Consider the following 57671-nt stretch of genomic DNA (forward strand, 5'->3'; position numbering starts at 1 on the left):
AGGCCGACATCCGCGCGTGGGGCAAGGACTGGAACGAGGACCCCAAGCCGTTCATCTGGACCAAAACAGCCGAGGAGATCCTCGACTCCCTCGCCCGTTTCTGCCGACGGATCTCTGGCGCAGGACACTAGCTAGGGGGACCGCGGGTCGGTGGCCTGTGTCCCACCCGCATCGCGCCGGCTGACGACTGACTCTGCGGCGGCGAGGGCGAGGTGCCACGGGTACGCGCCTGGGAGTCGCCCCCACGGCCGCCTACGCCGGGCAGGCGCGCCCAGCGGCGGCCGCGTACCGCGCTTGGGGGTCGCCCCCACGGGCCCGTGCCCGCGCCTGGAAGCGCCCCGCCTCGGCGCCCCGCAGCCGACCGCGCCCCGCCCCCACCTCACTCCCGCGGCGGCGTCTCCGGTGCGCGGATCGTGACTTTGCCCGACGCGAGGTCTATCGGGCCGTGGCCCGGGTCGTTGTCGCCGACGTCGGCCCTCGTCAGGGCCAGGCGGTTGCGTTCCTCGTCGGTGTGTTTGCGGCCCGGCGCGAAGAACTCCTCGAAGACGTTGAACACAAGCCGTACACCCCTCCTTGAGGCGCTCCTTCAGGCCTTACTTCACCTCCAGCTGGAGGATCTTGTCGTCCCCCGGCTGGGGTGATCCCCGCCTGTCCGTCTCGCTCGTGACGAGCCAGACCTTGGCTCCGCCCACCGACAGGACCGTGCGCAGGCGGCCGTGCTTCCCCTTCAGGAACGACTGTGGCTCCGCCGAGGGTTCCGCCCCCGCCAGTGGGATTCGCCAGAGCCGCTCGCCCTTCAGCGACGCCATCCAGATCGAGCCCGACGCGTACGCGATGCCACTGGGCGAGGCATCGTCCGTCCGCCACTGGGCCACCGGGTCGACGAAGCCGGACCCGCCGCCCTTGCCCTCCACATCCGGCCAGCCGTAGTTCTTCCCCGGCTCGATCAGATTGAGCTCGTCCCAGGTCGTCTGGCCGAACTCGGCCGCCCACAGGCGCTTGTCGGAGTCCCAGGCGAGCCCCTGCACATTGCGGTGGCCCCATGAGTAGACGACGGAGTCGGCGTCCGGATTGCCGTGCACCGGCTGCCCGTCCGGGGTCATCCGCAGGATCTTGCCGCCCAGCGACTTCCTGTCCTGCGCGAGTCCCGTCTCACCCGTCTCGCCCGTGCCTGCGTAGAGCATCTTGTCCGGACCGAACGCGATCCGCCCGCCGTTGTGGACGATGCCCTTGGGGATGCCCCTCAACACCGTGTCCGGCGCCCCCAGTTGCTGGGCCGCCGGCTTCCGCTCGTCGTACAGCATGCGGGCGATGCGGTTGTCCGACTCGGTGGTGAAGTACGCGTACACCTGATGGTCCGAGGCGAACGAGGGGGAGACCGCCAGGCCCAGCAGACCGCCCTCGCCGCCCGGGGAGACCCCCGGCACCGAGCCGATCACGGTCTGCTTGCCGCTCTCCCCGTCGACCCGGCTGACAGTCCCCTCGTCGCGCGAGGCGATCAGCAGATCGCCGTCGGGCAGCGCGGCGACGCCCCACGGCGACTTCAGGTCCTGTGTCAGCGTGGACACCACCTTCACCGAGCCCTTGGCGGGCGGGCCCGTCGGACTCGGCGACCCTCCCGACGCATCGGAGGGGGCCGATGTGGCCGACGTCGGCCCCTTCGGGCCGCCCCGTCCTTTGTCGTCACCGGATGAGCACCCGGCCGCGAGCAGAAGCACGGCAGCGGCCAACACGGCCGTCACAGCAGGACGTTGCACAGTTTTGATCCCTTCGACGGCTGCTAGAACTGCCTGACTACTGTTCTTACACCGCAGCCGCCCGCCAGGTTCCCGATCTTCCGGCATGAGCCGAAAGAACCGGCGACAGCTCACTCAGTCCCAGGATCCCCGCGCCGGCGGGAGTCCTGCCACTTCCACCAGATCCCGCCCCGTCAGCTCAAGGTCCGCCGCCTCCGCGTTCTGCACTGCCCACTCCTGCCGCTTCGCCCCCGGTACGGCCACCACATTCCGCCCCCGCCCGAGCACCCACGCCAGCGCGACCTGGGCCGCAGACGCGCCATGCCGTTCCGCGATCCGCCGCAGCCCCGCCACCACCGGCTGGTTCGCCGCCATCATCTCGGCCGTGAACCGCGGATGGCGTGCCCGCACGTCGTCAGGCTCGAAGCCCTGCCCCGGCGTGAGCGTCCCCGCCAGAAAACCGTTCCCCAGCGGCATCGCCGCCAGGAACCCCACACCCCGCGCCTCGCACCACGGAAGCAGCCGCTCCAGCGCGTCCGGCGACCACACCGAAAGCTCCGCCTGCACCGCGCTCACCGGGAACACCTGCTGCACCCGCGCCAGCTGCCGGATCGTTCCGTCGTGCAGATGCGCCCCGGAGCGCCGGGACGCGCGCGCCCCCACCGCGCACATGCCGAGCGCCCGTACCTTCCCCGCGCTCACCAGCTCCGCCATCGCGCCCCAGGTCTCCTCGACCGGAACCTCCGGATCCGCCCGGTGCAACTGATAGAGATCGATCACGTCGGTCTGCAGCCGACGCAGCGAGGCGTCGCAGGCCCGCTTCACGTATCCCGGCCGCCCATTCGCGACCACATGCTGATCGCCGACGAGCAGCCCGACCTTCGTCGATACGAACGCGTCGCCGCGCCGCTCCTTCAGCACCCGCCCGATCAGCAGCTCATTGGTGAAGGGCCCGTACATGTCGGCCGTGTCCAGCAGACTGCAGCCTGCGTCCAGGGCGGCGTGCACCGTGCGCAGTGATCGCTCACCGCGCTGCTGGGAGCTGCTGTACGCCCAGCTCATGGGCATACAGCCGAGCCCGATCGCGCCCACTTCGAGGGCCGCCGCACCGATTGTCCTGCGCTCCAACTGCCCGTACCCCTCCCTTGGCCGCTCACCAAACTAGCCAATGCGGAGCGCGGCCCTTCGCATAGCCTCCTGACCATGACTGCAGATGTGTGGCTCCCGATTCCGGCCGACGAGATCGAAGGGCTTCCCGACCCCTCGGACTCGGGCCTCAACTACCTTCTGTGGGACGGCGGTCCCGACTTTCCCGCCGACCCGGCCGACTGTGTCTTCTATGCCGTCCCTTACATGAAGGGCATGGAGGTCGCGGTCCGCCCGCTGGCCGCGATGACGTCCGTACGCGTCGTCCAGACCCTCTCCGCGGGGATCGACCATGTGGAGCCGGGGCTCGACTCGCTGCCCGCCGGCGTGCGCCTGTGCAATGCCAGGGGAGTGCACGAAGCCTCCACCGCAGAGCTCGCCCTGGCTTTGATCCTCGCCTCCCTGCGGGGTGTCCCCGGCTTCGTGCACGGCCAGGACAAGGAGGAATGGCGGAGCGGCTTCTACCCGGCGCTCGCCGACAAATCGGTGCTCATCGTGGGATACGGATCGATCGGCGCCGCAATCGAGGACCGGCTCGCGCCGTTTGAATGTGCGCGGGTGGCGCGCGTCGCGCGCTCCGCCCGTGCTGCGGAGCGCGGTGAAGTGCGCGCACTCACCGATCTGCCCTCGCTGCTCCCGGACGCGGACGTCGTGATCTTGTCAGCCCCGCTCACCGAGCAGACGAAAGGCCTGGTCAACGCCAATTTCCTGGCCCGGATGAAGGACGGCGCGCTGCTGGTGAACGTTGCCCGCGGTCAGGTCGTCGACACCGAAGCCCTGCTCGCAGAGGTGGAGAGCGGACGCATCACCGCCGCCCTCGATGTCACCGACCCGGAACCGCTGCCCCCGGGGCACCCTCTCTGGCACGCCCCCGGTGTCCTCATCAGCCCCCATGTGGGTGGCTCCACCTCGGCTTTCATGCCGCGCGCCAAGCGGCTGCTGGCCGAACAGCTCACGCGTTTCGCGGCGGGCGAGCCGGTACACAACGTGGTGCTCACGACCGGGAAGTGAACCCTTCGCGCCCGCGCTTCGTGCACTCTATGAAGTCATTCGGTTGCGTCAAGTGCCGACAACGCTGCTGGTAGTCACGGAGCGTAGAGGTGCTATGTCCCTGAGTGACGAGACTGGTGTATCGTCCCGACCGGGGGGCTGCATCAGGCAAGGGGCGGTGCAGCAGCACGACCTGACTGCCGATCAGACTTCGAGGGGGGCGACGGGCGATGCACGGCCAATGCTCGAACCATCCGACGCGGCGGGGCTGCCGACGACGACCCTCGCACGCCGCGAAGCAAAGACCCGTTCCGGCGGCTGTCAAACCGACAGCTGCGCTCCCAGGGGCTGCCCCGTGAGCGCCCCCGGAGTGCTCCTGGCCCGGCAGGCGTTCTCCGGCGGTGCACCAGGGCTGCGTTCCCAGATCATCCTCGCCGCCATCTGCTCCGGTTACGGCGTGGGCGCCGCCGTCGGCTGGGGTTCGCCCGAAGTCGCTCTGGTCATGGGCGACTTCGGGCTGAGCGCCGCCGCCCTGGTCGCGGCGATCTCCTGCTTCATCTACGCCCGCTCCAGGCACAGCCGCTTTCGGCCCGCCTGGATGCTGTTCGCGGTCTCCTCCGCGATGGCGTCGTGCGGCAACGCCATCTGGGGGTGGTACGAGGTCGTGCTGGACCGCGAGGTGCCGAGCCCCTCGGTCGCGGACCTGTTCTTCCTCTGCTTCGCGCCGCCCGCCATCGTGGGCCTCCTCGTCCTCGCCAAGCGCCCGGTTACCAGAGCGGGCTGGGTCTGCCTCGCGCTGGACGCCTGGCTGATCGGCGGCTCGCTCCTCACCCTCTCCTGGAGCATCGCGCTCGCCCACACCGCGCGTGTCCAGGGTGAGAGCGTGGCTCCCGCCGCCCTCGCCCTCGCGTATCCGCTGCTGGACATCGTGCTGGTCAGTCTGGTGCTCGCGCTGCACTTCCGGCGCTCGGCCACCAACCGCTCAGCCGTCAACACCGCCATCGCGGCCCTCGCCCTGACCGTCCTGTGCGACGCCCTGTTCACCTCGCCGCTGCTGCGCGAGAGCTACCGCTCGGGTCAGCTGCTGGACGCGGGCTGGTTCGCCGGTTCGCTGCTGCTCGCCTACGCCCCCTGGGGCGCACGCCGCACACCCGAGGCGGCCAGACTCCCGCGTGGCTCCCGCCACCCCAGCCGCCCCGTCGCCGGCTCGCTGGCCGCCCTCACCCCGTATCTCGCTGCCGCCGTCTGCACGCTCGGCATCCTCTACAACGTCATCGAGGGCCGCCGAGTGGACCGGGTAGTGGTCCTCACCGGCTGCACCGTCGTGCTCGCCCTGGTCGTCCGGCAGGGCATCATGCTCCTCGACAACATCGCCCTCACCCATGAGCTGGCGCAGAAGGAGAACCACTTCCGCTCGCTGGTGCAGGGGTCGAGCGACGTCATCATGATCGCCGCCCCCAGCGGGGTGCTGCGCTATGTCAGCCCCGCGGCCGCCGGTGTCTATGGACGCGACGCCGAGGAGCTCGTCGGCTCCGAGCTGGCCTGTCTGATCCACCCCGAGGACCTGCGCCGGGTGGTCCATGAGGTGCGACGGTTTCTGGCCGCTTCGCCGGCCGACGAGCCCACCACGCGGATCGACTGCCGCTTCAGATCGGGCAGTGGCGACTGGCTCAATGTGGAGTCCACGGTCAACCGCCACCAGGGCGGTCTGCTGTTCAACAGCCGAGATATCACCGAACGGGTCCGGCTGCAGGCGCAGTTGCAGCACAACGCCGAGCACGATCCGCTCACCGACCTGCCCAACCGCGCCCTGTTCACCGAACGCGTCCGCCAGGCCCTCACCGGCCGTCGAGCGGGCGACTCCGGCACCGCCGTGCTCTTCATCGACCTCGACGGCTTCAAGGGCGTCAACGACCGCCTCGGCCACCTGGCCGGCGACGAGCTGCTGATCCAGGCGGCCCGCCGCCTGCAGGAGTCGGTACGGTCCGGGGACACCGCGGCCCGCCTCGGCGGCGACGAGTTCGCGGCCCTCGTCGTCGGCGACGGCTCCCGCGACCAGTCCGCCCGCGAGTACCAGGTGCACGAGATCGCCGACCGGCTTCGCCTGACCCTCTCCCAGCCGTACCGCGTGGACGGCCGTGAAGTGCGGGTGGCCGCCTCCATCGGGGTGGCCTTCGCCGAGCCCGCGATCACCCCCACCGACCTGATGCGCAATGCCGACCTCGCCATGTACCGCGCCAAGGCCGCGGGCAAGGACCGCGTCGAGCTGTACGCCCCGCAGATGCAGGCCGATGTGGTACGCCGCACCGAGCTGGCCGCCCGGCTCCGCAGCGCCCTGCGTGAGGGCGAGTTCGCGCTGCTCCACCAACCCGTGGTGAGCCTCGCCACGGGCCGTATTGCCGCCGTCGCCGCACAAGCGCGCTGGCGCTCCTCGCAGGGCATCATGTTCACCCCGGCCGAATTCCTGCGGGTCGCCGACACCGCGGAAACTCCGGAGGCCGCCCGCACCGCCGAGCTCGGTCGCTGGCTGCTCGAAGAGGCCGTGAAGCAGGCCGCCGAGCGCAGCAGGGTGGGCCACCGCGTGCCCGTATCGGTCCGGCTCTCGGCGGGCCGGCTGCTGGACAAGTCCCTGCCGCTCGGCTCCATCGAAGCCCTCCTCACCCGGCATGGACTGCCGTCGGGCGCGCTGGTCATCGAGCTCGCCGACAGCGATCCGCGGATCTCCTTCGACGATCTGGAGCAGCGTCTCGTCGCGCTGCGCAGACTCGGCGTACGGATCGCCCTGGACGGCTTCGGCAGCGGATACGCCGCGATCAACGCACTGCGCAGGCTCCCCGTGGACGTACTGAAACTGGACAGGGGTCTGGTCGAGGGCGTCGTCGAGTCCGCCCGGCTGCACAAGATCACCGCGGGGCTGCTGCGGATCGCCTGCGACCTCGGCATGCAGTCCGTGGCGGACGGCGTGGACGTGCCCGAGCAGGTGCTCGCGCTGCGCGCCATGGGGTGTACGCACGGCCAGGGCATGGCCTTCTCGGGGCCGCTCGACGAGTACCGGCTGCGCCGCGCCCTGGTCCGAGAGGAGTTCCCGGTGCCCGGCGGAATCGCCCTGCCCGTCCTGACGGGCGGCGTCCTACCTGCCCGCAATGGCTCAAATAATGAGACGCGCGTCCCACCCACTTGACAGTCATAGCGCGCCGGGGGGAGGGTCAATGCCATGCGCACCCGAATTCTCGTACTTGGAAAGCGCGTCGGCTGAGCAGGGCCGTCAAAGCCCCGCAGACCCTCCCGACGCGCTCCCCTCGCCTGCCTCACGGCACGAGGGGTTTTTTGTTGCACCGGAACACCCCAAACCCTCGCAAAAACCCTTCAGCCTCGAGAAGAGAATGCCGATGACCGACCAGGCCACCGGGGCCCACCATCCGCAGCCGCGGGCCCGTACCGGCGGACAGTCCACTGCAGTTGAGCACGTCACGGGTGCGCAGTCCCTCATCCGCTCTCTCGAGGAAGTGGGGGCCGACACGGTGTTCGGCATCCCCGGCGGCGCCATCCTCCCCGCGTACGACCCGATGATGGACTCCACCAAGGTCCGCCACGTCCTGGTCCGCCACGAGCAGGGTGCCGGCCACGCGGCGACCGGCTATGCCCAGGCCACCGGCAAGGTCGGCGTCTGCATGGCGACCTCCGGCCCCGGCGCCACCAACCTGGTCACCCCGATCGCCGACGCGCACATGGACTCCGTGCCGCTGGTCGCGATCACCGGCCAGGTCTCCTCCAAGGCCATCGGCACGGACGCCTTCCAGGAGGCGGACATCGTCGGCATCACGATGCCGATCACCAAGCACAACTTCCTGGTCACCAAGGCCGCCGACATCCCGCGCACCATCGCCGAGGCCTTCCACATCGCCTCCACGGGACGCCCGGGCCCGGTCCTCGTCGACATCGCCAAGGACGCCCTCCAGGCGCAGACCACTTTCAGCTGGCCGCCGCAGCAGGAGCTCCCCGGCTACCGCCCGGTGACCAAGCCGCACGCCAAGCAGATCCGCGAGGCCGCCAAGCTGATCGTCCAGGCCCGGCGACCCGTCCTGTACGTCGGCGGCGGCGTCCTCAAGGCCGGCGCCACCGCCGAGCTGAAGATCCTCGCCGAACTCACCGGCGCCCCCGTCACCACCACTCTGATGGCGCTGGGCGCGTTCCCCGACAGCCACCCGCTGCACGTGGGAATGCCGGGCATGCACGGTGCGGTCACCGCCGTCACCGCGCTGCAGAAGGCCGACCTGATCGTCGCCCTCGGAGCCCGCTTCGACGACCGAGTCACCGGCAAGCTGGACAGCTTCGCCCCGTACGCCAAGATCGTCCACGCCGACATCGACCCGGCGGAGATCGGCAAGAACCGCGCCGCGGACGTGCCGATCGTCGGTGACGCCCGCGAGGTCATCGCCGACCTGATCCAGGCCGTCCAGGCCGAGCACAGCGAAGGCCACATCAGCGACTACAGCGCCTGGTGGAAGGATCTCAGCCGCTGGCGCGAGACCTACCCGCTCGGTTACGACCAGCCGGACGACGGCAGCCTCTCGCCGCAGCAGGTCATCCAGCGCATCGGACAGCTCGCCCCCAAGGACACCATCTACACCGCGGGCGTCGGCCAGCACCAGATGTGGGCCGCCCACTTCATCGACTACGAGAAGCCCGCCACCTGGCTGAACTCCGGCGGCGCCGGAACGATGGGTTACGCGGTCCCGGCCGCAATGGGCGCCAAAGCCGGCATGCCGGACCGCACGGTCTGGGCCATCGACGGCGACGGCTGCTTCCAGATGACCAACCAGGAGCTCACCACCTGCGCGCTGAACAACATCCCGATCAAGGTCGCGATCATCAACAACGGCGCGCTCGGGATGGTCCGTCAGTGGCAGACCCTCTTCTACAACCAGCGCTACTCCAGCACCGTCCTGCACGCCGACGACACGGGTCACCACGTGGCCGGCTCCCAGGTCGGCGCGAGCACCACGGCGCGCCAGGGCACCCGCGTCCCCGACTTCGTCAAGCTGTCGGAGGCCATGGGCTGCTATGCGCTGCGCTGTGAATCCCCGGACGACCTGGACAAGGTCATCGCCGAGGCCAACGCCGTCAACGACCGCCCCGTCGTCGTCGACTTCATCGTCCACGAGGACGCCCAGGTGTGGCCGATGGTCGCGGCCGGCACCTCCAACGACGAGGTCATGGCAGCGCTCGGCGTCCGCCCCGACTTCGGCGACAACGAAGACGACTGAGAGCCGTAGGAAGAGGAACGACGCACATGTCCAAGCACACGCTCTCCGTCCTGGTGGAGAACACGCCCGGCATCCTCGCCCGGATCGCCGCCCTGTTCTCCCGCCGCGGCTTCAACATCGACTCGCTCGCCGTCGGTGTCACCGAGCACCCCGACATCTCCCGCATCACCATCGTGGTCAATGTCGAGGACCTGCCGCTGGAGCAGGTGACCAAGCAGCTCAACAAGCTGGTCAACGTTCTGAAGATCGTCGAACTCGAGCCCGCCGGTGCCATCCAGCGTGAACTCGTTCTGGTGAAAGTCCGCGCCGACAACGAGACCCGCTCGCAGATCGTCGAGATCGTCCAGCTGTTCCGCGCCAAGACCGTGGACGTCTCGCCCGAGGCGGTCACCATCGAGGCCACCGGCGGTGCCGACAAGCTGGACGCCATGCTCAAGATGCTGGAGCAGTTCGGCATCAAGGAACTCGTCCAGTCGGGCACGATCGCCATAGGGCGGGGCGCCCGGTCCATCACGGACCGGTCCCTGCGGGCCCTCGACCGTTCCGCCTAGCGAGGACCCGCCGGCGAGGACCGTTCCGCCTGGCGAGACCCCACGACTTCCTCACCCCATCCCGCCGTACGGTGGGACGTAAACAGCGTCATTCCAAAGACGTGCACACCAAGGAGATATTCCAGTGGCCGAGCTGTTCTACGACGACGACGCCGACCTGTCCATCATCCAGAACCGCAAGGTCGCGGTCATCGGCTACGGCAGCCAGGGCCACGCCCACGCGCTGTCGCTCCGTGACTCGGGTGTCGACGTCCGGGTCGGTCTGCACGAGGGCTCCAAGTCCAAGACCAAGGCCGAGGAGCAGGGCCTGCGCGTGGTGACTCCCGCCGAGGCCGCCGCCGAGGCCGACGTCATCATGATCCTCATCCCGGACCCTATCCAGGCCCGGGTCTACGAGGAGTCCATCAAGGACAACCTCAAGGACGGCGACGCGCTGTTCTTCGCCCACGGTTTCAACATCCGCTTCGGCTTCATCAAGGTCCCGGCCGGTGTGGACGTCGCCCTCGTCGCTCCCAAGGGTCCGGGCCACCTGGTCCGCCGCCAGTACGAAGAGGGCCGTGGCGTCCCGGCTATCGCCGCCGTCGAGCAGGACGCCTCCGGCAGCGCGTTCGACCTGGCGCTCTCGTACGCCAAGGCCATCGGCGGCACCCGCGCCGGCGTCATCAGGACGACCTTCACCGAGGAGACCGAGACCGACCTGTTCGGTGAGCAGGCCGTCCTCTGCGGTGGCGCCTCCGCGCTGGTCAAGGCGGGCTTCGAGACCCTGACCGAGGCCGGCTACCAGCCGGAGATCGCGTACTTCGAGTGCCTCCACGAGCTGAAGCTGATCGTGGACCTGATGTACGAGGGCGGCCTGGAGAAGATGCGCTGGTCGGTCTCCGAGACCGCCGAGTGGGGCGACTACATCACCGGCCCCCGCATCATCACCGACCAGACCAAGGTCGAGATGAAGAAGGTCCTCGCGGAGATCCAGGACGGCACCTTCGCCAAGAACTGGATGGACGAGTACCACGGCGGTCTGAAGAAGTACAACGAGTACAAGAAGCAGGACGAGAACCATCTGCTGGAGACCACCGGCAAGGAGCTGCGTAAGCTCATGAGCTGGGTCGACAACGACGAGGCGTAAGCCCGCCGGCGGGGGCCCGGACCAGCCGGTCCCGGCCCCCGCCGCCGCGGCCCGCCGCGCTCCAGCGCTTCCCCACTCTGTCCAGCCACGGACGAGTGATCCTGCCTTGGAGGCGTCAAGGCGCACGCGCAAGCACCACTACACTGCTCAACAAATACGCGTCAGGCCCACAGTGTCGTGCGTCTTCCACGCGGCTAGCCCCCTCCACCGCATGCGGCCGTCGGGACGGCCGTCCGCACTGGACTTGTGAGGACTCACGTGAGCTCGAAACCTGTCGTACTCATCGCTGAAGAGCTGTCGCCCGCCACCGTGGACGCGCTGGGCTCGGACTTCGAGATCCGGCACTGCAACGGCGCCGACCGCGCGGAGCTGCTCCCCGCCATCATCGATGTCGAGGCGATCCTCGTCCGCAGCGCCACCAAGGTCGACGCCGAGGCCATCGCCCTGGCGAAGAAGCTGCGTGTCGTCGCCCGCGCGGGCGTCGGTCTGGACAATGTCGACGTCTCCGCCGCCACCAAGGCCGGCGTGATGGTCGTCAACGCCCCCACCTCGAACATCGTGACCGCCGCCGAGCTGGCCTGCGGTCTGCTGGTCGCCACCGCGCGTAATATCCCGCAGGCCAACACCGCCCTGAAGAACGGCGAGTGGAAGCGCTCCAAGTACACCGGCGTCGAGCTGAGCGAGAAGACCCTCGGTGTCGTCGGCCTCGGCCGCATCGGCATCCTGGTCGCGCAGCGGATGTCGGCCTTCGGTATGAAGATCGTCGCGTACGACCCGTATGTGCAGCCCGCGCGGGCCGCGCAGATGGGCGTCAAGCTGCTCTCGCTCGACGAGCTGCTCGAGGTCTCCGACTTCATCACCGTCCACCTGCCGAAGACCCCCGAGACGCTCGGCCTGATCGGCAACGAGGCGCTGCACAAGGTCAAGCCGACGGTCCGGATCGTCAACGCCGCGCGCGGCGGGATCGTCGACGAGGAGGCGCTGTTCTCGGCGCTCAAGGAGGGACGGGTCGCCGGCGCGGGCCTGGACGTGTACTCGAAGGAGCCGTGCACCGACTCCCCGCTGTTCGAGCTCGACCAGGTCGTGTGCACCCCGCACCTCGGTGCGTCCACCGACGAGGCCCAGGAGAAGGCGGGCATCTCGGTCGCCCGCTCGGTCCGTCTCGCGCTCGCCGGTGAGCTCGTACCGGACGCGGTCAACGTCCAGGGCGGCGTCATCGCCGAGGACGTGCGCCCGGGTCTGCCGCTCGCCGAGAAGCTCGGCCGGATCTTCACCGCACTGGCGGGCGAGGTCGCGGTCCGGCTCGACGTCGAGGTGTACGGCGAGATCACCCAGCACGACGTCAAGGTGCTCGAACTGTCCGCGCTCAAGGGCGTCTTCGAGGACGTGGTCGACGAGACCGTGAGCTACGTCAACGCCCCGCTGTTCGCGCAGGAGCGCGGCGTCGAGGTCCGGCTGACGACGAGCTCGGAGTCCCCGGACCACCGCAATGTCGTCACCGTCCGCGGCACGCTCTCGGACGGCGAGGAGGTCGCGGTCTCCGGCACGCTGGCCGGCCCCAAGCACCTCCAGAAGATCGTCGCGATCGGTGACTACGACATCGACCTGGCGCTCGCCGACCACATGGTCGTCCTGCGGTACGAAGACCGTCCCGGCGTCGTCGGCACGGTCGGCCGGATCCTCGGCGAGGCCGGACTGAACATCGCGGGCATGCAGGTCTCTCGCGCGGAGGAGGGCGGCGAGGCGGTCGTCGTGCTGACCGTGGACGACACCGTGCCGCCGTCGGTGCTCGCCGAGATCGCGGAGGAGATCGGCGCGGCGTCGGCGCGTACGGTGAACCTCACCGACTGATCTTCCCGGCACCTCCCGCTCCACGTACCCGGTTCATGGACGCGCGTCTTGTACAAGCGTCTGTGTGCCGGGTGCGTTGCCTTCATGGGCAAGGTGTGGGATCTGCTCGAAGCCGCGAACGGGCCTTGGCGGTTCGTCAGCCGGTGGCTCAGCCGATGGCTCAGACGGTGATGACGACCTTTGCGCGCGCGTGCTCCACTTCGAGGTACCGGATGGCCTCGGATCTCACGCCGGGAAGACACGGATCGGGCACATCGGCTACAGCCGCGCCGCCTTCAAGGCCATGTGCAGCAGTAGCCGGTCCTCGCCCTCCGCCAGGTCCAGGCCCGTGAGCCGCTCCACCCGGGAGAGACGGTAGTAGAGCGTCTGCCGGTGGATGCCGAGCGCCGCCGCCGTGCGGCCCGCCTGGCCCGCGTTGTCGAGGAACACCTCGGCGGTGCGGGCCAGTTCGCCGTGCGATCGGTCGAGCAGTTCGCGTACTGCGGGGTCCCGCGCGGTGTCCGCGGGCAGCGCGGTCAGCATGCGGTACGGGCCGATCGCCGCCCACTCGGCGACAGGCCCGAGCCGAGGCTCCGCCCGGGCGGCCCGCGCGGCCGAAGTCGCCTCCAGCCAGGCGGTGTTGAGGCCGGCGAGTCCGCGGCGGGGGGCCGCGACTCCGGCGGTCGCCGCGCCGGCGCCCGTCATGGCGCGGAGCCGGTCCGCGGCGGTGACGGCGGGCGCGAGGGCGTCGGCCGAGCGGAGCCTTACGAGGACGGCGAGGGCCTGGCCGGTGTCGTCGGGGTCGACGAACCCGTCGCTGCCTTCGCTGCCGCCGCTCCGGGGGCTTCCGGCTCTGCCCGCGCCGCCGCCGGGCGTTCCGGTTCGGCCGGTCCTGCCGCTACCGGGAGCCCCGGCTCCGCCGGCGTCCGCGTCGAGGAACACCGTCCGGCTGCCCCCGCTCCCACCGGTGCCGAGCTGCCAGGCCCGGGCACCGCCGCCCGCCCCCCACGACACCGTGCACAGCGCCGCCGCCCCCGGCAGGGAGCGGGACGAGGGGGCTTCAGTCGCTGTCCAGGGGGTCACGCACACGACCGCGTGCAGGGCGTCCGTGCCCGCGCCGCCCAGGGCCGTGCGCAGCGCGGACACCGCCATGTCGTAATGCCAGTCGTGCTCCGCCGTCAGCGCCGCGCGGAACTCCCGGGACAGATCCGCGCCCGCCCGCTCCTCGTCCGCGAGCAGTGTGCCGATCCTCGCTGTGACCTCCATCGCCGCCGCCAGCTGCGCCGCGGTCGGGCCCGGGGACGCGTCCAGCAGCCATACGTAGCCCAGCACGATGCCTCGGTGGCGTACGGGGAGACAGATCCGGTCCCGGAAGACGCCCGCGTCCGGAGCCGCGGGGATCCGGACCGGGCCCGTCGCGCGGGCGATGCCGAAGCCTTCGAACCAGGAGCGCACCGCCGGTGTGGACTTCCGGGTCAGGATCGAGCGTGTCCTGACCGGGTCCAGCGTGGTTTCGTCGAATTCGCTGCCGCTGTCGTGTGCGAAGGCGATCAGGCCGAAATCCCGGTTCTCCAGCGTCGCGGGGACGGCCAGCAGCGCCGAGATCTCGTCGACAAGTTCTTGGTAATCGCCCTTCATCCGGACATTCTCGCACCCTCTTCAGACATATGTCTGAGATCCGGGGCACGGATGCGTGACAGCTGTCGATGGCAGACGATCGGAGCGATCCTTAGGTTTCACGGTGGTTATCCGTGCCGTTCCCGATTCGTTCGGTCCCGGCCCCCTTCCATCCCTGTTCCGTGGAGGTGCCCCGTGCTGGGTCCCGTGATCCTCGCCGCGTCCCGCAGCGACAAGATGCGCCGTTTCGTATCGGCCGCGCCGGGGACCAGGCAGGTCGTCGGCCGGTTCATCGCCGGTGAGACGGTCGAGCAGGTCGTCCCGATCGTCAAGGAGACCGTCGGCAACGGACTCGAGGTCACCCTGGACGTGGTGGGCGAGGACATCACCACGTCCGAGCAGGCCGCCGCCGCCCGCGACGCCTACCTCGAGCTGATCGAGCACCTGGGGGACCTCGGCCTGGGCACGAAGGCCGAGATGTCCGTCAAGCTGTCGATGTTCGGCCAGTCCCTGGAGGGCGGTCACGAGCTGGCGCTCGCCAACGTCCGCCCGGTCGTCGAGGCCGCCGCCGCGATCGGCACCACGGTCACGCTCGACGCGGAGGACCACACCACCCTCGACTCGATGTTCGCCATCCACGAGGAGCTGCGGAAGGACTTCCCGCAGACCGGCTGCGTGATCCAGGCGTACCTGTTCCGTACCGAGCAGGACGCCCGCCGCCTCGCCGCAGCCGGCTGCCGCGTCCGTATCGTCAAGGGTGCCTACAAGGAGCCCGCCGCCGTCGCGTACCAGGACAAGGCCGAGATCGACAAGGCGTACGTCCGCATCCTGAACATCCTGATGGCGGGCGACGGCTACCCGATGATCGGGTCCCACGATCCGCGACTCATCGCCATCACACAGGAGCTCGCGCGCCGCACCGGGCGCAAACTGGATGAGTACGAGTTCCAGATGCTGTACGGCATCCGCAGTGACGAGCACCTCCGGCTGGCGGCCGAGGGCCACCGGATGCGTGTCTACACGGCGTACGGCACCGACTGGTACGGCTACTTCATGCGCCGTCTCGCCGAGAAGCCGGCCAACCTGCGGTTCTTCCTGCGCTCGACGATCACCAAGGGCTGAGCCCTCCCATCCCTCACAAAGGAGTATCGGAACTCATGGACGCTGTGACCCAGGTCCCCGCCCCGGTCAACGAGCCGGTGCACAGCTACGCCCCAGGCAGCCCCGAGCGCGCCCGCCTGGAGGCCAGGCTCAAGGAGCTGTCCGAGAACCCGATCGAGCTGCCGATGACCATCGGCGGCGTGAAGCGGATGGGCGGCGGTGAGCGCTTCGACGTCGTACAGCCGCACAACCACACGGCTGTCATCGGCACCTTCGGCGGCGCCACGCAAGCGGACGCGCAGGACGCGATCGACGCCGCACTGGCCGCCGCGCCCGCGTGGCGCGCGATGGCCTTCGACGACCGCGCGGCGATCATCCTGCGCGCGGCCGAACTGCTGGCAGGACCGTGGCGCGAGACGCTCGCCGCCTCGACCATGCTGGGCCAGTCGAAGACCGCGCAGCAGGCCGAGATCGACACTCCCTGCGAGCTCGTCGACTTCTGGCGCTTCAACGTCAAGTACGCGCGCGACCTGCTAGCCGAGCAGCCGCCGGCCAACTCGCCGGGCGTGTGGAACCGTCTGGACCACCGCCCGCTCGAGGGCTTCGTCTATGCGATCACGCCGTTCAACTTCACCGCGATCGCGGGCAACCTGCCCACCGCCCCTGCCCTGATGGGCAATGTGGTGGTCTGGAAGCCGTCCCCGACCCAGACCCACGCGGCCGTTCTGCTGATGGAGCTGCTGGAGGAGGCGGGCCTGCCCATGGGCGTCATCAACCTGGTGACGGGCGACGGCATCGCCGTCTCCGAGGTGGCCCTGAACCACCCCGAGCTGGCCGGCATCCACTTCACCGGCTCGACCAAGACCTTCCAGCACCTGTGGAAGACGGTCGGCAACAACATCGAGAAGTACCGCTCCTACCCGCGCATCGTCGGCGAGACGGGCGGCAAGGACTTCGTCGTCGCCCACCCGAGCGCCGACCGTGCCGTGCTGAAGACCGCGCTGACCCGTGGTTCCTTCGAGTTCCAGGGCCAGAAGTGCTCGGCTTCCTCGCGTGCGTACGTCCCCGCCTCGATCTGGAACTCCGGCTTCAAGGAGGAGTTCGCGGCCGAGGTCGACGGCATCAAGATGGGTGACGTCACGGACCTGACGAACTTCATGGGCGCCGTGATCGACGAGCGTGCCTTCGCCAAGAACAAGGCCGCGATCGACCGTGCGAAGCAAGACGCGACCTGCACGATCGTGGCGGGCGGAACGTACGACGACTCGGTCGGCTACTTCGTCCGCCCGACGGTCGTCGAGTGCTCGGACCCGGCCAACGAGGTCTTCACGACCGAGTACTTCGGCCCGTTCCTCGCGGTGCATGTGTACGAGGACGACCAGTACGACGCGATGCTGGAGCAGATGGAGTCGGTCTCCGCGTACGCCCTGACCGGCGCGGTCATCGCGAACGACCGTGCCGCTGCGGCGCACACGATGGACAAGCTGCGGTACGCCGCGGGCAACTTCTACATCAACGACAAGTCGACCGGCGCCGTCGTCGGCCAGCAGCCCTTCGGCGGCGGCCGCGCGTCCGGCACGAACGACAAGGCGGGCGCCCCGCAGAACCTGATGCGCTGGACGCTGACCCGCGCGATCAAGGAGACGCTGGTCGCACCGACGGACTACTCCTACCCGCACATGGGCTGACCGCAGGCTCCCTGAATCCCGCCCCCGTCCCGGCCCCCCGCCGGGCGGGGGCGGTTCACGTTCGGCGGGTTTACGCTGCTTCAAGGAGGCGCCGGAAGGAGGGTGTGATGCCTGGTTCCACGACGCTGAGTGGCGGCCACGGGGTCGATTCGATCGAGCACACCGATGCAGTGCGGCTGGCTTCCGTGCTACGGGAGATGAGCGGGCTGCTGTCGGTGGACGGGCCGAACCGGCTCACGGATGCGCAGGTCAGCGCCTTGTGCGGCGGACAGGTGCATCACCGGCAGGAGTTCGGCGAGTGGGTCGCCCGGGTGGCTCGGGACCTCACGCAGAGGGTCTCGGCCTAGCCGGGTCCGCTTCGGCGAGACGCTTGATCGCCGAGAGCCGGTTGTCCCACTCGGAGGCGACGCGGTCCATCCAGCGTGCGGTGACGCCGAGCCGCGCGGGCAGGACGGTGTACCGCGCCTCGCGGCCCTCCCGGTGGCCGGTCACCAGACCGGCCCGGGTCAGGATCGCGAGGTGCTTGACGATCGCCTGCCGGCTGACGGGGAGTTCCGTCGCCAGGACTGTCGCCGTCGCCTGGCCGTGCGCGGCGATGGCGTCGAGTATCCGGCGCCGGGTCGGATCCGCCAGCGCGGCCAGAACCTCGGTGACGGCGTCCTGATCGGCGCCCGCGCCGGGGTCCGCGGCGGAGCCTGCGGCCGCATCCGTCCCCGGGGCCGCGCCAGCGCCGGTGTCCGCGCCAGCCCCCGCGCCGGTGTCCCGGGCCGCGCCCGCGCCGGTGTCCCGGGCCGCGCCGGTGTCCGGGGCCCTGCCCGGGTCCGGGCCCCGATCCGTGCCGCGGTCGGTGTTTTGGTCCGCGCCCGGGTCATTGCCCCTGCGCGTGTTCCGGGCAGCGCTCCGGTGCGTGCCCGGGTCTGTTTCCCGGTCCGTAGCCGGGTCCGTAGCCGGGTCCGGACACCGGCCCGCGCCAGGGGCCAAACCCCGGTCTGCGCCCTGGTCCGTAGCCGGGTCCTGGCCCCCGCCGGTCTTCTTGGCCGGGTCGGGGGCGGTACCCCGGGCCGCGCCCGGGGCGGGGCCCCCGACGTCCGCGCCCGCGCCGGTGTTCGCTGTCATGCCGCGAGCCGCTCCGCGTACTGCTTGATGTTCTGGGCCTGTTCGGTCCAGCCGCTCGAGTGGCTCTCGTACCCAGCCGTGTCGACCCTGTCCGCGGGGATGTCGAGGCCGGCGAAGCCGGTCTCCACCACGCGCAGATGGGTGCCGTCGCCGTCCGGGGTGAGAGTGAACTCCACCAGGGTGGAGTTGCCCTCGACCGCCTGCTCACCGGGGAACGCGCTCGCCCAGCGGTACGAGAAGTAGTGCGGCGGGTCCACCTTCTCGATCGTCGTCGGGAACTGTCCGTACTCCCCGTGGTCCAGGTGCATCGTGCCGCCCGGACGCAGGTCGACCGGCGTCGGCTTGCCCTGTCCGAACCACGAACCCACGTGCTCCGGCTCCGTGAGCACCGCCCAGACGCGCTCGACGGGCGCGGCGATGGTGATCTCTCGTTCGATCCGGTCCTCGCTCATGATCTTCCGCTTTCTGCTCGGCTATGACGTGCTACTCAATGGTTGCACGTCCCGGGAGGGAAGTGCAACCAATCGGTTGCGCGAAATGTTCGCCCGCCGGAAACCGGGTCTCGTCCCACGCCGCCGGGGGTGCCCGCGAGGTTCTGGATGCCACTCGTGCAGCACCCACGGGCCCGACTCGCCCGCGCCGGAGACGGCGCTGGGGCCGGCGGGCGGTGGATCGCGACGTGCTGGGCGGTGTGACGCGCTGCTCCTCAGGCTCGTGTCGAGCTGAGAGGGCGGCGGTGCCAGAGTTGGGCGTATGACCCAGCCGCTGCGCGCCGCCCACACCTACCAGCTCTCCGCGGCCGAACTGGCCGAGATCCGCGCCCTGATGGACGAAGCCTTCGAGGGCGACTTCAGTGACGAGGACTGGGGCCACTCGCTCGGCGGCCTCCACGCGCTGGTACGCGACGAGAAGGGGATCGCCGCGCACGGCAGCGCGATCATGCGCCGGGTCCTGCACGGGGGCCGCTCGTACCGCATCGGCTACATCGAGGCGATGGCCGTACGCCCCGACCGCCGCCGGCAAGGGCTCGGCAGCCGGGTGATGGCCGAGCTGGAACGGGTTGTCGACGGCGCATACGAGTTCGGCGCGCTGTCCGCGTCCGACGACGGCGCCCAGTTGTACCGGGCGCGCGGCTGGCAGCTGTGGCAGGGCCCGATCGAGGCGCTCGGCCCGGACGGGGTGGTGCACCTCCCGGACGAGGAGGACTCCACGTATCTGCGCCCCGCCGCGGGCCGTCCACTGCCGCAGCCCCCCGCCGCGCTGCTCTTCGACTGGCGGGACGGGGACGTGTTGTAGCTGTAGCGCCTTAGCCGGCAGACCTGACCAGTATCTTTCCGAGGTTCGCGCCCCTCAGCATGCCGAGGAAGGCGTCCACGATCCGCTCGAATCCCTCGACGACCGTGACGTCCGGCGCGATGCGGCACGAGGAACTCCTCGGAGGGGTGCGCCCTGGTCCACCCGGCGGGGCATCCGGCGCCGCGCTCGCTGCCGCTGGTCGACTGGGCCGAGAACCGCACCTCGTACACCCGCGCATGGTGGGCGGAGCAGGAGTGGCTCCCGAAGGCGACCGTCGAGGCGGAGGACGACGGAGCAGTGCTCTCGATGGTGGGCAGTGGTTTCGGGATGGCGGTCATGCCGGAGCTCTCCCTGAACGGAGCGCCGGCCACCATCGAGATCACCGATCTCGGACCGGACCGCCCGACCCGCTCGGTCGGCTATGTCACCACCCCGGAGCTGGCCCGCACGGTCGCTGTCCGTGCCCTGATCCGAGAACTGCGGGCCCTCGCCGTCTCAGATAGTAGGAAGTCCGAGTAATTGTGGAGACAGAACCGCGTACCTGTCTTAGCTTTGTAGAAGCCGAACGTCTCGCTCGATCCAGCGAATGGCGGTCGTGAGCCAGTGCCCCAAGCAGGCAACCCCTGCGGCCCGGCTCCCCGCCCCTTCCGGCGCCTCGAAATCATCTCCGTGATCTCAAGGAGTCGATCACCATGCCCGAGACGACTGTCCGCCGCGTCCGTCACGCCGCCCGCTCGAGCGAAGCCGAGCGCAAGAATGCCGCCGCCGCCCTGCAGCGGGCCCTCGACCGCAGGGACAACGGCGGCTCCACCGGCCACTGAGCCGGATTACCGCCCCGAGCCGCACCGACCCGAAGGCTTCATCTCGAAGTAGTCGACGCGCTTGCCGTTCTCGGCAAGCGCGGAGACCTTCAGCTTCGGCTGCCCCGGGCCCCGGGGAGGCTGAAGATTTGTGGATGTCCGAATGGCGGACATCCGGTGTCATGGGGTGGGACGCGGAGTAGGGTGCCGATATGTCTCGCAGCGTCAATCTCGCAGTGATCCCCGGTGACGGCATCGGCCAGGAGGTCGTGGCCCAGGGCCTGAAGGTCCTCGCGGCCGTCCTCCCTCAGGATGTGAAGCTGGAGACCAAGGAGTACGACCTCGGCGCCCAGCGCTGGCACCGCACCGGAGAGACCCTCCCCGACGCGGAGCTCGACTCCCTCAAGAACCACGACGCGATCCTGCTCGGCGCGATCGGCGACCCCTCCGTTCCGTCCGGCGTGCTGGAGCGGGGGCTGCTGCTCAAACTGCGGTTCGCCTTCGACCACTACGTCAACCTGCGTCCGTCGAAGCTCTTCCCGAACACCGCCACCCCGCTGGCCGGCCGCCCCGACATCGACTTCGTCGTCGTCCGCGAGGGCACCGAGGGGCCGTACACCGGCAACGGCGGTTCCCTGCGCACCGGTACGCCAGCCGAGGTCGCCACCGAGGTCAGCCTGAATACGGCGTACGGCGTCGAGCGGGTCGTCCGTGACGCCTACGAGCGGGCCAACTCCCGCCCCCGCAAGAAGCTGACGCTGGTCCACAAGAACAACGTCCTCGTCTACGCCGGCCACTTGTGGAAGAACATCTTCGACACGATCGGCAAGGAGTACCCCGAGGTCACCACCGACTATCTGCACGTCGACGCCGCGACGATCTTCTTCGTCACCCAGCCGGAGCGCTTCGACGTCATCGTCACCGACAACCTTTTCGGTGACATTCTCACCGACCTCGCCGCTGCCGTGACCGGCGGCATCGGCCTGGCCGCGTCCGGCAACATCAACCCGACGGGCGCCTTCCCGTCGATGTTCGAACCCGTCCACGGATCGGCGCCCGACATCGCGGGCACCGGCAAGGCGGACCCGACGGCGACCATCCTCTCCGTCGCCCTCCTGCTGCGGCACCTGGGCTTCGAGGCCGAGGCGGCACGTATCGAGGAGACCGTCTCCGCCGACCTCGCGGAGCGCGACGGTGCCACCTTCCGTACGACGGACGAGATCGGCGACGCGCTCGCGGTACGAGTAGCGAGCTGACCCGACGGTTCCAGAAACACCACAGCCGCCGGGTCGCATCTGCACCCGGCGGCTTCTCCTGTGCGGCCTCCGGGTGCCACCATCAACCCTGGACCGCTTCACCCCGTTTCCTGGCACGGGCCCACCCGAGCGATAATCGGTCGTGGGCCGTGGCATGCGGCAAAGCTCGGACGTCCTAGCAGTAGTAGCGGCGTGAGCGCGGTCCGTCACAAACAACCGGTGAAGGACACTGCACTCATGACGACGCCCACGATCGAGCTCAAGCCGTCCTCGCACCCGCTGTCGGACGCGGAGCGCGAGGCGATCCTGGCCAACCCCGGATTCGGCCGCCACTTCACCGATCACATGGTGACGATCAAGTGGACGGAGGGGCGCGGCTGGCACGACGCTCAGCTCGTCCCGTACGCGCCGCTGTCGCTCGACCCGGCCAACATGACGCTGCACTACGCGCAGGAGATCTTCGAAGGGCTCAAGGCGTACCGCCGCCCCGACGGTTCGGTCGCCAGCTTCAGGCCGGAGGCCAACGCCGAGCGCTTCCAGCGGTCGGCGCGCAGGCTCGCCATGCCGGAGTTGCCGGTCGAGACGTTCATCGAGGCGTGTGACGCACTCATCCAGCTGGACAAGGCGTGGGTTCCGGCGCACGGTGGCGAGTCCTCGCTGTATCTGCGGCCCTTCATGATCGCGACCGAGGTCGGTCTCGGCGTGAAGCCGGCCAACGAGTACCTCTTCCTCGTCATCGCCTCGCCGGCCGGCGCGTACTTCCCCGGCGGTGTGAAGCCCGTCTCGATCTGGCTCTCCGAGAACTACGTCCGCGCGGTCCCCGGCGGCATCGGCTTCGCCAAGACCGGCGGCAACTACGCGGCGTCGCTGCTCGCCCAGGCCGAGGCGGCCGCGAAGGGCTGCGACCAGGTCGCCTATCTCGACGCGCTGGAGCACAAGTGGGTCGAGGAGCTGGGAGGCATGAACCTGTACTTCGTGTACGGGGACAAGATCGTTACCCCCGAGCTGACCGGCTCGCTGCTCGCCGGCATCACCCGGGACTCCCTGCTGAAGCTCGCCAAGGACCTGGGTTACAAGTCCGAGGAGGGCCGGATCTCCATCGAGGACTGGAAGCGCGACACCGAGAACGGCACGCTCACCGAGGTCTTCGCGTGCGGCACCGCGGCGGTCATCACCCCGGTCGGCTCGGTCAAGTCGGCGGGCGCGGAGTGGACGCAGGCGGACGGGCAGCCGGGCAAGGTCACGCTGGAGCTGCGCAAGGCGCTGCTGGACATCCAGACGGGCGTCGCGGAGGACGTCCACGGCTGGATGCACGAACTGGGCTGACACCCGCGCGCTGTTCAAAGGCCCGCACCCCGCAGGGGCGCGGGCCTTTTGCCGTCCCGGCGCGGGGCGTTGCCCCACCCGCCAGGGCGAAGGGTGGAGGGGTCAGGAGAAGCCGCGATTCACCCCGGCCGTCAGCGTCGGCAGTGGACCCCCGTGCAGCGGGGTGGAGGCCGCGCACAGGCCGAGTGCGCCCGCGGGTTCCGACCCGCGCGGTCCCGGCAAATGCCGCCGGGGGCCCGGCGGTTGTAGACCTGCAGGGCCTCCGCGTCGTACGCGTCGCCGCGCCGGGCGTGGGCGATCGTCGTGATCACCGCCCAGCGCGCGCCTATCGCCAGGAGCAGCGGGACGAACGACGTCATCGCGGACTGCGCGTCCCAGGCGCGTCCCGGTCGAAGGGGCCGCGCGACCGCCGGGACGACGACGGTGGCCCGCGTCCACGCGCCGTACCACTTTTCGAGTGGTGCTCAATATGACTGAAGATCCGCCTCCATCAACGCTTCCGTGAAAAAGAACTCACGATTAGAGTGGCGTTCAAATGGGAGGTGTGGTGACGTGCGACTGACCCCGACCGAGCGCGACCGGCTGCTGCTCTTCGGCGCCGCCGAACTGGCGCGGGCGCGCCGGGCCCGTGGCCTGCGGCTCAATGTCCCCGAGGCCACCGCTCTCATCGCGGACACCGTCTGCGAGGCGGCCCGCGACGGCAGGCGGCTCGCAGAGGCGATCGAGGCGGCGCGGAGTGTGCTGGGTCCGGACGACGTCCTGCCCGGTGTCGCGGATGTCGTCACGGAGGTGCATGTGGAGGCCGTCTTCGACGACGGGTCACGGCTCGCGATTGTCCCGGACCCCATCGGCGAGGGCCCCCTCGGCGAAGGCCCCGGCGGCGAGCGCCCTGGCGGCGAGCGCCCTGGCGGCGAGCGCCCTGGCGGTGCCCCCGGGAGCCGGCCCGGCGCGCGGCTCGGTGACCGCGCGCCCGGCGCCGTCATCCCCGGGCCGCCGCACCCCGACCCCCGGCCCACGCTGCGGCTGACCGTGCGCAACACCGCCACCGTGCCGGTCAGCGTCACGTCCCACTTCCACTTCTTCGAGGTCAACCCCCGGCTCGACTTCGACCGGGCGGCCGCGTACGGCATGCGGCTGTGCGTCCCCGCCGGCTCCTCTACGCGCTTCGACCCCGGCGGCGAGGCCGAGGTCGGCCTCGTCCCCATCGGCGGCGACCGGATCGCGATCGGCTTCGCCGGCCTGGTCGACGGCCCGCTGGACGCGCCGGGCGCGAAGGACGAGGCCCTGCGACGCGCCGCGGCCTGCGGCTACCTGGGAGCGGAGGGCTCCTGATGGACCCGTACCAGTACGCGAGCGTGCACGGGCCGCGCGCCGGGGACCGGGTCGTCCTCGGCGACTCCGGCCTGGTCGTGCGCGTCGAGTCGGACGCTCAGAAGCCGGGGGACGAATTCCTGGCCGGTTTCGGCAAGACCGCGCGCGACGGACTGCATCTGAAGGCCGCGGCCGTCCGTGAGACCTGCGATGTCGTGATCAGCAACGTGCTGGTCATCGACGCCGTGCAGGGCATCCGCAAGGTGTCCATCGGCATCCGTGAGGGCCGTATCGCGGCCATCGGGCGGGCCGGGAACCCCGACACCCTCGACGGCGTCGACGTCGTCGTCGGCACGGGCACCTCGATCGTCCCCGGCGAGGGCATGATCGCCACCGCGGGAGCCGTCGACACCCATGTGCATCTGCTCTCGCCGCGGATCATGGAGGCCTCGCTGGCCTCCGGTGTCACCACCGTCATCGGCCAGGAGTTCGGCCCGGTGTGGGGCGTCGGCGTCAACTCGCCGTGGGCGCTGCGCCACGCCTTCAACGCCTTCGACGCCTGGCCGGTCAACATCGGCTTCCTGGCGCGTGGTTCGTCCTCCGACGACGCGCCGCTGGTCGAGGCGCTCGCCGAAGGCGGCGCGTCCGGCTTCAAGGTCCACGAGGACATGGGCGCGCATACGCGTGCGCTGGACACCGCCCTGCGGACCGCCGAGGAGTACGACGTCCAAGTCGCCCTGCACAGCGACGGGCTGAACGAGTGCCTGTCGGTCGACGACACCCTCTCCGTGCTCGACGGCCGTACGATCCACGCCTTCCACATCGAGGGCTGCGGCGGAGGACACGTACCCAACGTGCTCAAGATGGCGGGCGTCCCCAATGTCATCGGCTCCTCCACCAACCCGACCCTCCCCTTCGGCCGGGACGCGGTCGCCGAGCACTACGGGATGATCGTCTCCGTACACGACCTCAAGACCGACCTGCCGGGCGACGCCGCGATGGCCCGCGACCGGATCAGGGCCGGAACGATGGGCGCGGAGGACGTGTTGCACGACCTCGGCGCGATCGGGATCACCTCGTCGGACGCGCAGGGGATGGGGCGCGCGGGCGAGACGGTGCGCCGCACCTTCGCGATGGCCGGGAAGATGAAGGCCGAGCTGGGCCCGATGGAGGGCGACGGCGCGCACGACGACAACGCGCGTGTGCTGCGGTACACGGCGAAGCTGACGATCAACCCCGCGATCGCGCACGGGCTCGCGCACGAGATCGGCTCGATCGAGGTGGGCAAGCTGGCCGACATAGTGTTGTGGAAGCCGCAGTACTTCGGGGCGAAGCCGCAGCTCGTACTGAAGTCGGGCTTCCCGGCGTACGGAGTGACGGGCGACCCGAACGCCGCGACCGACACCTGCGAACCGCTGGTCCTGGGGCCGCAGTTCGGGTCGTACGGAGCCACCGCGGCGGACCTCTCGGTCGCCTTCGTGGCCAAGGCCGCGACCGAGCTGGGCTCCGACCTGATGCCGACGCGCCGCCGCCGGGTCGCCGTGCGCGGCACGCGCGGCATCGGCCCGGCGGACCTGCGGCTCAACTCGCGGACCGGCGATGTCGAGGTGGACGGCCGCACCGGTCTGGTCACCCTCGACGGCGATGCGCTGCGCTCCGAGCCGGCCGACACCATCTCCCTCAACCGCCTCTACTTCCTCTAGTCCTCGAGGAGTTCGACCCATGAGCTTCCGTATGCCGCCCGAGTGGGCCCCGCACGAGCGCACCTGGATGGCCTGGCCAGGACCCAACGCCACCTTCTCCGGAGACGACCTCGCCGAGTCCCGCAGGGCGTGGGCCTCGGTCGCCCATGCGGTACGCCGCTTCGAGCCGGTGACCATGGTCGTGGGGCCGGGCCAGGCGGAGGGCGCCCGCGCGCTCCTCGGCCCGGAAATCGCGCTGGTCGAGCGCGAGCTGGACGACGCGTGGATGCGCGACATCGGCCCCACGTTCGTCACCGACGGCAGCCGACTGGCCGCCGTGGACTGGGTGTTCAACGGCTGGGGCGCCCAGGCCTGGGCCACCTGGGAGCACGACGCGAAGATCGCCCGCCAGGTCGCGGACCTCGCCGGCGTCCCCGTCCACAGCTCGCCCCTGGTCAACGAGGGCGGCGGCATCCACGTCGACGGCGAGGGCACGGTGCTGCTCACCGAGACGGTGCAGCTCGGCCCCGAGCGCAACCCCGCCTGGACGAAGGCCGAAGTCGAGGCGGAGATCCACGCCAAGCTCGGCACGACGAAGGCGATCTGGCTCCGGCGCGGCCTGACGGCCGACTACCCGCCCCACGACTTCGGCACCCTGGGCCACGTCGACATCGTGGCGGCCTTCGCAGGCCCGGGCGTGATAGTCGCCCACATCCAGCCCGACCCCGCCCACCCCGACCATGAGCTCTGCAAGGAGAACGTGGCGCTGCTGCGGACCCAGAAGGACGCCAGCGGCCGCCGCATCGAGATCGTCGAGGTTCCGGCCCCGACGGTCGTGCGCGACGAGGACGGGCAGTGGGCCGACTACTCCTACATCAACCACTACGTCTGCAACGGCGGCGTGGTGCTGTGCGCCTTCGACGACCCGCGTGACGAGATCGCGGCCGGCATCTTCCGCCGTCTCCACCCCGGCCGCACGGTCACGCTGGTCGACGCCCGGACGATCTTCGCCGGGGGAGGGGGCATCCACTGCATCACCCAGCAGCAGCCGAGGGTCTGAAGGCGGTTCGGTGTGGCCGCGGGAGGTAGTGGCAGCCGGCGGCCGGCCGTATCGCCGAACGCGGCTGCACGATCAGGTAGAACGTACGAGTGAACGCACTGCCCCGTGATCCGGAGGCCGCCGTATGACGCCCGCCCCGCGCCGACGCAACACCGCGCCGCCCCGCGAGGAACTGCTCGCCGCGGCCATGGCCACCATCGCCGAGCGCGGGCTCGACGGGCTGACCATGGCAGGGCTCGGGCGCGAGGTGGGGATGAGCAGTGGGCATCTCCTCTACTACTTCCGGACCAAGGACGAGCTTCTGCTCCAGACCCTTGAATGGAGCGAAGGCCGCCTCGGCGCCGAGCGCAGCGCCCTTCTCTCCCAGCAGGCGCCCGTCGCCGAGCGGCTCGACGCGTACGTGGATCTGTACATCCCCGACGGCCCCCGCGACCCGCACTGGACCCTCTGGCTGGAGGTCTGGAACCGCTCCCAGAACGCCGACGCCGGTGCCCGCGCCCGCCAGTCCGCAATCGAGGGCGCCTGGCACCGGGATCTGGTCGCGCTGCTCGCCGAGGGCATCTCCCGCGGCGAGTTCCGTACGGTCGACCCCGACCGCTTCGCCGCCCGGCTGCGCGCGCTCCTGGACGGGTTCAGCGTCCATGTCGCGGTCGGGATACCCGGCACCGGACGGCCCCAAGTCCTCGCCCATGTGCGGGAGTTCCTCGACGAAGGCTTGCTTCCGTGAACGCAACGAACGCAAGTACTCCCGATCGTTGCGCCCCGCTGCCTTGATCACGCTGTGCCCCTCCGGCACGGTTTCCCCCCATGGGACGACAGCACTGGAAGAAGATCTGGGTCGGTTCGGCCGGCAACATGGTCGAGTGGTTCGACTGGTTCGTGTACGCGACCTTCGCGGTGTACTTCGCGGACTCGTTCTTCCCCAAGGGAAATGAGACCGCGAACCTCATGAACACCATGGGGATCTTCGCGGTCGGGTTCTTCATGCGGCCGGTCGGCGGCTGGCTGCTCGGCCGCGTCGGCGACCGCAAGGGCCGCAAGGCCGCGCTGACCATGACCGTCACCCTCATGTCGGCGTCCGCGATCCTCATCGCGATCGCGCCGACCTACGAGGTCGCGGGCTACGGCGGCGTCGCTGTCCTGCTGGTGGCCCGGCTGCTGCAGGGACTGTCGGTCGGCGGCGAATACGCCGCGAGCGCCACCTACCTCACCGAGGCGTCCGCACCCTCGAAGCGCGGCTTCGCTTCCAGCTTCCAGTACGTTTCGATGACCGCGGGCCAGCTCGTCGGCCTCGGACTGCAGATCATCCTGCAGCGCAACATGTCCGAGGCGGCGCTGCACAGCTGGGGCTGGCGCATCCCCTTCGTCATCGGCGCGCTGGGCGCGGCCATCGTCTTCTACCTGCGCCGGAACATGCTCGAGACCGAGGTGTACGAGGAGTCGGGCGCCGCGCGGGACGAGGACCGGGGCACGCTGAAGGCGCTGTGGGCGCACAGGCGCGAGGCGTTCCTGGTGATCGCCCTGACCATGGGCGGGACCGTCGCGTACTACACGTACACGACCTACCTCACCAAGTTCCTCGCCAAGAGTGCGGGCATGGAGAAGTCGACCGCTTCGCTGGTCAGCTTCTGCGCGCTGTTCGTATTCATGTGCCTGCAGCCGCTGGCGGGCGCGCTCTCCGACCGGATCGGCCGCCGCCCGCTGCTGATCGGCTTCGCGGTCGGCTCGACCTTCCTGACCGTGCCGATCATGACGATGCTCAAGCACGCGGGTTCCTTCTGGCCGGCGTTCGGCCTGGCGCTCCTCGCGCTGGTCGTCGTCACGGGCTACACGTCGATCAACGCGTGCGTGAAGGCGGAGCTGTTCCCGACGGGCATCCGGGCGCTGGGTGTGGCCTTTCCTTACGCGATTGCGAACGCCCTGTTCGGAGGCACGGCGGAGTATGTCGCGCTCTGGTTCAAGGAGGCGGGGGTGGAGTCGGGGTTCTACTGGTACGTGGCGGGGTGTGCGGCGGTGTCGCTGGTGGTGTACGTGACGATGCGCGAGACGCGCGACATCGACCTGAACCGGGTGAGCGCCCCCACCCCGCTCCTTCCCGCAACCGGGGCTCAGCCCCAGACCCCGGTCCTCGATCGCCGGACGGGCTGAGGCAGCGGGGTTCTGATCCGGGCCTGGGTCCTCGATCGCCGGACGGGCTGAGGCAGCGGGGCTCAGCCCCCGACCCTGGGTCCTCGATCGCTGGTCGGGCTGAAGCACCGGGGCTCCGCCCCGGACCCCGGTCCTCAATCGCCGGACGGCTGAAGATGCTCGCCGGACGGGCTTTGATTTTCTGCCGGAAGGACCTGAAGTTTCGGACCCCCTTCCGGGGCTGAAAATCAGCCCCGTGGGGGGTCTCCTGGACGGAGCCCGGGGGAGTTTGAGGCGCGTGGGTCTGGGGGCGGAGCCCCCGGCGGTACGGGGCGCTGGGGGCGGAGCCGCCCCGGCGGTACGGGGGGTCCGAGGGTGGCTCCGCCCCCGGCGGTACGGGGGGTCCGAGGGCGGCTCCGCCCCGGCGGTACGGAGGTCCGAGGGTGGCTCCGCCCCCCGCAGTACGGGGGGTCCGAGGGCGGAGCCGCCCCCGGCAGTACGGGGCGCCCGCATCGTGAGACCCGTGTCCACCCGCCGCAGGCGTATGGCAGACTGCGACCGTGCTTACGTTCGCCACGATTATGGGCAGCAGGCGCGCCGGTCCGCAGTGATCGCCTCGTACCACCACATACGACGCGTCCACCGTGCCTCAGACCCGCGCGCAGACCTCTCGCACCCGCGAGGGGTTTTTTCGTTTTAGGCCCCACCCCGGCCAGGAACGAGTCGCGCGAAGATGGGGGCAAGTGGAGCCAGCATTTCCGGAGCCACGAATCCGACAGGAGTCAATTCAGCCATGACCACGGAGACCGACGACAGCTTTCATGTCTTCGACACGACGCTCCGCGACGGAGCCCAGCGCGAGGGCATCAACCTCACCGTCGCGGACAAGCTGACCATCGCCCGGCACCTGGACGACTTCGGCGTGGGGTTCATCGAGGGCGGCTGGCCAGGCGCCAATCCGCGGGACACGGAGTTCTTCTCCCGTGCCCAGCAGGAGATCACCTTCAAGCACGCCCAGCTCGTCGCATTCGGCGCCACCCGCCGCCCGGGTGCCAAGGCCGCCGAGGACCCGCAGGTCAGAGCCCTCCTCGAATCGGGCGCCCCGGTGATCACACTGGTCGCCAAATCGCACGACCGGCATGTGGAGCTGGCCCTTCGGACCACGCTCGAGGAGAACTTGGAGATGGTCCGCGACACCGTCTCCTACCTGTGCGAACAGGGCCGCCGGGTGTTCGTGGACTGCGAGCACTTCTTCGACGGCTACCGCGCCAATCCTGAGTACGCCAAGTCCGTCGTGCGCACAGCGGCCGGCGCCGGCGCAGACGTCGTCGTGCTGTGCGACACCAATGGCGGGATGCTGCCCGCCCAGATCCAGGCCGTCGTCGCCACCGTCCTCGCCGACACCGGCGCGCGCCTGGGCATCCACGCCCAGGACGACACGGGCTGCGCCGTCGCCAACACGCTGGCCGCGGTCGACGCGGGCGCCACGCATGTCCAGTGCACCGCCAACGGCTACGGCGAGCGGGTCGGCAACGCCAACCTCTTCCCGGTCGTGGCCGCTCTGGAGCTCAAGTACGGCAAGAGGGTGCTCCCCGAGGGCGCGCTGGCCGAGATGACCCGGATCTCGCACGCGATCGCCGAGGTCGTCAACCTGACTCCTTCCACTCACCAGCCCTATGTGGGTGTATCCGCCTTCGCCCACAAGGCCGGACTGCATGCCTCCGCCATCAAGATCGACCCCGATCTGTACCAGCACATCGACCCCGAGCAGGTCGGCAACACCATGCGGATGCTGGTCTCCGACATGGCGGGCCGCGCCTCCATCGAGCTCAAGGGCAAGGAGCTCGGCATCGAGCTCGGCGGTGACCGCGAGCTCGTGGGCCGGGTCGTCGAGCGGGTCAAGGAGCGCGAGCTCAGGGGCTACACGTACGAGGCCGCCGACGCCTCCTTCGAGCTGCTGCTGCGCATGGAGGCCGAGGGCCGGCCCCGCAGTTACTTCCGTACGGAGTCCTGGCGGGCGATCGTCGAGGACCGCCCCGACGGCACCCACGCCAACGAAGCCACCGTGAAGCTGTGGGCCAAGGGCGAGCGCATCGTCGCCACCGCCGAGGGCAACGGCCCCGTCAACGCCCTGGACCGGGCAATGCGGGTCGGCCTGGAGAAGATCTACCCGCAGCTCGCCAAGCTGGAGCTGATCGACTACAAGGTCCGCATCCTCGAAGGCCGCCACGGCACCGAGTCCACCACTCGGGTGCTGATCACGACGGGCGACGGAGACGCCGATTGGGCCACCGTCGGCGTTGCCGACAATGTCATCGCCGCCTCCTGGCAGGCCCTGGAGGACGCGTACACCTACGGTCTGCTGCGCGCCGGCGTCGAACCGGCCGAGTAGCCGCCCACGCGGGTCAGGCCTGGAGCCGCCACTTCTGGTTGGCGGCTCCGGTGCAGGACCAGATCTGCGCACGCGCGCCGTTCGCCGACGAGTTGTCCGAGACGTCCAGGCACTTGTCGGCCGGGACGTTCACCAGATCCCCGGTGGACGCTTCGTGGCGCCACTGCTGCGCGCCCGAGCCATTGCACCCGTACAGCTGCACCTTCGCGCCGTTCGCCGTCGAACCGGCGGTCACGTCCAGGCACTTGCCGAGTGCCTGGACGGTGCCGTCCGCGCGGACCGTCCAGCGCTGGGCGGCGGAGCCGTTGCAGTCCCACAGCTGGACGGCCGTGCCGTCGGCGCTGGAGCCGCCCGCCACATCGAGGCACTTTCCGGCCAGGCCGACGAGGCTGCCCGTCGCGTCCGGGTCGCCGCCGGCTTGGGTGCCGGACCAGGTGAAGGTCGCGGACGTCTTGCCGGGCAGCGAGTAAGTGGCGTGCTGGCCGCGCCAGTTGACCGTGATGCTCTGCGCGGACGACGCGTCGTTGTACGCGATCAGCGCCTTCGATCCGTCGGGGTTGCGCCAGGCCACATTCGGCACTGCCGAGCTCGCCGTGGACGCGATCCGGTGGGCCCCCGGCTTCACGAACTTCGTGAGGTGGCCCATCGTGTAGTACTCGATCATGTAGTCCACCTGGCCGTGCCTGCCGTCGCCGTTGTGCACGGTGATCAGGCCGTCGCAGACCCCGCAGCCGCCGTTGTGCGGGCCGCGGTTCTGGTCGACCGCGAGGGACCATTTGGTCACCGACTTCGCCCAGTTACGGGTGTAGTCGATGATGTTCATCATGTCCTCGCGCTGCTGATTGGCGATCCAGGTGCCGCCCGAGTGCTCGGTCTGGAAGGCGTCCAGCTGCGGGTACTGGTTGTGGACCTCAGTCTGCTTGGAGACGTTGCCGCCGTAGCCGTGCCAGGCGATGCCGCCGAAGTTGGGGTGGCTGCGCACAGCCGCGTCGTTCACCGTCTGGGCGGCGTACGCGTCGTAGGTGTCCCAATTCCAGTCGTGCGCCATGACCTCGGTCGCCAGGCCCGCTCCCTGGAGCTTCGGCAGCAGCTCGCTCTTGGTGAAGTAGGCCAGCCCCGAAGCGTTCCAGCTCATCGACGGGTAGCTGTCGCAGCAGGTCGGCTCGTTCTGCGCGGTGACATAGTCGACCGGGACGCCCTGGTCGCGGTAGGCCTGCAGATACTTCACGAAGTAGTTCGCGTACGCGCCGTAGAACTCTGATTTCAGCCAGCCGCCGTTGAGCTGCCCGCTGTCCTTCATCCAGGCGGGCGCGGTCCACGGCGAGGCCATCGTGGTGAGAGCGGGGTTGAGCTGCTTGGCCTGCTTGGTCAGCGGCAGCACGTCGGCGAGATCGTGCGCGATGGAGAACTTCGACAGCGTCGGGTCACTCTGCCCGGCCGGGACGTCGTCGTACGTATAGCCGAAGCGGGCCAGGTCGGAGCCGCCCATCGGGTTGCGTACGAAGGACAGCCCGATCCCCTCGGTGGGGGAGAAGAGCTTCCTCATCGTGTCGTCGCGGGTCGCCTGGGACAGTGCGCCGCTGCCCTTCATCAGCCAGGCCGCGGTGTCGGTGAAGGACGCCCCGCCACCCGTGAAGGTCTGGAAGCGGGTGTTCTCGTCGACGGTGACATTGGCGCCGCTGCCGCCGGTGCCCGGCTGGAAGTTGACGGGTGTCTGCTGCTGGAGGCCGCGGGTGACGTGGCGGCCGCCGGTGTCGTCAGTCGTGGTCAGCCAGACGTTCACCTGCTCGCCCGCGGCCTGTGCCGTACCGGCCGATAAGCCGGTAAGTCCGGCGGCAGCCAGGGCCGATGCGAGCAGGATCCTGATCGTTCTCGTACGTCGTGCCATGGGCTGGGCCCTCTCTGGCAGAGGTGTGGGGGACGAGGCGTGAGTGAACTGCCGTTGGGTACGGCCGTCAAGGGTTTGCGCATTCAGAGCCTGAACGCACAACCCCCTCCATGCGCCGGGAACTTGGGGTTCTGGGGATCTCGGTGTGAAGTATTGACGACGGGGCGGAACGCCGATTGACTCGCGCGCACCACCGGTACCGGTTCCGGCACCGGTTCCGGAAGTCGATCCGAAGGGCTCCGATGCGTGTCACGATCGCTGATGTCGCACGTGAGGCGGGTGTCAGCAAGACAACCGTGTCCCGCGTCCTGAACACCAAGGGTGAAGTGGACGTCACGACGGCCGCGCGCGTTCGTGAAGTGATCGCAAGCCTCGGCTATGTGCCCAGCAGCGGTGCCGTCGGCCTGGCCCGCGGCAGCAGCCGTACGGTCGGCATGCTCACACCCCCGCTCAACTGGCCGTGGATGGGGGAGGTTCTGCAGGGAGTCGTCGACACCGTCGAGGCCGCCGGGTACGGGCTGCTGCTCTTCACCTGCAACCGCGGAGCCGAGTCCGTGGAGCACTTCACCAGCCAGGTCTCGGCCCGTGCCTTCGACGGACTGCTCCTGGTCGAGCCCGAGAACACCCTCGACACGATCACCGCCATGCACCGCAAGGGCCTCCCGGTCGTGTTGATCGACGACCGCGGCCATCACCCGGAGTTCCCGTCCGTCGCGACGACCAACCGCGAAGGCGGAGCGTCCGCAGCCCGCCATCTGCTCGCCGTGGGCCGCACCCGCCCCCTCGTCATCACCGGCCGTCGCCACTTCGGCTGCGTACGCGAGAGGCTGAGCGGTTTCCTCGAGGTCCTGCCGACCGGCCTTGTCGCCGAGGGGGACTTCACCGAGGCGTCCGGTCGGCTCGCGGTCGAACGGACCCTCGCCGCCGGCACGACTTTCGACTCGGTCTTCGCGCACAACGACCTCAGCGCGGTGGGCGCGCTGCGGGCGCTGCGCGCGGCGGGCCGGACCGTGCCGGACGACATCGCCGTGGTCGGTTTCGACGACATACCCATGGCCCAGCACACCGAGCCGCCGCTGACCACCGTGCGCCAGCCCATGCGGGAGATGGGTGAGACGGCGGCGCGGATGCTCCTGGCACACCTGGGCGGCACCCCCGCCCCCGACGAGCCCGTCGTTCTGCCCACCGAACTGATCGTCCGCCGTTCCGCACCCGCGTCGTGACCTCCGCAGTACCCGTCCGTACCGAAGGAGCCGCAATGCCACGCACCCGCCTGAGAACGAGAACTGGTACGGCGGTGCTCGCCGCCACCGCCGTACTCACAGGCCTGCTCGGCGGTGCCGCCTCCGGCGCCGCCGCCGACGACCCCGCGCCCGTCCTCGTGGACCGCTTCGAGGGTGAGATCCCCTTCGCGAACCCCCCGGCGGATGGCATCTTCACCTGGGGCAGTGACGCCGACGACCAGCCGAAACTGGAGCTCAAGGAGCGCGCTGACGCACCCGAGGGCAGCAAGGTCCTCGAAGGCGCCTACGACATCAGCGGCTGGGGCGGACTCACCCACGACTTCGCCTTCGACAAGCCCGCCCACGACTGGACCGCGCACAAGGGCATCCGCTTCTGGTGGTACGGCCAGAACACCGCACCCCTCCCGCCCGGTTCCGGCAAGCGCGTCAACTTCGAGCTCAAGGACGGCGGCGCCAACGGCGAGGCCTCCGAGCTGTGGACCACGTCCTTCACCGACGACTGGGAGGGCTGGCATCTCGTCGAGATCCCCTTCGCCGACTTCCAGTACCGCGCGGACTACCAGCCGGTCGGCGGCATCGACCAGGTCCTCGGCCTGAACGAGATGTGGGGGTACGCCCTCACCCTGCCGCCCGGCGCGCCCGGCAAGTTCGCCATGGACGGCGTGGAGCTGTATGGAAAGGCCGACCCGGCACTGAAGGCGAAGGTTCTCTCCGCCGCCGTGTACCCGGTCGACGAGGGCGGCACCGCCCAGGTGAAGATCTCCGTCGCCACCACAGGCTCGGGCCCGGTCGACGAGCCCGTGACCGTCGCGTACACGACCGAGGGCGGCACCGCCGAGCCGGGCAGGGACTACGAGCCTGTCTCCGGCACGGTCACCTTCCCGGCCGGTACGGCCTCCGGCACCTCAAAGATCGTCGCCGTCGCCACTACGAAGGACCGCACGGCCGAGTCCGCCGAGACGATCCCGCTGAGGCTCACTGTCACCGGCGCGAAGCCCCCTGCCGAGACCCCGCAGGTCGTCGTGGACGCCCACGGCCTGCCGTACCTCGACGCCAGGCTCCCGGTGAAGAAGCGCGTCGCCGACCTTCTCTCCCGGATGTCCCTCGCCGAGAAGGCCGGCCAGATGACCCAGGCCGAGCGCAACGCGCTCAAGTCCCAAGGTGACATCGCGAGTTACGCCCTCGGCTCGCTGCTCTCGGGCGGCGGCTCGGTCCCCACTCCCAACGCCCCCGAAGCGTGGGCGAAGATGGTCGACGCCTACCAACTGCGTGCCCAGGCAACCCGGTTCCAGATCCCGTTGATCTACGGCGTGGACGCGGTGCACGGCCACAACAACGTCATCGGGTCGACGATCATGCCGCACAACATCGGCATCGGAGCCACCCGCGACCCGGCCGTGGCCCAGAAGACCGGCGCGGTGACCGCCAAGGAGGTACGCGCCACCGGCATCCCGTGGGACTTCGCCCCCTGCCTCTGCGTCACCCACGACGAGCGCTGGGGCCGCTCCTACGAGGCATTCGGCGAGGACCCGGCCCTGGTCACCGCGATGGAGACGGTGATCCGAGGCATGCAGGGTTCCCCGTCCGGCAAGGACCTCGACCGCAACGACAAGGTGCTGACCAGCGCCAAGCACTTCGTCGGCGACGGCGGCACGGAATTCGGGTCGTCCTCCGCCGGCTCGTACACGATCGACCAGGGCATCACCAAGGTCACCCGGCAGGAGCTGGAAGCGGTACACCTCGCGCCGTTCGCCGAAGCCGTCAAACGCGGCGCCGGCACGGTCATGCCCTCGTACTCCTCGCTGGACATCCTCGGGGACGCCGAGGGCCCGGTGAAGATGCACGCCAACGCGGCCATGATCAACGGTGTGCTGAAGGACCGGATGGGCTTCAAGGGCTTCGTGATCAGCGACTGGCAGGCCATCGACCAGATCCCCGGCGACTACCCGAGCGACGTCCGTACGGCGATCAACGCCGGTCTCGACATGATCATGGTTCCGACGGCCTACCCGGACTTCCACAGGACTCTGCAGGACGAGGTGAAGGCGAGCCGCATCAGCGAGGCCCGGATCGACGACGCGGTCTCCCGGATCCTGACCCAGAAGTTCGCCTTGGGCCTCTTCGAGAAGCCGTACGCGGACACCTCCAACCTGTCGAAGATCGGCTCGGCCGAGCATCGCGCGGTCGCCCGCGAGGCAGCCGCCAAGTCCCAGGTCCTGCTGAAGAACGACAGCGCGGTACTGCCGCTCAAGCCGTCCCAGAAGGTGTACGTCGCTGGGTCCAACGCCGACGACCTCGGCAACCAGGCGGGCGGCTGGACCATCAGTTGGCAGGGCTCGTCCGGAAAGATCACGACCGGCACGACCGTCCTGGAAGGCATGAAGAAGGCCGCCCCCGACGCGGCCCTCACCTACTCCAAGGACGCGTCCGCGCCCACCGACGGCCATGACGTCGGCGTGGTCGTGGTCGGCGAGACCCCGTACGCCGAGGGCTTCGGCGACGTCGGCAACGGCCATGACCTGGAGCTGACCGCCGCGGACAAGGCAGCCGTCGACAAGGTCTGCGCCGCGATGAAGTGCGCGGTGCTGATCGTCTCCGGCCGCCCGCAGCTCATCGGCGACCGCCTCGGCGACATCGACGCGCTCGTCGCCTCCTGGCTGCCGGGCACGGAGGGCGACGGTGTGGCCGACGTCCTCTACGGCAAGCGCGCCTTCACCGGACAGCTCCCTGTCACCTGGCCGAGGTCCGAGGCCCAGCTGCCGGTCAACGTCGGGGACAAGGCGTATGACCCGCAGTACCCGTACGGCTGGGGCCTGACCACGCTGAGCAGGCCGCCGTCGGGCGGCGAACACACCCTCAGGGCGATCGCCCTCGCGGCGAAGCTCCTGGAGGCGACGGGCCGGGCGGACTCCCCGGAGGCGAGGGCGCTGGTCTCGCAGGCGCGGCTGATGGTCCAGGCGAAGATCGGCCAGCACGTGACGGCGGCGTCGGCGAAGCCGTTCGCGCAGGCGGATCACTTGCTGCTGGGGGGTGACGTGACGGGAGCGGTGGCGAGCCTGACGGTGGCGTACAGGCTGGCTTAGTGGTCCGGTTGGGAAGTCCTTCGGGGGTTGATCAGGCTGCCGCCGCGACGGAGGATTCTTCCTGGCGATCGGCGGTGTGCCGGTCGTGCCTTTACTGATCGTGGCCAGCGGCGGGTACTTGCCCTGGGGCCTGCGGGTGCGCGGACGTCCGAGCGCCGACTTGTCACCGGCCGATGGCCCCCCGCGTCGGCTCCCGGAGGCCGACGCAGGGAGGGACTTCGGGTAGTTGCTCTGCTCGTTCTCGGTTGGACCTGACGCTAGCCGGTTCCGAGGGCGTCGCGCAGGAGAGAGACGGCCTGGTCGACGGCTGCTCGCGTGGCTTTGGACTGGCTGAGCGAGTTGATCATCATGAAGTCGTGCACCGTGCCGTCGTAGCGCACCGTGGTGACCGGGACGCCGGCGGCGCGCAGCTTGGCGGCGTACGCCTCGCCCTCGTCGCGCAGCACGTCGGCCTCGTCGACGATCAGCAGGGTGGGCGGCAGGTCGGTGAGCTGCTCGGTGGTGGCGTGGTTGGGAGAGGCGGTGATCTCCGCGCGCTGCTTCGCGTCGGTGATGTAGGCGTCCCAGAACCACTCCATCGCCTTGCGGCTGAGGTAGTAGCCGGTGTCGAACTGGTCGTAGGACTTGGTGTCCATGGCCGCGTCCGTGACCGGGTAGTACATCGACTGCTGCACGAACGTGACGTCACCGCGTTCCTTGGCCATCAGGGCGAGCGCGGCGGTCATGTTCCCGCCGACCGAGTCGCCGGCCACCGCCATGCGCCGGGCGTCCAGGTTCTTGGACGCTCCCTCGCGCGTGATCCACTGTGCGGTGGCGTAGCCCTGCTCGATGGCCACGGGGTAGTGGGCCTCCGGTGAGCGGGTGTACTCCACGAAGGCCACCGCCGCGCGGGCACCGACCGCAAACTCCCGCACCAGGCGATCATGGGTGGCGGCGTTGCCCAGCACCCAGCCGCCGCCGTGCATGTACAGCACGACGGGCAGCGTTCCGGTGACGCCCTTCGGTTTGACGATGCGCACCCGCACGTCGCCCACGGAGGCCGGCACGGTGATCCACTCCTCGTCGACCGGCAGCTTGTCGATCGGCGCGACTTGCAGGTCGTCGAGGACCTTGCGCGCTTCGGTCGGCTTCAGCTCGTACAGGAACGGATGGTTCGAGGTCGCGTCGGCCAGTTCCTGCGCCGGGCGCTCCAGGATGATCGAGGCAGATTGAGCAGCCATGACAATGCTCCCCAGTGCTGAGATGCATGGTGAAGAGGGGTGGGCGCGTGATGCCCGCCCTGGGGCGTCGGCGCCCCCGCAAACCCGGGCTCTGGGCCGAGCCCCTGGTCAAGCCCTCGATGGGGCAATACGCCCATCGTAGTCGCGCGCCTTGCGCCCCTCGACTGGGGACGCTGGCCGGCGAGGTTCGGAATACCGGCCGGCGACGGCGATTGGGGCGCGGGGCCGGGGCGGAGCCCCAGGGCCTGGGCCTTTCCGTATGTCCGAATTCGTACCCATTCGGGTAGCGTCAAGGTATGAAGACCAGGCTGCTTACCGCACTGTCCGGTCTGCTGCTTGCCTTCTCGGCCACCGCCCTCGTCGCGGCCCCGGAAGTCCTCGCAGCCACCGGCCCCGAAACCGTGGCCGAAGCCCTCAAGCAGAGCCCCGTGTACGTCGATCCGCGCGCCGCCGGCCAGCTGTCCAGCGCCGAAGCGGACTCCCTCGCGAAGAAGATCAAGGACGCGGACAAGCCGCTGTTCGTGGCCGTCCTGCCGGCCGGGACGGCGGAGTTCCCGCCGAACACGGTCATGCAGAACCTCCGCACCGAGACCGGCATCACCGGTCTGTACGCCGTCCGCCTCGGCGACGGCTTCAACGCGGGCGCTGACCGTAGCGTCATGTCCGAACAGGCCGTGCGGAACCTGGTCACCGCGGTCAAGACACCCCCCGGCGCCGACGCCGCCACCCAGCTGAACAACTTCGTCGACCAGGCACTGCCCCAGCTGCGCGGCAGCGCCCCCGCCTCCTGGGGTTCGGCCCCCGACGAAGGCGTGAACGTCGGCAGCCTGATCACGGTTGGCGCGGTCGCCGCCGCCGGCGGCGCGGGCGTGTACAGCGTGATCCGCCGCAACCGCCGCAAGCGGTATGAGGCGGAGCAAGCCGCCCTCGACAAGCTGCGCGTGGTCGTCGACGAGGACATCACCGCGTTCGGCGAGGAGCTGGACCGGCTGGACTTCCACCCCTCGGAGAAGGGCGCGAACGACGCGATGCGCGCCGACTACGAGCGCGCACTCGACTCGTACGACAAGGCGAAGTCGCTGATGGGGTCGGCCGAGCACCCCAGTGACGTACGCGGGGTCACGCAGGCCCTGGAGGACGGCCGGTACTCACTGGCCGCCCTGGACGCGCGCCGTACGGGGCAGTCCGTGCCGGAGCGCCGGGCGCCCTGCTTCTTCGACCCGCGCCACGGTCTCTCGGTCGCCGACATGACCTGGACCCCGGCGGGCGCCACGTCCCGCGAGGTCCCGGTCTGCGCCGCCGACAAGGCTCGTCTCGAGGACGGCCAGGACCCGATGGGCCGCATGGTCGAGACGGAGTCCGGCCGTCGCCCGTACTGGGAGGCGGGTCCGGCGTACGGCCCCTGGGCGGGCGGCTACTTCGGCGGCGGGCTGCTGCCGGGCCTGCTGGTGGGCACCTTGCTGGGCAACATGCTCGCCAGTCCGGCGTACGCGGCGGACTACGGCGGCGGTGAGTTCAGCGGCGGCGACTACTCGGGCGCCGACTTCAACTCCTCCGACTTCGACGGGGGAGGGGGCTGGGGCGGCGGCGGAGACTTCGGCGGCGGCGGCGGCTTCGACGGCGGCGGCGGCTTCTAGTGGGGTACTACGCCGAGCGGGTCGTGCCGCGGATCGTCAACGTCGCCTGCGGGGTCAAGGCAGCCGAACCGCTACGACGCCGCGTCTGCGAGGGCCTGGCGGGCGAAGTGATCGAGATCGGATTCGGTTCGGGGCACAACGTCCCCTTCTACCCGGCGGCCGTCACCGGCGTGACCGCGATCGAGCCGTCCGATGTCGGATGGCGACTTGCCGGCGAACGCGTCAGGGCGGCGAGCGTCCCGGTGCGGCGCGCCGGTCTGGACGGCCAGTCCCTGCCGTTCCAGGACGACAGTTTTGATGCCGCCCTGTCCACCTGGACGCTGTGCACCATCCCCGACGCCGTTGCCGCCCTGCGCGAGGTGCGTCGCGTACTCAGGCCCGGAGGGACCTTGCACTTCCTGGAGCATGGGCTGGCCCCGGAAGAGGACGAAAACGTACGCCGCTGGCAACGACGGCTCGAACCGATGGAGAAACGGCTCTTCGGCGGGTGCCACCTCACGCGGCCGACCGTCGACATGCTGACGACCGCGGGGTTCACGATCACGGCGCTCGACGTCTTCTACGAGGAGGGCGCGCCGAAGTTCATGGGCGCCGACTCCCTCGGCACCGCCCTGTCTCCGTAGTCAGCGCTCGGCGACGAAGGCGGCCCAGGCTGCCTGGACGACGGTGAGGACCGGTCCGGCGGGGTTCTTGGAGTCACGGATGTGGACGGCGAGGGGGTGGGCTGCGACCTCGACGCAGTCGCCGCCGGCGTCGCTGCTGTAGCTCGACTTCCGCCAGTCGTACGCGACTTCGACGCAGTCCCCGCCCTCGCTGCCGCTGTAACTGGACTTGAACCAGTTCATGACTCTCCTAGCAGATCGTCCAGCAGTCCCATGCTCTCCGCGGGGGAGAGGGCCTGCGAACGCAGCATCCCATATTTCTGCTGGTACACACTGACCTCGGCGGGGTCATCGACGAGGAAGCTGATCCGCTGCCCCTCGATATAGGCGAGTTGATCGTGGTCGGGGGTCTCCAGCAGCACCAACGGCCCGTCGAGAGCGGCGTGTGTCTCCCGGTCCGTCGGCATGATCTGGAGCCCCAGGAAGGGGAGTTCCGCGCAGCGCCGCAGATGCTGGTTCTGTGCGCGCAGCACCTGCCGCCCGCCGATGGGCCGTTGCAGGATGGACTCCTCCAGCAGGAAGTTCACCATCGGCCGGGGCTTGCGCTCGAAGACCTTCTGCCGGGTCAGCCGGGCCTGGACCCACTCCTCCAACTGGTCCTCGTCCAGGGGCGGATAGAGACAGGAGAACACCGCCCGTGCGTACTCCTCGGTCTGGAGCAGCCCGGGCACAGCCTGGGTCTGGTACGAGAGCAGAGTCAACGCCTCCTGCTCGTGGTCGACGAAGTCCTGCGCGAACGCGGGGAACCGCTCCCGCTCCGGCACCTTCTCGACAGCGGTCTGCAACGCCTTCTTCGTGTCGAGCAGTTCGTCGAGCCTGATCGCGAAATCCAGCTTCAGCGGTCTGCGGCCCTGCTCGATCGAGGCGACGGTCTCCTCGTGCATCCCGAACGCGTCCGCCAGCCCGGCCTGGGTCAGCCGGGCCTCCCTGCGGAAGACCGCGAGCTGTGCGCCGATCACGTGCCACGAGGTGATCCTCTTGGACCTTTTCGCTGAGTGCATGCGCACGCTCTTCCCACTACGAAGCGCGTACGACCCATCACGACCCGTACAAAATCGCTGTACGGGCATGACCGAGCGCCCGCCCCGGCCGTGGGGGGACGGCAGGGCGGGCGCGCTCAGGGGGTCGGCTCAGCGGGTCGGGCCGACCGTCAGGCGGCGGCCTTGATCGCGGAGATGTCGAAGGTCAGCTTGACCTTGTCGCTGACCATGACGCCGCCGGTCTCCAGAGCCGCGTTCCAGGTCAGGCCCCAGTCGGAGCGCAGGATCTCGGCGCTGCCCTCGAAGCCGACTCGCTCGTTGCCGTAGACATCGGTGGCGGAGCCGTTGAACTCCAGGTCGATGGCGAGCGGACGCGTGACGTCCTTGATCTTCAGGTCGCCGGTGATGCGGTACGAGTCGCCGCCCAGCTGCTCCGCGTGCGTCGAGCGGAACGTCATCAGCGGGAACTTCTCGGCCTCGAAGAAGTCGCCGGTGCGCAGGTGGGAGTCACGGTCCGCGATGCCCGTGTCGACGCTGGCGATCTGCACGTCGATCTCGGCGGTGGAGTGCTGGGGGTCCGTGCCGTTCAGCTGCAGGCTGCCCGAGAAGTCGCCGAACGAGCCGCGGACGTTGGTCACCATCGCGTGCCGGACGGTGAAGCCGATGCTGCTGTGGGCGGGGTCGATGGCGTATTCGCCGGTCAGCGCGGTCAGCGCGGGGTCGACGTCGCGCTTGGCGGTGGGGGTGGTGGCCGTGGTGGTGGCGGTGTCGGTCTTCCGGTTGAAGAGACCCATGACGCACTCCTTGGGGGATGTGGTGGCGTGTTGTTTAAGCTTCAACGGAGTCGACTCTAAAGCTATTCCGTTTAAAGTTCAACATCTTCCACATCTTCTTTGAGGGTTCACCCAGAGGTACGCAGCAGCCCTCTGGCGGACGCGCGTAGAACTCGGGCACCATCTCCTTGCTCCACCTGCACAGCCGTCCCACCGGAATGCACGGTCCTCACCGGAACGCACAGTCCTCAACGGTCATCAGCAGGAGGGATCTCCCCGCCATGAAAATCCGCACCGCACTCAGCGCGCTCACGCTCGTCTCGGGCGCGCTCTTCGCCCCCGGAGTCGGCGTCATCAGCGGCGCGACCGAAGCGCACGCCGCCACCAAGATCAGCCACGCCACGGCGACCTCGATGTTCCGCTCGTCCGGGATCACCTGGTCCTCGTCGGGCGGATGCTCCGACCGCAACAACCCGACGTGTACGTCCTTCGAGCAGCTCAACCTCGCCAGCGCGAAGGGAGCACAGACCCTCAAGAGCGCGAGCGGCTGTGCGCTCAACATCACCGGTGGCACGGAGACCGGGCACGCGGGCGGCACGTACTCGCACTGGAACGGCTACAAGCTCGACTACAGCAAGTACACCTGCGTCGGGAACTACATCAGGAACACCTTCACCTACATCGGCGCGCGTCCCGGCGACGGTGCCCCGCAGTGGAGGTCGGGCTCCGGGAACATCTACGCGGACGAGGGCAACCACTGGGATGTGACGTACTACAACTGCGGCGGCTGCTGAGCCGGTGCGGACGTGCGGATGCCCGGCCGGTTCCCCCATGCCGGCCGGGCATCCGTCCGCGTCGCGAGCCGAGGCTCACGGCCCGAAAGTCAGGATCCGAAAGTCAGGATCCGACCGTCAGCGTGAAGCGCCGCGGGTTGCCGTCGTGCGCCGCGCCGGAAACGTCCGGCCGGCCGTCCGGGCGGACGTCGTCGTACGGGAAGGCGTAGCCGATCGGAGTGTTGGCGTGCACGGCCCGGGAGAAGTGGTTCGTCGCCGGGTCGCGGTAGTAGTCGGCCGAGGTCGCCCCGTTGGGCTGGTCGGGGTGGGTCAGCAGGGTCGTCCGGTTGAAGCCGGCGGCGAGCCTGGCCAGCAGGCCCTTCTTGTCGTCGGAGTCGCCGGGGTTGTTGGCGAAGGGGCCGTGGTTGCAGGTGAAGATGTCCTTCGAGGTGGGCTTGGCGAAGGTGTGGCCGCCGGTGAAGGTCAGTACGTCGCCGCTCACCCGCCCGGTGCGCACGCCCCGGCCGCCCTGGAGGTCGATCCGCAGATCGGTGGAGCGGTACTTGTCCCACACCTGGTTGATGTAGTTGTCGAAGACGTTCCGGAAGGGCATTTCGGCGGGGCGGTCGAAGAAGGGCGCCATCAGGTTCTGCGGCGAGATGACCCGTAGCACCTGGCCGCCTGAGCCGCGGATGACCAGCTTGTCCCAGGGCCGGCCGTCGCGGCCCGCCTGGGCCACGAGTTCGTCGGCGATCTTCTGGAGCGCGCCGTTCGGCAGTGTGGCGACCGTGTGGGTGGCGTCGCCGGTCAGCGTGAGGCCGATGGGCAGGGCCGTCACCAGGTCGACGTAGCTGATGTTGGCGTACAGCTGTGTCTGGTTGAAGGTGAACTCCGCGAAGGACCAGGTGCGGCCGTAGTTGGCGTCGGAGGGGGTCGCGAAGGCCGGCTCGACCAGGGCGGGGCCCGGGTTGACGAAGAAGTCCAGCTTGCTGTCGCGTACGAAATAGACGCGGGCGCCGAACATCTGAGGCAGGGTCAGTACGACCGGGCCCGCGCCCGCCGCGCGCAAGGGGATGGCGCAGTCGACGGGGAGCGGGGTCTGTGGCGCGGAGGGGGACTCGGGGTAGTAGACCCCGCCACCCGGGCGGAGCAGCACCCAGCGTCCGGTGCCCTGCTCGTGGCCGGTGACATAGGCGTTGACCTGACCGGGCAACGACCTGTTCTCCACGGCCAGTTCGCAGGTGGGGGGTGCGGCCTTGGCTCGGGGGCTGAGAGCGCTTCCCCAGGCGGGATAGGTGAGTGCGGTGACGGCCGCGGCAGTGCCGGACAGGAACATTCTGCGGGAAATCACGGATGAACTCCTGTACTTGTGGGGGTGTCCACCACTCTTGCGACGGCGGGAGCGGGCGTCAATAGATGTGACTGAGAGCGCTCTCAGAATCTTCGCCGCTTCATAAGTTGTCGCTCCCGGAGGGGACTTGGACTTACGCGCGGCGGTGGTCGGACTGCTTGCCGCCGCCTCCAAGTCGGTGGGCGGGGTGAGCGACGGAGAGTTCGCGGCCGGCGGCCGGCATCTGCTCAACCTCGGCTTCACCTTTGAGTCCCGCAGTCGTGGTCTGCGTCGCCGGCGAGTCTGCGTCGCCGGCGAGGGCGTCTGCCGTGACGCGGTATCACGAGCAGCGACCGGGTGCCTGTCCGAACGGTCGTCGACATCCGCAACCTGGGCGAGGGCGGCGGCGCCCTGACCGTTGATTCCCGCTGGGCCCACCTCGACGGCCCCGGCGGCTGGATCTTCCCCGGCGGCACCGGGCGGCTGCGCGCCCTGCGCGAGGACCGTACGGGCGCCTGGAGCGACATCCACCCCAACCAGCTCCACCGAAGCGCGTCCCTCGCCTCCCTCACACCCTCTGGCTCGACCACGGCACCGCCCCGGTGGACGGCTAGTACCGCGTGCCTGCCGCCGCCGGGAGCGAGCCGCCGCACCGTCACCGCACGCGCCCGCGACGGCCGTCGGGTGGAGATCCGCCAACAGCGGCGGGGCCTGGCAGGCGGTCGCTGTCCGCTCGCCGGGACTGATGACCGCGGACTTCTGGCAGCCCGGTACCGTGGGGCCGCTCACCGCGTCCGCGCCGGCGAGCGCCCTCGTTCGGAGTAATCACCGCACGGCAATTCTTCATATCAGCGAGCCGCCGCGTACCGGGGTGCCGCCGGAGATCACCCGGCACCACCCCGTGCCCGAGGTGAACAGCGAGGATGTGTCCGTCGAGGTGCTCGCCACCGGCCGGTCGACGCGGCTGCGAATCACCTCGGGCGCCGCTGGAGCGGCCCACCACTGTGAGGTGGCCCTCAGGTGAACGCCTTGTTGAACCTCCACAAAGCTTGGTGGCCGTGAGCTGGTACTAGGGCTGCAGTACGCGATGGTTCTGTCAAAGTGCGACAGGAGAAAGGTCCGGAGACTGTACGGAGTCAACGGCAGGGTTTTCTTGGTCGGATCCGTAGGGTCAATGCATGACCGTTTTGGACGAGACCACCGGCGAGCCGAACGACGCGCGTGGGCGTGTGGCCGAGCTGCACGCCCTTCGCGACGAGGCGCGCCGCGGCCCCAGCGACCGTGCGACCCAGGCGCAGCACGCCAAGGGCAAGCTGACGGCGCGCGAGCGCATCGCGCTGCTGCTGGACGAGGGTTCGTTCAGGGAGGTCGAGCAGCTGCGTCGGCACCGGGCGACCGGATTCGGCCTGGAGGCCAAGAAGCCGTACACCGACGGTGTCATCACCGGCTGGGGCACGGTCGAGGGCCGCACGGTGTTCGTCTACGCGCACGACTTCCGGATCTTCGGCGGTGCGCTGGGCGAGGCGCACGCCACCAAGATCCACAAGATCATGGACATGGCCATCTCGGCCGGGGCTCCGCTGGTCTCCCTGAACGACGGCGCGGGCGCCCGTATCCAGGAGGGCGTCTCCGCGCTCGCCGGCTATGGCGGCATCTTCCAGCGCAACACCCGCGCCTCCGGTGTCATCCCGCAGATCAGCGTGATGCTCGGCCCGTGCGCGGGCGGCGCGGCCTACTCGCCGGCCCTCACCGACTTCGTGTTCATGGTCCGCGACACCTCGCAGATGTTCATCACCGGGCCTGACGTCGTCAAGGCCGTCACCGGTGAGGAGATCAGCCAGAACGGCCTGGGCGGCGCGGACGTCCACGCCGAGACCTCGGGCGTCGCGCACTTCGCGTACGACGACGAGGAGACCTGCATCGCCGAGGTCCGCTACCTGCTGGCGATGCTCCCTTCCAACAACCGCGAGAACCCGCCGGTCGCCCACGCCGAGGACCCCGCGGACCGGCGCTCCGACGTCCTGCTGGACCTGGTGCCCGCCGACGGGAACCGCCCGTACGACATGCACAAGGTCATCGAGGAGCTCGTCGACGACGGCGACTACCTCGAGATCCACGAGCGCTGGGCCCGCAACATCATCTGCGCCCTGGCCCGGCTCGACGGTCAGGTGGTGGGCATCGTCGCCAACCAGCCGCAGTCCCTGGCCGGTGTGCTGGACATCGAAGCCTCCGAGAAGGCCGCACGGTTTGTACAAATGTGCGATGCTTTCAATATTCCGATCATCACGCTTCTGGACGTGCCCGGCTTCCTGCCGGGCGTCGACCAGGAGCACGGTGGAATCATCCGGCACGGTGCGAAGCTGCTGTATGCGTACTGCAACGCCACCGTTCCGAGGATCTCGCTGATCCTCCGCAAGGCGTACGGCGGTGCCTACATCGTCATGGACTCCCAGTCCATCGGTGCGGACCTGACCTACGCCTGGCCGACCAACGAGATCGCGGTGATGGGCGCCGAGGGTGCCGCCAATGTCATCTTCCGCAGGCAGATCGCCGAGGCCGAGGACCCCGAGGCCATGCGCATCCGCATGGTCAAGGAGTACAAGGCCGAGCTGATGCACCCCTATTACGCGGCGGAGCGCGGCCTGGTCGACGACGTCATCGACCCGGCCGAGACCCGCGAGGTGCTGATCGCATCTCTCGCGATGCTCCGTACGAAGCACGCCGACCTGCCGTCCCGCAAGCACGGCAACCCCCCGCAGTAATCCTGCGAAGACTGGAGCCCGAAAGTCATGACCACTCCTGCCGAGTTGTCCGCGTCGCTGCTGCGCGTGGAGAAGGGTCACGCCGACCCTGAGGAACTGGCCGCGATCACCGCGGTACTGCTTGCCCGCGCGGCGGCTCAGTCCGAGAACGGCCCTGCGCGCCGGGGCTGCTCCGCGGCGGGCTGGCGCCGCCTGGAGCGCCAGCGGGGGTTCCGCACGGCGCACAGCTGGCAGGGCTGAGGCTGCTGCCTGCTGCCACGTACGTAGGCCCCAGCGCTCTGTACGGGCGCTGGGGCCTCTTGCTGTCCGCACTGCGGCCCGGCCCCGGGCCGCAGTGCCTCAGTCTCGCCCGGACCTCGTCCGAGGGGATCCCCACAGGGCTTGTTTTCGCCTCAGGCGCCGACGGGGCTCGATCGCGGGCTTGGTGCAGGAACAGCAGGACGCCCTCGCGCTCCATGCAGGAGGCGAGGGCGTCCTCGAAAGGGACATGCGACCGCGGTACCGGCTACCGCAGGCGGGCCATCAGTGCGTGCTCGACCAGCGTGATCAGCGCGCTCTTCGCGTCCGCGCGGTGGCGGGCGTCGGTCGTGATGATCGGCGTGTCGGGGCCGATCTGGAGTGCTTCGCGCACTTCCTCAGGGTTGTACGGCTGGTGTCCCTCGAAGCCGTTGAGGGCGACGACGAACGGCAGGCCGCTGTTCTCGAAGTAGTCGACCGCGGGGAAGCAGTCCGCGAGACGACGCGTGTCCACGAGCACCACCGCGCCGATCGCACCGCGGACCAGGTCGTCCCACATGAACCAGAACCGGTCCTGTCCGGGCGTGCCGAACAGGTACAGGATCAGGTCCTGGTCCAGGGTGATACGGCCGAAGTCCATGGCCACCGTCGTGGTGGTCTTGTCCCCGGTGTGGGTCAGGTCGTCGATGCCCGCGGACGCGCTCGTCATGACGGCTTCGGTACGCAGCGGGTTGATCTCCGAGACGGCGCCGACGAACGTGGTCTTACCCACGCCGAAGCCGCCCGCCACCACGATCTTTGCGCTGGTGGTTGAGCGGGCTGCACCGCCACTAGAGCTTGCGAAGTCCACTGAGCACCCTTTCGAGCAGTGTCACGGCTGGCTGGCCGCCGGCGGACTCGTCGCCGCCGGGCTGGTGAATGGCGACAAGTCCGGCCTCCGCCAGGTCGGCGACGAGGATCCGGGCAACGCCGAGGGGAATGGTGAGAAGAGCCGAGATCTCGGCGACCGACTTGATCTCGATGCACAGTCGGCAGATCCGCTGATGCTCGGGCAACTGCCCTTGCATCCTTGACGGATCGGCCGTGGTGCTGACCAGTGCCTCGATGGCGAGCTGGTATCGCGGCCGGGTCCGGCCGCCGGTCATGGCGTACGGGCGCACCAACGGGTTGTGCGTGCCCGTAGGGGGTGCGGACTCCGGCGCCCGCCGCTGCACCGGCTGGATCCGGGGCTGCTGCGGCTGGCCGTACGACGGGTCGTACGGCGGCTGCGGCTGCTGGTAGGGCTGCTGGGCGCCCTGTCTGCTCGGCGCGGAGGGAAAGTTGAAGCGGTTCTGTGAGTGATCACCCGGCGGTTGGTGAGCACCGTCATAAGGGCGTCCGCCCGGGGGTGTTGCCACGTTTCCTCCTCCGACTGCCGGTCGCCGGTCCATGTCCCTGTGGAGCCGCGCCACCGCACCCTATGGTGCGGTGGCGTGAAACGCACTGTCTGTCTGTTAGTTGAGAAGACTTCCCTGGAGCTCCGCACGAAGGTCCGGAGTCAACACACTGCCCGCACGGTCCACCAGCAGAGCCATCTCGTAACCCACGAGACCGATGTCGGCCTCCGGGTGTGCGAGTACAGCAAGCGAGGAACCGTCGGAGACGGACATGATGAAGAGGAAGCCGCGCTCCATCTCCACCACCGTCTGGTTGACCGCGCCACCTTCGAAGATCCGGGACGCCCCCGCGGTAAGCGAGGTCAGCCCGGAGGCGACCGCCGCCAGCTGATCGGCTCGGTCCCGCGGGAAACCTTCGGACATCGCCAGCAGGAGTCCGTCGGCGGAGACCACCACGGTGTGGGACACCCCAGGGGTGTTGTCCACGAAGTTGGTGATCAACCAGTTCAGATTCTGCGCCGCCTGGCTCATCGGGCTCACACTAACGCTCCTGGTTGTAGGTACTGCCCGAGCCGAAGCCCGGTCCGTTCGTGTCCGTTCCCGCGCTGCGTCCCTGCTGGACGCCGCGCCGCAGGTTGCTCAACCTGCCCCGTACGTCCTCCGGGCTGCGGGAGACCTGGGGGCCGCCCTGCGGCGTCTGCTCCGCGGTGCCCTCGACGAGGTTGGCCTTGGGTACTCGCCGGGGCAGACCGGAGGGGGTGACCCCTCCCGCCTTCGGGTCGCGGAGCTTCTCCGCCCGCTGCCAGCGCTGGTCGTTGGTCGAGCGCCAGTCCTCGGGGCCGGCGCCGTTGCTGCCGGCCACCTCGACCTGACCGCTCTGCGGAGCTTGCTGGGCCTGCTCGGCGGGCTGCTGCCACTGCTGCTGGGGCTGCGGCTGTTGGGTGTTGCCGCGCCGCGGCAGACCGGCGCCGGTCCGCGTGTGGCTGCTGCTCGGAGAGGGTCCCGGACGGTCGAAGCCTACGCGCTCGGGGGAGTTCGTGGGACCACCAGCGGAAGATTCCGATTCGGCCCTGTACTCCGGCTCGTACGTACTTTGGTACGTACCTTGTTCCGGCCACCCTGCCTGGTGGGACTGGGTGTCGAACTGCCCGTCGTACTGCGGCTCCGGCGTCTGTGGAGCCTGGTAGTTGGCTTCCGGATATGCGGATCCCTGGTGCTCCTGGGGCCCCGGGTAGCTGCCTTGCTGCTGGTAGCCGTCGTACGCCTGCGGCTGCTCCTGGGCGTACTCCTGCGAGTAGTCCTGGCCGTACTCGGGGGCGTACTGCTGCTGCTCCTGGGAGTAGTCCGTCTCGTCCCGGTAGAGCGGGTGCTCGCCGCCATGAGCCTGTGCTTCGAGCGCCGCACGGCGCTCTTCGCGCTGAAGCGAGCGGCCCACCGGGTCGAGCTGGCCCTCTGAGGCGTCCTCGTAGCGGGAGTCGTCGAAGCCGAGCTCCGCTGCGGTGCGCATCGGGGCACTCTGGAGCGGGGCGGGCTCGAAGACCTGCTGCTCCGGAATGATCTGGGAGACCGTGAAGTCGTCCTCGGGCAGCGCCTCGCCACCGCCACCGTGCGTGATGGCGTCGGGCAGCATGACCAGCGAGGTGGTGCCGGCCTGCTCGCCGGAGGGGCGCAGCTGGACGCGGACGCCGTGCCGGTCGGCGAGGCGGCCGACCACGAACAGGCCCATGCGCTGCGAGACGGCGGCGTCCACCGTCGGCGGGTTGGCCAGCTTGTGGTTGATGTCGGCGAAGTCCTCGGCGGTCAGGCCGATTCCCTTGTCGTGGATCTCGATCATCACGCGGCCGTCGGGAAGACGGGTCGCGGTGACGCGCACCTTGGTCTGCGGCGAGGAGAACGTGGTGGCGTTCTCCAGCAGCTCGGCCAGCAGGTGCACAAGGTCGGTCACGGCCTGGCCGTGGATGTCCGTCTCCGGGACGCCCGTCAGCTCGATGCGCTCGTAGGACTCCACCTCGGAAGAGGCGGCACGCAGCACGTCGACAAGCGGCACCGGCTGGTTCCAGCGGCGGCCCGGCTCCTCGCCCGCGAGGACCAGGAGGTTCTCGCCGTTGCGGCGCATACGGGTCGCCAGGTGGTCCAGCTTGAAGAGGTTCTCCAGCTGGTCCGGGTCGGCCTCGTTGTTCTCGAGGTCGGTGATCAGGGTCAGTTGGCCCTCGATCAGCGACTGGTTGCGGCGCGACAGGTTGGTGAAGATCGCGTTGACGTTGCCACGGAGCATGGCCTGCTCGGCGGCGAGCCGTACGGCCTCGCGGTGGACCTGGTCGAAGGCGCGGGCGACTTCGCCGATCTCGTCCTGGCTGTCGATCGGGATCGGCTGCACCCGGGTGTCGACGCGGCCCGGCTCGGTACGCGAGAGCTGGTCGACCAGCATCGGCAGGCGCTGCTCGGCGATGCCGAAGGCGGCGGTGCGCAGCTGGCGCATCGCGCGGCTCATCTGGCGGGCCATGAGGCTGGCCAGGATGAAGGCGGTGAGCAGGGCGAGGACGACGATGGCGCCGTTGGTGATGGCGTCGTTCTTGGCGTCGTCGGAGATCGCCGCGGCTTCTGTCACGGCCTTGTCGACGAGGTCGTTCTCGATCTCGGTGTAGCCGTCGAACTTGGCGGTGGACCCGCCCATCCAGGTCTGGGGCGTGACGTCGAGCTTCTTCAGCTCCTTGGGGCTCAGCCCCTCGCCGATCTTGAGGGACATGCCGGCCAGGACCTGGCCCTTCTCGTCCCGCGGCGGGTTGAGGCCCAGCGCCTGGAGCTGCTTCTCGCCCGCTGCGGCCTTGCCCGCCATGACCTGCTTCAGCTTGTCCGTGTCGGCCTGGCTGCCGCCGGAGACGACCTCGCCGATCGCGATCTGCTCGAGGTAGTTGTACGAGTTGAACGCGATGGTCTGCTTGGCGCGGACGTCGTTGTCCGCGCTGGGGCGGACCAGCAGGTGCATGCCGATGGAGCGCTGGAGCGACGCGGCGGCCTTGGCGAGCTGAACCGCGTAGACAGTACGGCCGTAGGCGGTGATGTTGCCGGTGCCGAGGCCGAGCTCGTTGGAGAACTCCATCAGCGTGTGCTGGACTTTGACGTAGCCCTCTTCGGTCTTCACCGGGTCGAGGGCCTTGGTGTACGCGGCCAGGCGGAGCTTGGCGAGCGTCGGCTCCTCTGCGCGGAAGAGTCCCAGACGGCGTTCCAGACCCTGCTTGTCGGGCATGTCCTGGACGGCCAGGTCGAACTTCTTCTTCGCGGCGTCCGTCGTCCCGTACGCCTTGGTGACCTCGGGCTTCTGGCGGTCTGCCTCGCTGGTGGCGGTGAGCAGCGGCGCGGCCGTGAGGTCACGCTCGTTGAGCAGCGCCTGGCCGTACTCCGAGGCGGCGCGCACGATCAGCGCCGTCTTCTCCGCGTCCTGCGCCTCGTTCCAGGTGTCGATGGAGGACTTGACCTGGAAGCCGCCCATCACCAGCCCGACGAGCACGGGTATGAGGAGGATCGCGTTCAGACGGGTGGGCACCCGCCAGTTGCGCGGGGCCAGCCGGCTGGAGCTCCCGGCGGCGGGGGGCGGACCGGACATATCCGCAGGCGGCGCCACTGTGCGCGGCGGCGGGGTGAAGTTGCCCCGCGCCTGCTGCTCCGCGGAGCTCGTCATGCTTCGCCTCACTCGACCAACAACCTCTCGGCGTCGGCACCTACGTTGTGCCGTGTTTCGTTCAGAGCTCTACTACTCGGGAGTTCGTCGAATTCCAGCACGTCGAGTGGCCCCCTTCCAAACAGTTGGAATCAGCGATTCCGGGTGTGCAGGCCGCAGAAAAAACGGGGCATAAAGAGCGAGCCCTATCAAATCGCGGCGACAATGTGAGCGCAGTGGTACCACTCGTACGCACCGGGTGTCCGAGGCCGAATAATTCTCTGTCGAAACGTTATGAACACGAAGGCGGACCGTGTCAAAAGACGCAGCCCGCCCCCTCACAACTACGACAACTGCCTTACGTCGGCGTCCACTTGACCTTCTACTTGAGTCGCGCCATCAGTGCGTGCTCGACCAGCGTGATCAGCGCGCTCTTCGCGTCCGCGCGATGGCGGGCGTCGGTCGTGATGATCGGCGTGTCGGGGCCGATCTGGAGCGCTTCGCGTACTTCCTCAGGGTTGTACGGCTGGTGTCCCTCGAAGCCGTTGAGGGCTATCACGAACGGCAGGCCGCTGTTCTCGAAGTAGTCGACCGCGGGGAAGCAGTCCGCCAGACGACGCGTGTCCACCAGCACCACCGCGCCGATCGCACCGCGGACCAGGTCGTCCCACATGAACCAGAACCGGTCCTGTCCGGGCGTGCCGAACAGGTACAGGATCAGATCCTGGTCCAGGGTGATACGGCCGAAGTCCATGGCGACGGTGGTCGTCGTCTTGCCCGCGGTGTGGGTCAGGTCGTCGATGCCGGCCGACGCGCTCGTCATGACGGCTTCGGTACGCAGCGGGTTGATCTCCGAGACGGCGCCGACGAACGTGGTCTTACCCACGCCGAAGCCGCCCGCCACCACGATCTTCGCGCTGGTGGTTGAGCGGGCCGCACCGCCGCTAGATCTTGCGAAGTCCACTGAGCACCCTTTCGAGCAGTGTCACATCCGGCGTGCCGCCGGCCTCTCCGTTGCCCGGCTGATGGATCGCCACCATGCCCGCCTCCGCCAGGTCGGCCACGAGGATCCGGGCAACCCCGAGCGGCATCGACAGCAGCGCCGAGACCTCGGCCACCGACTTGACCTCACGGCACAGGTGGCAGATCCGCTGGTGCTCGGGGAGCAGTGTCCCGAGGTGCGCCGGGTCGGCCGTGGTGCTGACCAGCGCTTCTATCGCGAGCTGGTAGCGCGGCCGGGTCCGGCCGCCCGTCATGGCGTACGGGCGCACCAACGGCTGGTCGCCTTCAAATCCGTACGACGAGTCGGCTGAGGCGCCGTACGGATCGTGAGAGGCGGGTGGCGGGGTCATGAATCCTCCGGGCGTGACAGCAAGTGGTCGGCGTGCCGTCTGAGTGGGCCGGTGGGGGGCCTATTGGCGACCTGACGGTGGCTTTTGCGGTGACGTATGGCTGAAGCACCTGTGTGGGGTAGGCAGGTTCAGTGCAACAGGCTTCCCTGGAGCTCGGCGCGCAGGTCCGGCGTGAGGACACTGCCCGCCCGGTCCACCAGGAGAGCCATCTCGTAGCCCACGAGGCCGATGTCGCAGTCGGGGTGTGCGAGCACGGCCAACGAGGATCCGTCGGAGACGGACATGAGGAAGAGGAATCCGCGCTCCATCTCGACCACGGTCTGGCTGACCGGGCCGCCTTCGAAGATCCGGGACGCCCCCGCGGTCAGCGAGGTCAGCCCGGACGCCACAGCCGCCAGCTGGTCGGCGCGGTCGCGGGGGAATCCTTCGGACATTGCCAGCAGTAGACCGTCGGCGGAGACCACTACCGTGTGGGACACCCCAGGGGTGTTGTCCACGAAGTTGGTGATCAACCAGTTCAGATTTTGCGCCGCCTGGCTCATCGGGCTCAACTAACGCTCCTGCTGGTGGGTGGGGCCGAGGTTGAAGCTGCCGGTCGTCGAGCTGTTTTGCTGACGGCCCTGCTGAGTGCCCCGACGGAGATTGGTCAGCCGGCCGCGTACATCGTCAGGCGCACGCGAAACCTGCGGACCGGTCTGGTTGCTCTGCTCCTGAGCGGTTCCCGGCACAAGGTTGGCGCGTGGGACCCGACGGGGCAGACCAGAGGTGGTGACGCCGCCGGCCGCGGGCTTCCTGACCCGCTCGGCCTGGCGTACCAACTCGTCATTGGGCGAGGTGCGCCAGGTGGCGCCACTCGCGTTGGGCGCGTTGCCCGGGGTCACCGGGGCCTGCGCGGGGGAACGCTGCGGCATCGGCGGAACGGGACGGCTAGCCGGCTGCTGAGGCTGCTGAGGGGGCGGGCCGCCCTGCTGGCCGTTCTGCGCGCCGTGGAACCAGTTCGTCTCGAGCGTGTCGTACAGCGGCGTACGGCCGTCGCCGGGCCCGGCGGGCGGGAGCGCCTCGGGCTGCGGCTGCTGGGGCAGCGCTCCCCCATGGCCTCCGGCATGGGAGGTGCCCCCAGCGGGACGCGGCGCGGCGAAGCCGGAGTTGTCCCGGCCGCCGCGCTGGCGCGGCGGGTTGAAATCGGGCCGGGCGAACTGAGCGGTGGACGCGGGGTCCTGGGAGCCGGCAGGCGTGCCGTTCGGGTCCTGGCGGCTGTACTGGCCCGTGGACGAGGGGTCAGGCGTGCCGTACACATCGCCGCGTACGAACTGCCCGGCGGCGCCTGAAGCGGCGCCCGTGTCGGGACGTGCGAACTCCGCCGTCGAGCCGGGGCCGCGGGAGGAGTTGCTGTCCTCGTGGCCGCGCGGGACGTCCGCCGCCGGACGCTGCTGTGGGGTGGGCGGCTGCTCGTTGCCCCAGCTGGCTGCCTGCGGACGCTGCGGGCGCTGCGGCTCCTCGCGGCGGGGGTTGCCGCCGGGGAGTTCGGCGCGCGGACCGCCGGAGGGCGGCAGCTGCCGGCCTCGGTCAGCCGCGGCCGGAGCACCCTGCTTGTGGCGTGCTTCGTTACGGGCGGGAGCGCTCTGCGCCCCACGGCCGCCACTCGAGCCGAAGGCGCCGGCGAGACCGCCGCCCTGGCCCTGGCCGCCTTGCTGACCCTGACCCGGGCGCGGGGCCCCGTCACGGGACGGCAGCGCGGCAAGCGGAGCCGCACCCGCGCCGACCTGGCCGCGCGGCGCACTGGCACCGGGCCGTCCGCCCGCGGGCGCACCGCCGAGACCGGGACGGCTGCCGCCGCCGGCCCCACCGGGACCGCTGCCGGGACGGCCGCCGAGGCTCGGAGGACCGCCCTGCCCGGGGGGAACGGCGCCCTGGCCGCCCGCACCGGGCATGCCCGGTGCCTTCTTGCCGCCGTTGGCGACATCGACGGGGAGCATCACCAGCGCGGTCGTACCGCCGGAGTCGGAAGGACGCAGCTGGATGCGGATGCCGTGTCGCAGGGACAGCCGGCCGACCACGAACAGACCCATGCGGCGCGAGACCGAGACGTCCACCGTGGGCGGCGACGCCAGCCGCTCGTTGATCGCGGCGAGGTCCTCGGGGGAGAGGCCGATGCCGGTGTCGTGGATCTCGACCAGGACGCGGCCGTCGGGCAGCGCGTGGCCGGTGACGCGGACCTTGGTCTGCGGCGAGGAGAACGAGGTCGCGTTCTCGAGCAGCTCGGCGAGGAGGTGCACAAGGTCGTTGACGACGCGGCCGGCGACCTCGGTCGCGGGGACCGCGGCCAGTTCGATGCGCTCGTACTGCTCCACCTCGGAGGCGGCGGCACGGAGAACGTCGACCAGCGGGACCGGCCGGGTCCACCGGCGGCCCGGCTCCTCGCCCGCGAGGACGAGGAGGTTTTCGCCGTTCCGGCGCATACGGGTCGCGAGGTGGTCCAGCTTGAAGAGGGAGGACAGCTGGTCCGGGTCGGCCTCGCGGGACTCCAGCTCGGAGATGAGCGAGAGCTGACGCTGGATAAGGCCCTGGCTGCGGCGCGAGAGGTTGGTGAACATCGCGTTGACGTTGCCTCGCAGCAGCGCCTGCTCGGCGGCCAGCCGGACCGCCTCGCGGTGCACGTCGTCGAAGGCCGCGGCCACCTGGCCGATCTCGTCCCTGGAGTGCACACCGACCGACACGACGGAGGTGTCGACGTCCTGCGGGTCGGCCTCGGAGAGCTGCTTGACCAGCTCGGGCAGCCGGTCCTGGGCGACCTTGGTCGCGGTGTCCTGCAGCCGGCGCAGCGAGCGGATCATGGAGCGGGCCACGACGAAGGCGCCGACGAGCGAGACGCCGAGGACGACGAGGATCAGCGCACCGTTGATGATCGCGTCGCGCTGGGACTGCTCGCGCAGCTCACGGGCCTTGCCCTCCATCTGGCCGAGCAGCGTGGCCTCGATGGTCTTCATGGCGTTGATGCGGACCGAGTAGTCGTCGGTCCAGTCCAGGTGCGAGCGCTTCTCCAGGCCGGCCAGCCCGTTCCTCTTGTTCAGCGCGCGCTGGGCGTAGAGCTCGGACGCGGTGATCGTCGGGTTGCCGCTCTCCATCGGCTCGGTCAGCTCGTCGGCATTGCCGCCGGAGGCCTCGTAGACGGACTTGAAGGCCTTGAGCTGGGTCTTGCCGTTGTCCCGGGCGGCCTTGCCGTAGAGCCGGTCGTTCTCTTCGAGGCCGGGACCGGCCGAGTCGGCGCCGCCCGGGAG

At 69.6% G+C, this 57671-nt stretch carries 49 protein-coding genes and 2 pseudogenes (1 of these 51 running past the window's edge); 29 read left to right on the top strand and 22 right to left on the bottom strand.

All coding sequences use genetic code 11. The features are described 5' to 3' along the window. Nucleotides 1-379: 379 nt before the first annotated feature. From J7E87_RS26475 to J7E87_RS26485, 3 genes are all read right to left on the bottom strand, one after another. Entirely contained in the window at nt 380-556 is a 177-nt protein-coding gene (locus J7E87_RS26475; protein ID WP_215097059.1) for a DUF6191 domain-containing protein, read from the bottom strand. Nucleotides 557-593: 37 nt separating this feature from the next. After that, on the bottom strand, nt 594-1757 hold the full coding sequence (locus tag J7E87_RS26480) for a sorbosone dehydrogenase family protein (RefSeq protein ID WP_374195229.1): 1164 nt from the start codon (nt 1755-1757) through the stop codon (nt 594-596). Nucleotides 1758-1871: 114 nt separating this feature from the next. Beyond that, on the bottom strand, nt 1872-2864 hold the full coding sequence (locus J7E87_RS26485) for an aldo/keto reductase (protein ID WP_215097061.1): 993 nt from the start codon (nt 2862-2864) through the stop codon (nt 1872-1874). A 75-nt stretch (nt 2865-2939) separates the two neighbouring features. On the opposite strand from J7E87_RS26485, the gene J7E87_RS26490 reads away from it, so the two are divergent. From J7E87_RS26490 to serA, 6 genes are all read left to right on the top strand, one after another. Then, nucleotides 2940-3893, top strand: a complete 954-nt coding sequence (locus J7E87_RS26490) for a 2-hydroxyacid dehydrogenase (RefSeq protein WP_215097062.1) — start codon at nt 2940-2942, stop codon at nt 3891-3893. 334 nt (nt 3894-4227) lie between these two features. Further along, nucleotides 4228-7053 (top strand): bifunctional diguanylate cyclase/phosphodiesterase, encoded by a 2826-nt coding sequence (locus J7E87_RS26495; RefSeq protein WP_215097063.1) that lies wholly within the window; start codon nt 4228-4230, stop codon nt 7051-7053. 202 nt (nt 7054-7255) lie between these two features. Further along, nucleotides 7256-9139, top strand: coding sequence for an acetolactate synthase large subunit (locus J7E87_RS26500; protein ID WP_215097064.1), 1884 nt, complete (start codon nt 7256-7258; stop codon nt 9137-9139). A gap of 26 nt (nt 9140-9165) precedes the next feature. Then, nucleotides 9166-9690, top strand: coding sequence for an acetolactate synthase small subunit (gene ilvN, locus J7E87_RS26505; RefSeq protein WP_142213490.1), 525 nt, complete (start codon nt 9166-9168; stop codon nt 9688-9690). Nucleotides 9691-9814: 124 nt separating this feature from the next. After that, nucleotides 9815-10816 carry a ketol-acid reductoisomerase gene (ilvC, locus tag J7E87_RS26510; protein ID WP_215097065.1) on the top strand — a complete coding sequence of 334 codons (1002 nt, stop codon included), beginning with the start codon at nt 9815-9817 and terminating at the stop codon, nt 10814-10816. A gap of 258 nt (nt 10817-11074) precedes the next feature. Further along, complete coding sequence (gene serA, locus J7E87_RS26515; RefSeq protein WP_215097066.1) at nt 11075-12667, top strand: phosphoglycerate dehydrogenase; 1593 nt, start codon at nt 11075-11077, stop codon at nt 12665-12667. Nucleotides 12668-12925: 258 nt separating this feature from the next. Here the strand turns inward: serA and J7E87_RS26520 are convergent, their stop codons facing one another. Further along, nucleotides 12926-14284 (bottom strand): CdaR family transcriptional regulator, encoded by a 1359-nt coding sequence (locus tag J7E87_RS26520; protein WP_215097067.1) that lies wholly within the window; start codon nt 14282-14284, stop codon nt 12926-12928. Nucleotides 14285-14458: 174 nt separating this feature from the next. Between J7E87_RS26520 and J7E87_RS26525 the strand changes: the two genes are divergently transcribed. The 3 genes from J7E87_RS26525 to J7E87_RS26535 all read left to right on the top strand — a co-directional run bounded on the left by J7E87_RS26525 (nt 14459) and on the right by J7E87_RS26535 (nt 17399). After that, a complete protein-coding gene (locus J7E87_RS26525; RefSeq protein ID WP_215097068.1) occupies nt 14459-15385 on the top strand; it encodes a proline dehydrogenase family protein in 927 nt (308 codons plus the stop codon). Between the two features lie 35 nt (nt 15386-15420). Then, nucleotides 15421-17052, top strand: a complete 1632-nt coding sequence (gene pruA, locus J7E87_RS26530; protein ID WP_215097069.1) for an L-glutamate gamma-semialdehyde dehydrogenase — start codon at nt 15421-15423, stop codon at nt 17050-17052. 107 nt (nt 17053-17159) lie between these two features. Beyond that, complete coding sequence (locus tag J7E87_RS26535) at nt 17160-17399, top strand: hypothetical protein (RefSeq protein ID WP_215097070.1); 240 nt, start codon at nt 17160-17162, stop codon at nt 17397-17399. Here the strand turns inward: J7E87_RS26535 and J7E87_RS26540 are convergent. Both J7E87_RS26540 and J7E87_RS26545 read right to left on the bottom strand, forming a co-directional pair. Beyond that, on the bottom strand, nt 17377-17694 hold the full coding sequence (locus J7E87_RS26540) for a metalloregulator ArsR/SmtB family transcription factor (protein ID WP_215097196.1): 318 nt from the start codon (nt 17692-17694) through the stop codon (nt 17377-17379). The genes J7E87_RS26535 and J7E87_RS26540 overlap by 23 nt on opposite strands. A gap of 470 nt (nt 17695-18164) precedes the next feature. After that, entirely contained in the window at nt 18165-18620 is a 456-nt protein-coding gene (locus J7E87_RS26545) for an SRPBCC family protein (protein ID WP_215097071.1), read from the bottom strand. Between the two features lie 301 nt (nt 18621-18921). Here J7E87_RS26545 and J7E87_RS26550 point away from each other — a divergent pair, with 301 nt between their 5' ends. Then, nucleotides 18922-19464 carry a GNAT family N-acetyltransferase gene (locus J7E87_RS26550; protein WP_215097072.1) on the top strand — a complete coding sequence of 181 codons (543 nt, stop codon included), beginning with the start codon at nt 18922-18924 and terminating at the stop codon, nt 19462-19464. A 10-nt stretch (nt 19465-19474) separates the two neighbouring features. Here J7E87_RS26550 and J7E87_RS35440 read toward each other — a convergent pair. Then, nucleotides 19475-19588: pseudogene (locus J7E87_RS35440) on the bottom strand (NADP-dependent oxidoreductase); the annotation flags it as partial. A gap of 17 nt (nt 19589-19605) precedes the next feature. On the opposite strand from J7E87_RS35440, the pseudogene J7E87_RS26555 reads away from it, so the two are divergent. The 4 genes and pseudogenes from J7E87_RS26555 to J7E87_RS26565 all read left to right on the top strand — a co-directional run. Next, nucleotides 19606-19983: pseudogene (locus J7E87_RS26555) on the top strand (LysR substrate-binding domain-containing protein); the annotation flags it as partial. A 173-nt stretch (nt 19984-20156) separates the two neighbouring features. Next, the gene (locus tag J7E87_RS35980) at nt 20157-20285 is read left to right on the top strand and encodes a hypothetical protein (protein WP_285427403.1); all 129 of its coding nucleotides are present in this window, start codon (nt 20157-20159) and stop codon (nt 20283-20285) included. A gap of 191 nt (nt 20286-20476) precedes the next feature. Further along, nucleotides 20477-21520: a 3-isopropylmalate dehydrogenase gene (locus J7E87_RS26560; RefSeq protein WP_215097073.1), complete on the top strand. Its 1044-nt coding sequence runs from the start codon at nt 20477-20479 to the stop codon at nt 21518-21520. A gap of 237 nt (nt 21521-21757) precedes the next feature. Further along, entirely contained in the window at nt 21758-22846 is a 1089-nt protein-coding gene (locus tag J7E87_RS26565; RefSeq protein ID WP_215097074.1) for a branched-chain amino acid aminotransferase, read from the top strand. A gap of 131 nt (nt 22847-22977) precedes the next feature. Here J7E87_RS26565 and J7E87_RS26570 read toward each other — a convergent pair whose 3' ends face one another. Next, nucleotides 22978-23205, bottom strand: a complete 228-nt coding sequence (locus tag J7E87_RS26570) for a hypothetical protein (RefSeq protein ID WP_215097075.1) — start codon at nt 23203-23205, stop codon at nt 22978-22980. A gap of 193 nt (nt 23206-23398) precedes the next feature. On the opposite strand from J7E87_RS26570, the gene ureA reads away from it, so the two are divergent. The 6 genes from ureA (at nt 23399) to cimA (ending at nt 31418) form a co-directional block, all read left to right on the top strand. Then, nucleotides 23399-24178 (top strand): urease subunit gamma, encoded by a 780-nt coding sequence (ureA, locus tag J7E87_RS26575; protein WP_215097076.1) that lies wholly within the window; start codon nt 23399-23401, stop codon nt 24176-24178. Continuing rightward, complete coding sequence (locus J7E87_RS26580) at nt 24178-25860, top strand: urease subunit alpha (protein ID WP_215097077.1); 1683 nt, start codon at nt 24178-24180, stop codon at nt 25858-25860. The genes ureA and J7E87_RS26580 overlap by 1 nt, the downstream gene beginning before the upstream one ends. 19 nt (nt 25861-25879) lie before the next feature. Continuing rightward, entirely contained in the window at nt 25880-26899 is a 1020-nt protein-coding gene (locus J7E87_RS26585; RefSeq protein WP_215097078.1) for an agmatine/peptidylarginine deiminase, read from the top strand. Nucleotides 26900-27023: 124 nt separating this feature from the next. Further along, complete coding sequence (locus tag J7E87_RS26590) at nt 27024-27626, top strand: TetR/AcrR family transcriptional regulator (protein WP_215097079.1); 603 nt, start codon at nt 27024-27026, stop codon at nt 27624-27626. 80 nt (nt 27627-27706) lie between these two features. Beyond that, a complete protein-coding gene (locus tag J7E87_RS26595; RefSeq protein WP_215097080.1) occupies nt 27707-29047 on the top strand; it encodes an MFS transporter in 1341 nt (446 codons plus the stop codon). A 772-nt stretch (nt 29048-29819) separates the two neighbouring features. Further along, nucleotides 29820-31418: a citramalate synthase gene (gene cimA, locus J7E87_RS26600; protein WP_215097081.1), complete on the top strand. Its 1599-nt coding sequence runs from the start codon at nt 29820-29822 to the stop codon at nt 31416-31418. 13 nt (nt 31419-31431) lie between these two features. Here the strand turns inward: cimA and J7E87_RS26605 are convergent, their stop codons facing one another. After that, nucleotides 31432-33306 carry a ricin-type beta-trefoil lectin domain protein gene (locus tag J7E87_RS26605; protein ID WP_215097082.1) on the bottom strand — a complete coding sequence of 625 codons (1875 nt, stop codon included), beginning with the start codon at nt 33304-33306 and terminating at the stop codon, nt 31432-31434. A 242-nt stretch (nt 33307-33548) separates the two neighbouring features. Here J7E87_RS26605 and J7E87_RS26610 point away from each other — a divergent pair, with 242 nt between their 5' ends. Together J7E87_RS26610 and J7E87_RS26615 are read left to right on the top strand one after the other, a co-directional pair. Beyond that, the gene (locus J7E87_RS26610) at nt 33549-34529 is read left to right on the top strand and encodes a LacI family DNA-binding transcriptional regulator (protein WP_215097083.1); all 981 of its coding nucleotides are present in this window, start codon (nt 33549-33551) and stop codon (nt 34527-34529) included. Nucleotides 34530-34564: 35 nt separating this feature from the next. Continuing rightward, the gene (locus J7E87_RS26615; protein ID WP_215097084.1) at nt 34565-37633 is read left to right on the top strand and encodes a glycoside hydrolase family 3 N-terminal domain-containing protein; all 3069 of its coding nucleotides are present in this window, start codon (nt 34565-34567) and stop codon (nt 37631-37633) included. 257 nt (nt 37634-37890) lie between these two features. Here J7E87_RS26615 and J7E87_RS26620 read toward each other — a convergent pair whose 3' ends face one another. Further along, entirely contained in the window at nt 37891-38853 is a 963-nt protein-coding gene (locus tag J7E87_RS26620) for an alpha/beta hydrolase (protein WP_215097085.1), read from the bottom strand. Nucleotides 38854-39149: 296 nt separating this feature from the next. Between J7E87_RS26620 and J7E87_RS26625 the strand changes: the two genes are divergently transcribed. Together J7E87_RS26625 and J7E87_RS26630 are read left to right on the top strand one after the other, a co-directional pair. Then, entirely contained in the window at nt 39150-40490 is a 1341-nt protein-coding gene (locus J7E87_RS26625; RefSeq protein ID WP_215097086.1) for a hypothetical protein, read from the top strand. After that, nucleotides 40490-41113, top strand: coding sequence for a class I SAM-dependent methyltransferase (locus J7E87_RS26630; protein WP_215097087.1), 624 nt, complete (start codon nt 40490-40492; stop codon nt 41111-41113). Before J7E87_RS26625 ends, J7E87_RS26630 begins: the two co-directional genes overlap by 1 nt. On the opposite strand, the gene J7E87_RS26635 is transcribed toward J7E87_RS26630, so the two are convergent. From J7E87_RS26635 to J7E87_RS26645, 3 genes are all read right to left on the bottom strand, one after another. Next, a complete protein-coding gene (locus J7E87_RS26635) occupies nt 41114-41335 on the bottom strand; it encodes a DUF397 domain-containing protein (protein ID WP_215097088.1) in 222 nt (73 codons plus the stop codon). It abuts the gene before it with no gap. Next, nucleotides 41332-42153 carry a helix-turn-helix transcriptional regulator gene (locus J7E87_RS26640; protein WP_215097089.1) on the bottom strand — a complete coding sequence of 274 codons (822 nt, stop codon included), beginning with the start codon at nt 42151-42153 and terminating at the stop codon, nt 41332-41334. Before J7E87_RS26640 ends, J7E87_RS26635 begins: the two co-directional genes overlap by 4 nt. Nucleotides 42154-42302: 149 nt before the next feature. After that, a complete protein-coding gene (locus tag J7E87_RS26645) occupies nt 42303-42926 on the bottom strand; it encodes a YceI family protein (RefSeq protein WP_215097090.1) in 624 nt (207 codons plus the stop codon). Nucleotides 42927-43186: 260 nt separating this feature from the next. Between J7E87_RS26645 and J7E87_RS26650 the strand changes: the two genes are divergently transcribed. Beyond that, nucleotides 43187-43699, top strand: coding sequence for a hypothetical protein (locus tag J7E87_RS26650; RefSeq protein WP_215097091.1), 513 nt, complete (start codon nt 43187-43189; stop codon nt 43697-43699). A 103-nt stretch (nt 43700-43802) separates the two neighbouring features. Here J7E87_RS26650 and J7E87_RS26655 read toward each other — a convergent pair whose 3' ends face one another. Further along, nucleotides 43803-45014: a glycoside hydrolase family 64 protein gene (locus J7E87_RS26655; protein WP_215097197.1), complete on the bottom strand. Its 1212-nt coding sequence runs from the start codon at nt 45012-45014 to the stop codon at nt 43803-43805. 142 nt (nt 45015-45156) lie between these two features. Here J7E87_RS26655 and J7E87_RS26660 point away from each other — a divergent pair, with 142 nt between their 5' ends. The 4 genes from J7E87_RS26660 to J7E87_RS26680 all read left to right on the top strand — a co-directional run bounded on the left by J7E87_RS26660 (nt 45157) and on the right by J7E87_RS26680 (nt 48010). Then, complete coding sequence (locus J7E87_RS26660) at nt 45157-45423, top strand: hypothetical protein (protein ID WP_215097208.1); 267 nt, start codon at nt 45157-45159, stop codon at nt 45421-45423. A 3-nt stretch (nt 45424-45426) separates the two neighbouring features. Beyond that, nucleotides 45427-46032 (top strand): polysaccharide lyase beta-sandwich domain-containing protein, encoded by a 606-nt coding sequence (locus J7E87_RS35985; protein WP_285427406.1) that lies wholly within the window; start codon nt 45427-45429, stop codon nt 46030-46032. Between the two features lie 154 nt (nt 46033-46186). After that, nucleotides 46187-47770 carry an acyl-CoA carboxylase subunit beta gene (locus tag J7E87_RS26675; RefSeq protein ID WP_215097094.1) on the top strand — a complete coding sequence of 528 codons (1584 nt, stop codon included), beginning with the start codon at nt 46187-46189 and terminating at the stop codon, nt 47768-47770. Nucleotides 47771-47797: 27 nt separating this feature from the next. Next, nucleotides 47798-48010: an acyl-CoA carboxylase subunit epsilon gene (locus J7E87_RS26680; RefSeq protein ID WP_175299469.1), complete on the top strand. Its 213-nt coding sequence runs from the start codon at nt 47798-47800 to the stop codon at nt 48008-48010. A gap of 265 nt (nt 48011-48275) precedes the next feature. Here the strand turns inward: J7E87_RS26680 and J7E87_RS26685 are convergent, their stop codons facing one another. The 8 genes from J7E87_RS26685 to J7E87_RS26720 all read right to left on the bottom strand — a co-directional run. Beyond that, nucleotides 48276-48857 (bottom strand): ATP/GTP-binding protein, encoded by a 582-nt coding sequence (locus J7E87_RS26685; RefSeq protein ID WP_215097095.1) that lies wholly within the window; start codon nt 48855-48857, stop codon nt 48276-48278. Further along, nucleotides 48838-49404, bottom strand: coding sequence for a DUF742 domain-containing protein (locus J7E87_RS26690; protein ID WP_215097096.1), 567 nt, complete (start codon nt 49402-49404; stop codon nt 48838-48840). Before J7E87_RS26690 ends, J7E87_RS26685 begins: the two co-directional genes overlap by 20 nt. A 96-nt stretch (nt 49405-49500) precedes the next feature. Continuing rightward, a complete protein-coding gene (locus tag J7E87_RS26695) occupies nt 49501-49914 on the bottom strand; it encodes a roadblock/LC7 domain-containing protein (RefSeq protein ID WP_053725133.1) in 414 nt (137 codons plus the stop codon). Between the two features lie 10 nt (nt 49915-49924). Continuing rightward, complete coding sequence (locus tag J7E87_RS26700) at nt 49925-53074, bottom strand: nitrate- and nitrite sensing domain-containing protein (protein ID WP_374195230.1); 3150 nt, start codon at nt 53072-53074, stop codon at nt 49925-49927. Nucleotides 53075-53423: 349 nt separating this feature from the next. Then, nucleotides 53424-54005: an ATP/GTP-binding protein gene (locus tag J7E87_RS26705; RefSeq protein WP_215097098.1), complete on the bottom strand. Its 582-nt coding sequence runs from the start codon at nt 54003-54005 to the stop codon at nt 53424-53426. Next, nucleotides 53986-54393, bottom strand: coding sequence for a DUF742 domain-containing protein (locus J7E87_RS26710; RefSeq protein ID WP_215097099.1), 408 nt, complete (start codon nt 54391-54393; stop codon nt 53986-53988). Before J7E87_RS26710 ends, J7E87_RS26705 begins: the two co-directional genes overlap by 20 nt. A 128-nt stretch (nt 54394-54521) precedes the next feature. After that, nucleotides 54522-54935: a roadblock/LC7 domain-containing protein gene (locus J7E87_RS26715; protein WP_005311457.1), complete on the bottom strand. Its 414-nt coding sequence runs from the start codon at nt 54933-54935 to the stop codon at nt 54522-54524. A gap of 9 nt (nt 54936-54944) precedes the next feature. Then, nucleotides 54945-57671, bottom strand: the 3' portion of a protein-coding gene (locus J7E87_RS26720; protein WP_215097100.1) for a nitrate- and nitrite sensing domain-containing protein. The gene runs 828 nt beyond the window's last position; 2727 of the gene's 3555 nt are visible here — the last part of the coding sequence; its start codon lies beyond the right edge, outside the window; its stop codon occupies nt 54945-54947.

It is taken from the genome of Streptomyces sp. ISL-1 (assembly GCF_018614585.1).
Taxonomy (GTDB): Bacteria; Actinomycetota; Actinomycetes; order Streptomycetales; family Streptomycetaceae; genus Streptomyces; species Streptomyces maoxianensis.

What these genes read in the sequence shown, in the direction of transcription:
- J7E87_RS26490 (WP_215097062.1), top strand. Translation starts at nt 2,940, where the DNA reads ATGACTGCAGATGTGTGGCTCCCGATTCCGGCCGACGAGATCGAAGGG.
- J7E87_RS26500 (WP_215097064.1), top strand. Translation starts at nt 7,256, where the DNA reads ATGCCGATGACCGACCAGGCCACCGGGGCCCACCATCCGCAGCCGCGG.
- ilvN (WP_142213490.1), top strand. Translation starts at nt 9,166, where the DNA reads ATGTCCAAGCACACGCTCTCCGTCCTGGTGGAGAACACGCCCGGCATC.
- J7E87_RS26520 (WP_215097067.1), bottom strand. Translation starts at nt 14,284, where the DNA reads ATGAAGGGCGATTACCAAGAACTTGTCGACGAGATCTCGGCGCTGCTG.
- pruA (WP_215097069.1), top strand. Translation starts at nt 15,421, where the DNA reads ATGGACGCTGTGACCCAGGTCCCCGCCCCGGTCAACGAGCCGGTGCAC.
- J7E87_RS26535 (WP_215097070.1), top strand. Translation starts at nt 17,160, where the DNA reads ATGCCTGGTTCCACGACGCTGAGTGGCGGCCACGGGGTCGATTCGATC.
- J7E87_RS26545 (WP_215097071.1), bottom strand. Translation starts at nt 18,620, where the DNA reads ATGAGCGAGGACCGGATCGAACGAGAGATCACCATCGCCGCGCCCGTC.
- J7E87_RS26550 (WP_215097072.1), top strand. Translation starts at nt 18,922, where the DNA reads ATGACCCAGCCGCTGCGCGCCGCCCACACCTACCAGCTCTCCGCGGCC.
- J7E87_RS35980 (WP_285427403.1), top strand. Translation starts at nt 20,157, where the DNA reads ATGCCCGAGACGACTGTCCGCCGCGTCCGTCACGCCGCCCGCTCGAGC.
- J7E87_RS26560 (WP_215097073.1), top strand. Translation starts at nt 20,477, where the DNA reads ATGTCTCGCAGCGTCAATCTCGCAGTGATCCCCGGTGACGGCATCGGC.
- J7E87_RS26565 (WP_215097074.1), top strand. Translation starts at nt 21,758, where the DNA reads ATGACGACGCCCACGATCGAGCTCAAGCCGTCCTCGCACCCGCTGTCG.
- J7E87_RS26570 (WP_215097075.1), bottom strand. Translation starts at nt 23,205, where the DNA reads ATGACGTCGTTCGTCCCGCTGCTCCTGGCGATAGGCGCGCGCTGGGCG.
- J7E87_RS26580 (WP_215097077.1), top strand. Translation starts at nt 24,178, where the DNA reads ATGGACCCGTACCAGTACGCGAGCGTGCACGGGCCGCGCGCCGGGGAC.
- J7E87_RS26585 (WP_215097078.1), top strand. Translation starts at nt 25,880, where the DNA reads ATGAGCTTCCGTATGCCGCCCGAGTGGGCCCCGCACGAGCGCACCTGG.
- J7E87_RS26590 (WP_215097079.1), top strand. Translation starts at nt 27,024, where the DNA reads ATGACGCCCGCCCCGCGCCGACGCAACACCGCGCCGCCCCGCGAGGAA.
- J7E87_RS26595 (WP_215097080.1), top strand. Translation starts at nt 27,707, where the DNA reads ATGGGACGACAGCACTGGAAGAAGATCTGGGTCGGTTCGGCCGGCAAC.
- cimA (WP_215097081.1), top strand. Translation starts at nt 29,820, where the DNA reads ATGACCACGGAGACCGACGACAGCTTTCATGTCTTCGACACGACGCTC.
- J7E87_RS26605 (WP_215097082.1), bottom strand. Translation starts at nt 33,306, where the DNA reads ATGGCACGACGTACGAGAACGATCAGGATCCTGCTCGCATCGGCCCTG.
- J7E87_RS26610 (WP_215097083.1), top strand. Translation starts at nt 33,549, where the DNA reads ATGCGTGTCACGATCGCTGATGTCGCACGTGAGGCGGGTGTCAGCAAG.
- J7E87_RS26615 (WP_215097084.1), top strand. Translation starts at nt 34,565, where the DNA reads ATGCCACGCACCCGCCTGAGAACGAGAACTGGTACGGCGGTGCTCGCC.
- J7E87_RS26620 (WP_215097085.1), bottom strand. Translation starts at nt 38,853, where the DNA reads ATGGCTGCTCAATCTGCCTCGATCATCCTGGAGCGCCCGGCGCAGGAA.
- J7E87_RS26625 (WP_215097086.1), top strand. Translation starts at nt 39,150, where the DNA reads ATGAAGACCAGGCTGCTTACCGCACTGTCCGGTCTGCTGCTTGCCTTC.
- J7E87_RS26635 (WP_215097088.1), bottom strand. Translation starts at nt 41,335, where the DNA reads ATGAACTGGTTCAAGTCCAGTTACAGCGGCAGCGAGGGCGGGGACTGC.
- J7E87_RS26640 (WP_215097089.1), bottom strand. Translation starts at nt 42,153, where the DNA reads ATGCACTCAGCGAAAAGGTCCAAGAGGATCACCTCGTGGCACGTGATC.
- J7E87_RS26645 (WP_215097090.1), bottom strand. Translation starts at nt 42,926, where the DNA reads ATGGGTCTCTTCAACCGGAAGACCGACACCGCCACCACCACGGCCACC.
- J7E87_RS26650 (WP_215097091.1), top strand. Translation starts at nt 43,187, where the DNA reads ATGAAAATCCGCACCGCACTCAGCGCGCTCACGCTCGTCTCGGGCGCG.
- J7E87_RS26655 (WP_215097197.1), bottom strand. Translation starts at nt 45,014, where the DNA reads ATGTTCCTGTCCGGCACTGCCGCGGCCGTCACCGCACTCACCTATCCC.
- J7E87_RS26675 (WP_215097094.1), top strand. Translation starts at nt 46,187, where the DNA reads ATGACCGTTTTGGACGAGACCACCGGCGAGCCGAACGACGCGCGTGGG.
- J7E87_RS26680 (WP_175299469.1), top strand. Translation starts at nt 47,798, where the DNA reads ATGACCACTCCTGCCGAGTTGTCCGCGTCGCTGCTGCGCGTGGAGAAG.
- J7E87_RS26695 (WP_053725133.1), bottom strand. Translation starts at nt 49,914, where the DNA reads ATGAGCCAGGCGGCGCAGAATCTGAACTGGTTGATCACCAACTTCGTG.
- J7E87_RS26710 (WP_215097099.1), bottom strand. Translation starts at nt 54,393, where the DNA reads ATGACCCCGCCACCCGCCTCTCACGATCCGTACGGCGCCTCAGCCGAC.
- J7E87_RS26715 (WP_005311457.1), bottom strand. Translation starts at nt 54,935, where the DNA reads ATGAGCCAGGCGGCGCAAAATCTGAACTGGTTGATCACCAACTTCGTG.